We start from the raw sequence: 57671 nt of genomic DNA, 5'->3' as shown, positions 1-57671 counted from the left end.
TCGCTGCTGGATTGGCGGGTTGTTGATGCTGCGCCGGTGATCCGTGTTTACCTCAGTGATGTGGTTTGAGTGCCTGTTTCAAGCGGTTTGAAGTAGCTCATCGCTTCTGCTGGTGGTTGCCACATGGCGGCCGGCCTGCTGCGCCGGCGTGGTGGCATGCAGGTTTTTCAACGTTGCCATGTCGGGTGTCTGACGTTGATTGCACCTGGAGAGTTGACAGTAAAAAAAACGATGATTAGGTTTCGCCACAAGCAGATGACGTTGCTGGTGCCCGTGATCCAGATCATCCATCGATTGTTGAACTGTCAGCTCGCACTTGCCATGGGTCGGTTGACCACGGCTTGCGGTGACATGCTCAACGATGGGCAAGGCAATGACACTGCCGATGACAGTCGCGGCCGCAATGCCGCGGCTGTCTGCGTATCCGTAACCGGATGTCGCTTGGGTCCGGAGGTCGTAGCGCGGTGCGCGTGCGGGCTGTGTCACCTGGGTTGTTAACCTGATAGATCACTGACGAGGAGCCATCGTATGGCCACGAAGAAAGTCGCGAGCAACAAGCCGGCAGCAAAGAAAGCGGTGAAAAAGGTCGCCAAGAAGGCTGCCGCCGCCAAGCCGGCAGTGAAGAAGACCGCCGCCAAGAAAGCCGTAGCGAAGAAGGTTGTTGCCAAGAAGGCCGTTGCCAAGCCGGCGGTGAAGAAGGTAGCCAAGAAGGCCGTCGCCAAGCCGGCGGTGAAGAAGGTAGCCAAGAAGGCCGTCGCCAAGCCGGCGGTGAAGAAGGTAGCCAAGAAGGCCGTCGCCAAGCCGGCGGTAAAGAAGGTTGCCAAGAAGGCCGTTGCCAAGCCGGCGGTAAAGAAGGTTGCCAAGAAGGCCGTTGCCAAGCCGGCGGTAAAGAAGGTTGCCAAGAAGGCCGTTGCCAAGCCAGCGGTGAAGAAGGTTGCCAAGAAGGCCGTCGCCAAGCCGGCGGTGAAGAAGGCAGCCAAGAAGGCCGTCGCCAAGCCCGCGGTGAAGAAGGCAGCCAAGAAGGCCGTTGCCAAGCCGGCGGTGAAGAAGGCAGCCAAGAAGGCCGTTGCCAAGCCGGCGGTGAAGAAGGCTGCCAAGCAGGCCGGCAAGAAGGTCGCGACCACCAAGAAGGTGGCGACCAAGAAAGTGGTTGCCAAGAAATCGGTGACCAAGACCGCTGCCAGGAAGGCAGTCGGTGGCAACGGCGTCAAGCCGGCGCGCAAGCCCAAGGCTGCCGACGTCAGTGTGCTGCCGATTGCGGAAATGCCCAAGAATCCGGCGGCTGACTGACGCCAGCGGTTCGGTATGGGAGGAAATACAACGGGCGGCCAATGGCCGCCCGTTGTGCTTGTGGCAGCGGCTGGGCGCCGCTTACGGCGGGGCAGTGAGTGCGCGGTGCGAGCTGATGCCCGAGGGCAGCGGAGCACCGGCAGGCCGCTGTGCCTGCAGCAATTCCGGGGTCAACGGCGCAACATCCAGCCAGCTGTCATCACTGGGCAGTCCGAGTGCCGCATCGATCACGGTGGGCAGCAGCCCGGAAGGCAACGGGCTTTCTCCATTCCAGCTGATCGACACGCCCAGGTCCCGCTCCGGCAGCAGGGCCAGCAAGCCGCGGTAACCCTGCACGGCACCGGCATGGAACACCACGGTGTGGCCGCGGTAGTCGAACACGCGCCAGCCCAGCGCGTAACCGGCAGCATTCAAGCGCTCGCGACGCCAGCCGGAGCGCAATTCACCGGGAGTGCTGACCAGCGGGGCGTGCAGCGTGGCCAGCAGCGGCCTGGACAGCACATCGGGGCGATGCCCGGTTTGGGCCAGCAGCCATTGCGCCATGTCCGCCGCACTGGCGTTGACGCCGGCGGCCGGAGCCACACGATAGTAGGTGGGCTTGGGATTCAAGGCGGCCCAACCGTTGCGGCTGCGCACATGCGGCCGTGCCCAGCGGGTGCTGCCCATGATGCCGTGCAGGCCCAGGCTGGCATCGTTCATGCCCAGCGGTTTGAGGATGCGCCGGTCCACGGCCTGCTCGTAGAAGTTGCCCGAGGCGGCGAAGACCACATCGCCGATCAGGCTGAAGGCGACGTTCTGGTACGCATAGCACTGGCCCGGATGGCAGGTCAGTGGCGCATTGGCCAGACGCCGGGTCAGGGTGTGGTAGTCAGCGTTGGCTTCGACATCACGATCAAACGCGTTGTAGGGCAGGCCGACGCGGTGACTGAGCACATCGGCAACCGTCAGTGCCTGGGTGGCTGCCGGATCACGCAGGGCAAAGTCCGGGACGTAATCGACGATCCGGCTGTCCCAGCGCAGCGTGCCATCTTCGACCAGCAATCCGGCCATCGTTCCGGCAAAGGCCTTGGACAACGAGGCCAGGCGGAAGACGGTGTGGGCATCGACCGGTTCGGGATTGCTGACATCGGTGACCCCATAACCGCGGGCGCTGAGGATCTGGCCGCCCTGCACGATCGCCATCGAGATGCCCGGTACCCGGTTGCCCCAGGTCAACTGCTCGGCTTGCGATTCGATCGCGGCCAGGTCAAAGCTGGCCGGCAGGGGTTTGACCGCTTCTTCTGCCAGTGGCTGACGCCATGCCTGCGGTTGGGCGGGCGGCGCAGCGGTGTGCTCAAGATTGACCGGAACCGGGACAGCGCTGGCACTGCTGTCAGCAGGCCCCAGTGCCTGCGCGGTGCAGATGATCGCTGTGGGCAGCAGTACGGCCAGCAGGGCCATGACGATCGGGCGCTTGCGCGCCTGCCGGTGGGAAGCTTTCATCGTGGGTGTTGCCTGTATGCTTGCGGCTGGAACGATTCTAGCGCCTGTTTTTGCGATTACACAAACCGGGGGACAAGGATGGGAATGGTGGTTTTTCTGTTGTTGGTGCTGGTGGTTTTCGGCGGCGTTGCGCTGTGGGGCGTGGGCACGTTCAATGGCCTGGTGCGTGCGCGCAATGCCTGGCGCAATGCCTTTGCCCAGATTGATGTGCAGCTGCAGCGGCGTTTTGACCTGATTCCCAACCTGGTGGAAACCGTCAAGGGCTACATGGCCCACGAGCGGCAGACCCTGGAGGCGGTGATTGCCGCACGCAATGCGGCCCAGCAGGGCCTGGCGGCGGCCAAGGCCAACCCGGGCGATGCGGCGGCGATGGCCGGGCTGGCGGCAGGGCAGGAGCAGCTCAATGGCGCGCTGGGCCGGCTGCTGGCCGTGTCCGAAGCCTATCCGGAGCTGAAGGCCAACCAGAACATGCTGCAGCTGGCTGAAGAACTCACCAGCACCGAGAACCGCATCGGTTTTGCCCGCCAGGCGTTCAATGATGCGGTGACCGATTACAACACCCGCTGCGAAATGTTCCCGGGCAGCCTGATTGCCGGGCCGTTCAACTTCCAACAGGCCAGCCTGCTGGAGATCCCGCTCGAAGAGCGGGCACAGACCCGGGCAGCGCCATCGGTTCGCTTCTGAGTTTGCGGGTGCTGCGGGGACAGCCATGAATTTCTTCAGGTACCAGCATCAGGCGCGGCGGGCGACCACGCGCCTGGTGCTGTTGTTTGTGCTGGCGGTGCTGGCCATCGTGCTGGCGGTCAACCTGGCCGCGTACCCGGTGCTGGGAGCTGACCTGCAGGCGCAGGCGCTGCTCAGCCTGGCCACGGCGCTGGTGATCGGCATTGCCTCATGGTGGCGTGTACGCGCCCTGCGCGGCGGTGGTGCACTGATTGCCGCACAGATGGGAGGCCGTCTGGTACCGGCCGACACCTCCGATCCACTGTTGCGCCGTTACCGCAATGTGGCCGAGGAGATGGCCATCGCTGCCGGGATTCCAGTGCCGCTGCTGTTCGTGCTGGATGACGAGCAGGGCATCAATGCCTTTGCTGCCGGTTACAGCCCGTCCGATGCGGCGGTGGCGGTCACTCGCGGCGCCTTGCTGCGGCTCAATCGCGACGAACTGCAGGGGGTGATAGCGCACGAGTTCTCGCATGTGCTCAATGGCGACATGCGGCTGAACATCCACCTGATGGGCGTATTGTTCGGCATCCTGATGCTGGGGGTCATCGGGCGTAAATTGCTCGGCGCCGCCAGCAGCAGTGGCCTGTCCCGTCGACGCGGTGGCATCGGCCCGGTGGCAGCAATCCTCTGTGCCGGCCTGGCGGCAGTCATCATCGGTGCGGTCGGGGTGTTCTTTGCGCGCCTGATCAAGGCTGCGGTGAGCCGCCAGCGTGAAGTACTGGCCGATGCCTCGGCCGTGCAGTTCACCCGCAACAATGCCGGTCTGGCCGGGGCGCTGAAGAAGATCGCCGGCTTGCCGGAAGGTTCGCGGCTGGTCGATCGTGCTGGTGCGGAGGAAGTCAGCCACATGCTGTTCGGCGAGGGCTTTGCATACCGGCGCTGGTTTGCCACCCACCCGCCGATGCTCGAACGCATCGCCCGGCTGGAACCAGGCTTCAGTGCCCTGCATCTGAAGCTGCTGCAGCAACGCTGGCAGCGCAGTGCGCCTGATGGCCTGGAGGAGGACCGGGTGTTGGGTCTGGCGGCAGGCAATGCCTCGCCGCCACTGGCAGCGGCAGGCGCGGTGGCCCCTTCGCTGGCGCCGCGGATGGTCAGTACCCAGGTGGCCAACCCGGGCCAGGATGACTACCGTCAGGCCCAGCGGTTGCATGGGCAGTTGCCCGCTGACCTGCTGGCAGCAGCGCGCAACCGGCAGCAGGCACTGGCCTTGGTACTGGCCTTGCTGCTGGATGGCAGTGAGCAGCTGCGGCAGCAACAGCGGGCCATTGTCGAGCGGGTTTTCGGCCCGGTGCTGCTGCAGCCGATGGGTGAACTCTGGCCCCTGTGCGCCCAGCTGCATGCCGGCCTGCGCCTGCCGTTGGCCGCGCTGGCCTTTCCGGCCCTGCGCGGCAACCCGCGGCCGCAGCTGCAGCAACTGGTACAGGCCATTGATGCCATGGTGCAGCTTGATGGTGAGCTGACGTTGTTCGAATACTGCCTGGCGCGCCTGCTGCGCACCCAGGTGATCGAGGCGCTGGACCCGGCTGCACACGTACATTTTGGCCGCCGCCGTGTCGGTGCGGTACAGAAGGAGTTTTCCTTGCTGTTGTCGGTGATGGCCGAGGCCGGCCATCCGGGACAGCCGGCACTGGCGCGGCAAGCCTATGCCGCCGGGCTGCAGCGGGTAGTGGCCGGGCAGGGCATGGTCTACCAGCCGCCGGCCAATGGCGTGCGTGCACTGGAGACGGTGTGGCCGGTGCTCGATGGCCTGGAGCCGCTGGCCAAGCAGCTGGTGGTGGAGTCGCTGGTGGCAGCGATGGCCCATGACGGCCATATCCGGGTCGCCGAGGCCGAGCTGCTGCGCACCGTCTGCGGTGTGCTGCACTGCCCACTGCCGGCCTGTCTGCAGGCCGGCAACTGAAAGGCCGTGCAAGTCAGCCGGTCAGGGCCGTGGTCGTGGCGCTGCCCAGGATCAGGTCGGCGGCGCGCTCGGCGATCATCATGGTCGGCGCGTTGGTGTTGCCGGTGACCAGGGTCGGCATCACCGAGGCATCGACCACGCGCAGGCCGGCGATGCCGTTCACGCGCAGCTGCGGGTCGACCACCGCGCGCGCATCGTTGCCCATGCGGCAGGTGCCGGCCGGGTGGTAGATGGTCTCGGCCTTGGCGCGTATGAAGGCTTCCAGCCCGGCCTCGTCCAGGTCATCGCGTGCCGGGAAGATCGGTGCGCGACGCCAGCGGTCAAACGCCGGCTGGCGCAGGATGTCGCGCGACAGCCGCGCAGCCTCGACCATCATGCGCAGATCAAAGCCTTCGGCATCGCTGAGGTAGTTGGCCTGGATCCGTGGTGCTGCCGCCGGGTCGGCACTGGCCAGGCCGATGCGGCCACGGCTGCGCGGATGCAGGTAGCAGGCATGCAGGGTGTAGCCATCGCCGGGCAGGCGCTGGCGGCCGTGGTTGTCGAGCATGGCCGGCACGAAGTGGAACTGGATGTCGGCACGCTCGTCCGGGGCAAAGCGTGAGCGCACGAAGCCGCCGGCTTCGGCGACATTGCTGGTGCCGGCACCGCGGCGGCCACGCAGGTAGTAATCGATGGCCACCTTCAGTTCGCTGGCGCGGTCGTAACTGACCCCGGGCACGGTGTGGTAGAGCGTGCAGATGTCCAGGTGGTCCTGCAGGTTGGCGCCGATCGCGGGCTGGTCCAGCACCACGTCGATGCCGTGCCGGCGCAGCTCCGCTGCCGGGCCGATGCCGGACAGCATCAGCAGCTGCGGGCTGTTGACCGCGCCGGCGCACAGCAGCACTTCGCCCTGTGCCTGGGCCAGCTGTGACCTGCCGCGGACGCGGTAGTGCACCCCGGTCACCCGCTGGCCCTGCAGCTGCAGCCGCTCCACCAGCGCGCCGGTGATCACCTGCAGGTTCGGGCGCTGGCGCACCGGTGCCAGGTAGGCCACCGCCGAGGAGCAGCGTGCGCCGTCGTTCTGGGTGACCTGGTACAGACCCACGCCCTGCTGCTGCGGGCCATTGAAGTCGGGATTGTGCGGCCAGCCGGCCTGTTGCCCGGCCTCGATGAAGGCCTGGCTCAACGGGTTGACGTGGCGCAGGTCGGCCACATGCAATGGGCCGGCATCACCATGCAGGGCATCGCCGCCACGGCTGTTGCATTCGCTGCGGCGGAAGTAGGGCAGCACGTTGTCCCAGTGCCAGCCCTCGGCCCCGGCGCTGGCCCAGCGGTCATAGTCACCGGGTACGCCGCGGATGTAGCACATCGCATTGATCGCACTGGAGCCGCCGAGCACCTTGCCGCGTGGCCACCATAGCCGGCGTCCGTCCAGCTGCGGTTCGGACGCGGTGTCATAGCTCCAGTTCAGGCGCCGGTTGTTGACCAGGTGGGCAATGCCGGCCGGCATGTGGATGAACGGGTGGCGGTCGGCCGGGCCGGCCTCGATCAGCAGGACCCGGTTCTGAGGGTTGGCACTGAGCCGGTTGGCCAGGACACAGCCGGCCGAGCCGGCGCCGACGATGATGTAGTCGTACATGGAACCCTTCCCCAAGGTGGTTGCCAAGCATAGGCCAAAGGTGTCCCTGCATGACGCCATCCACTGGCGATGCTGCGGCGCATCGTTTACCTTGCGCGCTTTGAAACGGAGTGCCCCCGATGTCCGCCACGCGTGTTCCTGTCACCCCCTGCCGGGTGGATCGATGAGCGGGCAACAGACCCTGCCGCGCGGCTGGCGTGGCCTGAGCGGTGCGATGGCACAGACGCCGGCGCTGGGCTGGACCTTCGTGTATTTTTTCTGCCTGCTTTCCGGCTACTACGTGCTGCGCCCGGTACGCGAGGCGATGGGCGCGGCAGCCGATGTCAATGCGGTGTTCCCGCCGGCGATGATCCAGTTCTTTGCCGGGCTGGGAATGCCGCTGGACAAGTACATCCTGCAGATCCTGTTCACCTGCACCTTCCTGATCATGCTCGCGCTGCAGCCGCTGTATGGCTGGCTGGTCAGCCGGCATCCACGGCGGGTTTTCCTGCCGGTGGTGTATGGTTTTTTCATTGCCACCCTGTTGCTGTTCTATGGCTTGTTCGACAGCGGTGTGGCCGGGCGTGGCATGGCCTTCTTCCTGTGGCTGACCGTGTTCAACCTGTTCGCGGTGGCGGTGTTCTGGAGCTTCATGGCCGACATCTACACCAATGTGCAGGCCAGGGCGTACTACGGCTACATCGGCGCGGCCGGCACCCTGGGGGCCTTTCTTGGCCCGGTGCTGACCCGCACCCTGGTCGAAAGCGTGGGCATCGCCAACCTGATGCTGGTCTCGGCCAGCCTGCTCAGCATCTGCGTGCTGTGCATCATCAAGCTGCGTCCGTATGCGGTGGCACGCGAGGCACGCCAGCAGTTGAGCAGCGGCGAGCAACCGATGGGGGGCGAGGTCTGGGCCGGGCTGAAGCTGATCGTGCGCGAGCCGCTGCTGCGCTGGCTGGCGGTGCTGATGCTGCTGGCCGTTGGCGTGGGAACCCTGCTCTACAACGAGCAGGCGGCGATCGTGCGTGCGCACTATCCTGATCCGCGCCAGGCTACTGCCTTCTACGCCACCATCGACCTGGCGGTGAACACGCTGACGCTGGTAGTGCAGTTGCTGATCACCCGCGCGCTGCTGTCGCGCTTTGGCATCGCCCCGGCGCTGTTGATCCCGGGCATCGGCATCATCCTGGGTTTCTCGATCCTGGCCGCCTCGCCCTTGCCGATCATCGTGGCCATCGTCCAGGTCATGACCCGCTCGTCGGAGTTCTCGCTGGGCAAGCCCGCGCGCGAGACCATCTATACCCGGGTCGGGCGCGAGTGGCGCTACAAGAGTGGTGCGGCGATCGATACCGTGGTCTACCGTGGCGGTGACCTGACCTTTGTCTGGTTGCACAAGGCCTTTGCGATCTTCGGTTCGTCGGCGGTGTTTGGCCTCGGCGTGTTGGTGGCCTCGGGCATGACGTTTGCCGCCTGGCGGGTGCTGGGCGAAGAGAAGAAGCTGGCCCCGGAGCGCAGCGAAGGCTGAGCGCCCTGGCCGCTGATGCAACAACGCCGGGCAGTGCCCGGCGTTGTCGTCTGCGTGCCGGTCGTGCCGAGGCACGGCCGGCCAGTCCGGCTCAGCGCCGACGCGGCGAGATCCAGCAGGTGACATCGGCCTGGCAGACCAGCTCGCCAGCGGGGTTGCTCAGGCGCACCGGCACCACCACCTCGTAGCCGGCCCCGGCGCTGTGCAGCGGCGCCGGCAGCACAGCGCTGGCCCGGATCCGCCCCTGGGCCTTCTTCAGGTACTGCACCTGCATGCCCTTGGGGATCCAGCGCATGTCCGCCGGGGTGGCGGCATCGACCAGCAGCCCCATCACCAGCTCGGCCAGGTTGCACAGGGCAATGGCGTGCACCGTGCCGAGGTGGTTGTGCACGGCGCGGCGGTCATTGATGTGCCCCTCGCAGCGGCCGGCTTCCAGCACGGTGATGCGCGGGGCGATGGTGCCGAAGTAGGGGGCCCTGGCGCAGACCATCCTCGAGAACAGCCACTGGCCAGCGGGCCAGGCGGACAGGCGGCGATGCAGGGCGGGTAGATCCAGGGCCATGGAAGCTCCGTTGCTCGAACAGGTCGGATACAAAAACGGCGGACCTTGCGGCCCGCCGTCGTGAGGCATGTGCTGGCTTATGCCGCCTGCTGCGGGCGCTGTTTGCCCGGCAGGTCGTAGAAGCTGGCCGCACGCAGTTCGTGCACATCGAAATCGTCCACCGAGATGGTGTCGATGATGATCTTGCGCAGTTCCTGCAGCTGCACGCGCTCGGCCTCGGTCAGCAGGCCCTTGGCCACGGCCTCGTCCAGCTGGGCCGGGAAGTCCAGGGCCTTGATGGCGCCGGTCTTCAGCGCCTTGAGCAGCTTGCGCTCCACCGGCTCGGCGGCGATGGCCTGCTCCAGGTAGCTGGCGATGCGGCCACCCGGGTTGTTCTGGCCCGGGGTCAGGAACACCCCGCGGGCCAGGCTGTCACGGGCCGGGTTGGCCGACATCAGCAGCGAGGCAACGCGGTGGCCCAGCCGGTCGCCAGGGGCCTCGGCACGACGGCCCAGCGGGAACACCAGCAGCCACATCAGCCAGCCCACCGGGCGGATCGGGAAGTTGCGCAGCGCCGCCGACAGCGCTTCCTCGATCTTGTGCACGCTGTCGTGGAAGGCCCAGGCCAGCAGCGGCTGCTCGGCCACCGGTGCGCCTTCGTCGTGGTAGCGCTTGAGCATCGCGCTGGTCATGTAGATGTGGCTGAGTACATCGCCCAGGCGGCCGGACAGGCCTTCCTTGAACTTCAGCTTGCCGCCGAGGGTCATCATCGAGATGTCGGCCATCAGCGCCAGGTTGGCCGAGTAGCGGTCCAGCTTGCGGAAGTAGCGGCGGGTGTAGGCATCGCCCGGGGCGGCGCCGATGCGCGAGCCGGTCAGGCCGAACCAGAACGAGCGGACAGCATTGGAGATGCCAAAGCGGATGTGGCCGAACAGGCTCTTGTCGAACTCACGCAGGCCGGCGGCGCGGTCCTCGTCCTGGGCGGCCTTCATTTCCTTCAGCACCCACGGGTGGCAGAGGATCGCGCCCTGACCGAAGATCAGCAGCGAGCGGGTCATGATGTTGGCGCCTTCCACGGTGATCGCGATCGGCGATGCCTGCCAGCTGCGGCCGGCGAAGTTGCGCGGCCCCAGGATGATGCCCTTGCCGCCGATGATGTCCATCACGTCGGTGATGACCTCACGGCTCATGTTGGTGCAGTGGTACTTGGCAATGGCCGACGGCACCGACGGCACGTCACCACGGTCCACTGCCGCGGCGGTGGCCTGGGACAGCGCGCTGATCTTGTAGGCCTTGCCGCCGATGCGGGCCAGTGCTTCTTCCACGCCCTCGAAACGGCCGACCGACAGGCCGAACTGCTTGCGGATGCGGGCATAGGCACCGGTCACCACCGCGCCGGCCTTGGCGCCACCGGAACCGGTGGAGGGCAGGGTGATCGAGCGGCCGACGGCCAGGCACTCGTTGAGCATGTTCCAGCCCAGGCCACGCTTCTCCGGGCCACCGATGATCTGGCTCAGCGGGATGAAGACATCCTTGCCGCGGATCGGGCCGTTCTGGAAGGTGGAGTTGAGCGGGAAGTGGCGACGGCCGATTTCCACGCCATCGGTGTCACGCGGCAACAGCGCCAGGGTGATGCCGATGTCTTCCACATCGCCCAGCAGGTGGTCCGGGTCGTACATGCGGAAGGCCAGGCCGATCAGGCTGGCGACCGGGGCCAGGGTGATGTAGCGCTTGTCGAAGGTCAGCTTCAGGCCGAGCACTTCCTCGCCGTTCCACATGCCACGGCAGACGATGCCGTAGTCCGGGATCGAGGTCGCGTCGGAGCCGGCGAACGGGCCGGTCAGGCCAAAGCAGGGCACTTCCTCACCGACGGCCAGCCGCGGCAGGTAGTAATCCTTCTGCTCCTTGGTGCCGTAGTGGTTGAGCAGCTCGCCCGGGCCCAGCGAGTTGGGCACGCCGACGGTGGAGGACACCACCGAGGAGATCGAGGCCAGCTTCTGGATCACCTTGTGGTGGGCCAGAGCCGAGAAGCCCAGGCCGCCGTATTCCTTCGGGATGATCATGCCGAAGAACTTGTTCTTCTTGATGAACTCCCACATCTCCGGCGGCAGGTCGGCATGCACATGGGTGATTTCAAAATCGTTGACCATCTTGCACAGCACTTCCACCGGGCCATCCAGGAAAGCCTGTTCCTCGGCAGTGAGCTGCGGCTTGGGATAGTTGAGCAGGATGTTCCAGTCCGGGTCACCGGTGAACAGCTCGCCTTCAAAACCGACCGAGCCGGTTTCCAGCGCGATCTTCTCGGTCTGCGACAGCGGCGGCAGCACCTTGCGGAAGAAGCCCATGAACGGTGCGCTGACCAGCGGCTTGCGCAGGAACGGCAGCAGCACGATGGCGCTGATCAGCGCCACGATCGCCGCGGCCACGATCACCGCGGTCTGGTTGACGCCGGTGAACCAGCAGATCGCCAGTGCAATGGCGCTGAGCACGGTCCACAGCAGCAGGCTCTTGCGGTGGTAGGCGACAAAGCCGCCCGCCAGCGCGAGCGCCAGGAAAGGAATCACGAGGGTCATTGCAAGGCTCCGGTCAGGTGCGAGGTGGCGGACTTTCCGTCGGTGGCAAGCACCGGCAGGCTGTCCAGGTACTGGATCACGGTGGTGGTAAAAGCGTGGTTGTCGTCGCCGGCCAGCATATGCGTGGCTTGCGGCAATTGCGTGTGCCGGGCGTGTGGCACCAGTTGCAGGAATTCATCGATGGTGGCCTGGCTGAGCATGTCGCTGCGGCCGCCGCTGATCAACAGCAGCGGGCAATCGATACGGCGGGCCGCTTCGGCAATGGCCTGCTGGTGGGCCTGGGCCCCCTGGCCGAGCTCGCTGAGCAGGCGTGGGTCCCAATGCCAGTGCAGGCGGCCATCTTCGCTCTGGCGCAGGAGGTTACGCAGTGCCTGTTCGCTCTTGCGTGGGCGGTGCGGCTGGTAACGGGCGATCTCATCGGCGGCATGCCGGAAACAGTCAAAGCCTTCCGGATGCGCCTGCATGAAGGCCAGGATCCGTTCAACCCCCTTGGTTTCCCAGCGTGGGGTGATGTCCACCAGCACCATGGCCGAAAACAGCCCCGGCCAGCGGGCCTGGGCCATCAGCCCGAACAACCCGCCCATCGAGGCGGCCACCAGCACCGGAGTAGGCGAGAGCTGGCCACTGACGGCGATCAGGTCATCGACAAACTGCTGGGGATGATACGGCTGACCGGCCGGGTTCCACGGCGATTGCCCGTGTCCCCTGGCATCGTAGGCCAGGCTGGAAAATCCGTGTGCTGCCAGTTGCCGGGCCGTGGCTGCCCAGCTGTGCCGGGTCTGTCCGAAACCATGGGCCAACAGTACCGGCACCCGCGGCCCGGGATGGCGGGTAAGCGCCAACGCACTGCCATCCACGCCAGCAAGACTGTCGTTGAACGGAATGCAAGGCTGCGCTGTTTTGTCCATACCTAATGGTATGGACAGGGTGCGGGGTAAGTCAATACTGCCGGGTATGGAAATGCCTGCAAAGCAACATTGGACCATTTACATACTGCCAAACAGTGATTGGTATGGTTAAATCCAGCAATGACAACCGATACCCTCACTGCCGGCGAACAAGCGCCGGGCCGCGGGCGCAACCAGCGCCTGAGCGCTGATGACTGGGCGCAAGCGGCGCTGGACCTGATTGCCGAACAGGGCGTTGGCGCGGTGGCGGTGGAGCCCCTGGCGCGCCGGCTGGGCGTGACCAAGGGCAGCTTCTACTGGCATTTCCCGTCCCGTGACGCCCTGCTGCAGGCGGCACTGGAGCGCTGGGAGCTGTTTGAGCAACAGGATGTCTTCGGCAGCCTGGAAGATGTTCCGGATCCGCGCCAGCGGCTGCGCGCGCTGTTCCTGCTTGCCGCCCATGAGGTCACTCCGCACATCATCTACAGCGAGCTGCTCAAGGCACTGGATCACCCGATGGTGCGGCCGGTGATTGACCGGATCTCGCGCCGGCGTCTGGACTATCTGGTCAAGGCCTTCCAGCAGGCCGGTCTGGAAGGGGTGGCGGCCCAGCACCGTGCACGCCTGGCCTACGCCGCCTATGTCGGCTTCTTGCAGCTGACCATGCACCTGCAGCAGCCGCGGCAGCAGCGCGAAGAGTTCGAATCCTATGTCGAGCACATGATCACCACCCTGATCCCGGGTTGACCCAAGGGCAGTGCTCAAGCCAGCGTTGGTGCCGTGCGGTACCGACGCTTTTTTGTGTCTGGAATCCAGGCCATGTGCTCCGGTATCCAGGTTCGCGGTCTGATGGGGAGTGAGTACGGGATCAGCGCTGCCGGCCGCCTGCCTTGCTGGCAAGGCGTGGCGCGCCGACTGCTACCGCAAACAACTACGGCCCCTTGCGGGGCCGTAGTCACCTTCTTTTCAGATCAACGGATTGATCAGAACTTCTGGTTGTACTTCATGTACAGGAAGCGGCCCACATCGAAGCCACCGTAGTACGAGAAGTTGGAGCTCGGCTGATCGAAGTGCAACGGGCCTTCATTGTTGAAGACGTTGTTGGCACCGACCGAGATACGGGCATTCCACGGTGCAGCCCAGCTGATCTGCAGGTCATGGAAGGTCACGCCACCCAGTTCGTTCAACGGAACGATGGTGCCCTGGGTGTCCGGAGCCTGGTAGTTCGGCAGGGTGCAGCGCTCGTCGAAGTAGCACTGTTCCTTGGTGCCGGAGTAGTAACGCACGCCCCAGTTGGCCGACCAGTCGCCCTGGTTCCAGGACAGGTTGGCATTGGTGCGGTTACGGAACGCCGCATTGAAGCCGTTGGACTGCGACGGGATCACACCCGGCTCGTTGGTGGCAGTGGACTCGTACTTGCTGACGTAGGTGCTGCTGACCTTGGCGTTGAAGCGGCCAACGGCGGTTTCCATGCCGTAGCTGACTTCGAAGTCGAAACCTTCGGTTTCGGTGTAGCCGGCATTGCGCATGCCGTAGGTCAGTTCGCCCACGATGTTGCCATTGGCCGGATCACGCGAGAACTGTGAGCAACGCGATTCGATCAGGTTGACATAGCAGTCGCTGAGGATCTGGTTCGGGCTATCGGACACCACGGTGTTTTCGATGCGCACCTTCCAGAAATCCAGGCTGGTGGAGAAGCCTTCGATTGCCGACGGGCTCCAGACCATACCGATGGTGGTGGACTCGGAGGTTTCCGGCTCCATGAACGGGTTGGAGCCGGAGTTGAACGGGACCGGGGTCTGGTCAGCCGGGCCGTCGGTCGGGACGAAGCCCTGCTTCAGCTGGCGGAAGCCGGCACCGGCATCAGCCAAGCACTTGGCCGAACCACGGGCGGTACCGTAGACGCTGTCGCACGGGTCGCGGAAGCCGGTGGTGAAGGTCTGCGAGGAACCGCCGTACAGGTCACCAATGGTCGGGGCGCGGAAGCCCTCGGCGTAGGTGGCGCGCACCAGCAGGTCATCCGTCGGACGCCACTTCAGGCCGAACTTGTTGTTGACCGTGTCACCGAAGGTGTTGAAATCGGAGTAACGGGTGGCGGCGTTGAAGGTCAGTTCCTTGGCACCCGGCAGGTCGGCCAGGATCGGCACGTTCAATTCCAGGTAGAACTCGTCAACGGTGTAGGTGCCGAAGGTCGGGCCCGAAGCCAGGTTGGTGGATTCACCGGACTGGGAAATCGCATCCGGGGTGAAGCCGCCTTCTTCCTTGCGGTACTCATAGCCCAGGGCGAAGCCCAGGTCACCGGCCGGCAGGGTGAACAGCGAACCGGACAGGTTGGCGAAGTAGTTGTGGGTCTTGCTCAGGCCCAGCGCGTGTTCCTGCTTGAACAGGTGGTTGACCACGTTCGGGTCATCCAGCGAGTTGGCCACTGCACCGGTACCGAAACCGGCAAACGGGTTCCACGGGGTGCAGGAGGTCAACGCAATCGGATTGGCAGCCGTACCGCACTGCACCACACCCTGGTCATTCAGGAACGACGGGCCAACCGCAGACTTGATGCCCGGGATGTAGAAGTTGCCGTTGTTGATGATGGTGGTGTCGGTTTCGCTGAACATGTAGCCAGCATCCCAATCGAAGTAGCGCTCGCCCACTTCGAAGGAGCCTTCCAGGCCGGCGGTGAAACGCCACTGCGACACGGTGGTGTCGGTGGTGCGCGGCAGCTCCCAGCCGCGACGGCGCCAGTCAACGGCGCTCGCACCGCCGGTGGGGTTGAAGTAGCTGTCAGCCGACATCGGAGCGCCAACAGCGGCCGATTGGGTCGGGTAACCGGCAATCTGACGGTTCGATTCGCGACGGGTATAACCGATATCCGAGGTGAAGCGGATAGTGTCGGTGATGTCGTAATTGGCGTTGATGTAGACCGCGCGACGCTCCAGCGGGGTCAGCAGCATCATCTGATGTGCCGAGTTGCTGGTGTCATCAATGGTCTGGTCGTGGAACTGGTCAGCGCCCAGGGCGCTGCCGCCACGGTTCGGAGCCTGCCATGCGCCGCTGGTGCCCGACGGGCGCCAGTTGCCCCACTGGCCGACAGAGGTCAGCGAGCTGTTCGGCGAGAAGCCCGGATAGGTGTCGGCCGAGTAGTGGCGGTCTTTGGCCCACACGGCTTCTTCTTCATGCACTTCGGCACCGATGGTCAGCGAGCCGCGTTCGCCTGCCATGCCGATGACCATGTCATAGGACTTCTTGGAGCCATCGCCCTGGCTGTACTGGCCGATGTAGGCATTGGCTTCTGCGCCGGTGAAGTTCTTGCGGGTGATGATGTTGATCACACCGGCCATGGCGTCCGAGCCATAGATGGAGGAGGCGCCATCCTTCAGCACTTCGATACGCTCGACCATCACGGTCGGGATGGTGGAGACGTCCTGGAAACCGTCCGGGCTGATGGCCAGACGCTTGCCGTTGACCAGCACCAGGGTGCGCTGTGCACCCAGGTTGCGCAGATCGATGTACTGGCCGCCGGCTTCCTGGTTGGACGTCAGCGGCGAGGAGCGGCTGAAGGACGGGCTGCCGGTGGCGGAGATGTTCTGCAGGATGTCACCCACAGAGGCAAAGCCCTGGGACTCGATGTCCTGACGCGAAATGCTCAGCACCGGCTGGGCGGTTTCAACGTCGACCTGGCGGATACGCGAGCCGGTGACTTCCAGGCGGTCCAGGGTGGTGGTGGAATCTTGCGCGAACACGGTGCCGGTGGTACCAGCAGCGCCAACGGCCAGTGCGATCAGCACGGCGTCACGCAGCTTGCTCTGCTTGCAATTCATGCTCTCTCTCTCTCCAAGCGGGTTGGAACAGTTAATTGATTGGCCTGCGAGGGGAGACGAAAACCGGCTCCAAGAACACTCAGGCTGAGCCGATACTAACCGGGGTTTTGCGGAAATTAAAGATTCGTAAACAAATTTCCGAAATAGCCCGATACGTACTTGCCGATGCGTACGGTTTCGTGATCGTTGTTCAGGCTGATGAATGCGCAATGCAAGACGGCGCCGTTGCGGCGCCGTCGTTGTGGATCAGAGATCTTGCTGGTAACGCACGTAAGGCACGGTGCCTTCGTCATCGCCCGCATTGCGCGGGGCGAAGGGGTTCTTGCCGCGGGTGATGACGTTGTCGGCACCGACGGTGAGCTGGCCGCTCCAGGGGGTCCGCCAGGTAATGCCCAGGCCCAGCCCCTCCCATTTGCCTTCGCGTCCGGGGGCATCGATGACACGCCCGACGATATTGGCGCTGAAGGGCCCGTAGCCGGCACCGACGCTGATGCTTTTGCTGTCCCACTGGCTGATCAGCGCTGCGGGGGCATCGGCCATCGGCACCAGTCGTGCCCGGGCGTAGGTGCCGGCGAGCGACACGAAGCCTTCGCGGCCGATGTTCCGTTGCCCGATGACGGTCAGGTTGGCCTGCTCACCACGGCTGCCGCCGCGCGGATTGGTATTGAGCCAGGCGGGAAGCTGGTGCCGGCTGTTGCCGACACTGACTCCGAGCCGGCCGCCGGGGCGGACCAGGCTGGCGCCGGTGTTGAACTGCCGGGTGCTGCCATCGCTGCGGGCCAGCATGCAGTTGCTGGCCAGTGCCGACAGCGCCGTGCCCGCCGGTGCATTGCTGCACAGCAGGCCGAGCGAATCGTCCTGGTCCAGGCCGAAGGTGGCTCCGAGGCTGGAACGGCCCAGGCGCCAGTTGCTGCCCGATTCACTGGTGGGCTCCAGCAGCAGCAGGGCTTCGACCTTGCCGTTGTCACTGTTCCAGACAGGCAGCACCGTGCCGTCGGGCCCGCCGGCATGGGCCACGCCCGCCACGGCGGTGGCGAGCAGCAAGGTCAGCGGTAGTCGGAGCAGGGAGCGCATCGTAGCCTTTGACACCGGGCAAACAGGAAAGTTCCGGCGACGGCCGGTACGCCATCGTAGGAATATTATGAATCCTTAACAAGTCGCGATCTCCCCAGATCGCGACCTGCGTTCCATATCTGTGCTGTCAATGCAGCCGGTCGGCAGAGGTGGCGTGCATGTGGGCGGGGTTGAACAATAAGTTCAGGTCGGTCAAAGAGAAGTGATACTCGCGTGCGCAGAACTCGCAGCGCACCTCGACTTCGCCGTCATTGGCCTCGGCGGCCGCCAGGGCCTCCTGCTGGCCCAGCGACTGCAGCATGTCCCTGACCCGCTCCGGCGAGCAGGAGCAGGCAAAGCGCAGCGGCTTGTTGCCCAGCAGTTGCACCGCCTCTTCATGGAACAGCCGGTGCAGCAGGGTTTCGGCTTGGGTAGTGGCCAGTTCGGCCTGGCCGAGGGTATCGAACAGCGCGCAGGCGCGGTTCCAGCCATCGCTGTCGCCCTCGTCACCGGGCAGCTTCTGCAGCATCAGGCCGGCAATGCCGTTGCCGTCGGCAGTGAGCAGCAGCCGGGTGGGAAGCTGCTCGGAACGGCGGAAATAATCTTCCAGGGCACCGTCCAGGCTGACGGCGTCAAGGTTGATCAGGCTCTGGTAGCGCTGCGGCTCGCGCGGGTCCAGGCCGGGGTTTTCGATGGTCATGGCGAGCATGGCCTGGTCGCCCAGGGCATTGAGCTGGCGCGGGGCATCCCGGCCTTCGGCCAGGCGCACCAGGCCGCGCACGGTACCGGCCGAGGTGCACTCGGCAAACAGGGTGTGCAGGTCCGACGGGCTGCGCAGGGTTAGCGACAACCGACCGTCAACCTTGACGTGGCCGGTGAGCAGGGCGCTGGCAGCCAGGGCCTGGCCGAGCAGCTCGGTAGCGGCGGGCGGGTACTGGGCGTGGGACTGCAGCTCGGCCCAGCTGGCATCGAGTTGGACATGCACGCCGCGAACGCCTGCCTCGGGCAGCAGAAAGCGTACAAGCTGGTCGGTATGGGTGGTCATCAGGGCATCCGGGGGCAGGGGCATTGGCGGATAATGGCTGACCAATGCAGGTAGACAGGTGGGTTGGATATGGGGACGGGGCAGCCGGCAGGCAAGCGTCGGCGTGGTTGGCGGTGGTTGTTGATTGTGCCGTTTGTGCTGGTGCTGTTCAGCGTGTTGCAGGTGCTGGTGCTGCGGTTTGTCGATCCGCCGTTCTCGATGGTGATGGCTGCCGATCAGGCCGGGCGCTGGATCCACGGCCCGGATCGCAGCTGGGTGGCCTATGACTGGGTGGATCGGGGGCAGATGGCCGCCTGCCTGCCGATTTCACTGGTGGCTGCCGAAGACCAGCAGTTTCCGTTCCATCGCGGCTTTGACCTGGATGCGATTGCCAAGGCGCGCAGGCACAACGAGCGCGGCGGCAAGGTGCGCGGTGCCAGCACGATCAGCCAACAGGTGGCCAAGAACCTGTTCCTCTGGCAGGGCCGCAGCTGGCTACGCAAGGGCCTGGAAGCCTGGTACACCGGGTTGATCGAGTTGTTCTGGCCCAAGCAGCGGATCATCGAGATGTACGCCAACATCGCCGAGTTCGGCCCCGGGGTGTATGGCGCCCAGGCGGCCTCGCGCCGGTTCTTTGGCCGTGATGCTGCCCGGCTGTCGGCTGGCCAGTGTGCGCGGCTGGCGGCGGTGCTGCCCTCGCCGCGGCGTTACAACGCCGCCACTCCGGGGCCGTATGTGCAACGGCGCGCGGCCTGGATCCAGCGCCAGGTACGCCAGCTCGGTGGTCCTGGCTATCTGCAGGAACAATGATGAACCTTGAACCGGCGGCCCTGCCGATGACCCTGATCCCGGCTCCTTCCGGCCTGCCACTGAAGCTGACCGTGGTGGTGGCCGCGTTCAACGAGGCGCAGGCCTTGCCATTGCTGCATCCGCGGATCCAGGCGGCGCTGGCGCTGGTCGACGGCCTGCAGGGGCGGGTGCTGTATGTCGATGATGGCAGCAGTGACGACACCTGGTCGGTGTTGCAGGCGCTGGCGGCGGCCGACAGCCGGGTGAGCCTGCTGCGGCTGTCGCGCAATTTCGGCAAGGAAGTGGCCCTGACCGCCGGCCTGGACCAGGTCAGCGAGGGGGCGGCCTTGATTCTGGACGCCGATGGCCAGGATCCGCCGGAGCTGCTGCCGCAGTTTGTCCAGTTGTGGCAGCAGGGCTTTGACAATGTGCATGGCACCCGGATTGCGCGCGAGGGTGAGGGCTGGCTCAAGCGGGTGACGGCGGCGTTGTTCTATCGGGTGATCGGGCGCCTGTCGCGCACCCCGATCCCGGCCGATACCGGCGATTTCCGCCTGCTTTCGCCGCGCGCGCTGGCGGCGTTGCGCCAGCTGCGGGAGCGCCAGCGCTTCATGAAAGGCCTGTTCGGCTGGGTCGGTTTCCGGCATGTCGCCCTGCCGTACCGGCGTGAGCCGCGGATGGCCGGGGGCAGCAAGTTCGGCTTCTGGAAGCTGTGGAACTTTGCGCTGGATGGGGTAACCGGGTTTTCGACCGCGCCGTTGCGGGTGGCCACCTATCTGGGCCTGGCCACGGCCGGGCTGGCATTTGCCTTTGCGATCTGGGTGGTCGGCAAGGCCTTGTTGTTTGGTGACCGGGTCGCCGGTTGGCCGACGATGATGGCGGTGATCCTGTTGCTCGGTGGCGTGCAGTTGATCGCACTGGGCCTGATCGGCGAGTACCTCGGCCGCTTGTACGAGGAAGCCAAGCAGCGCCCGCTGTACCTGGTGGAGAGCTGGCTGCCGGCCGGCGTTGCCCAGGGCGCAGAGGACGAACCGGCCTGAAACGCGGCAGCCCCGCGGGGGCGGGGCTGCGGGTCTGGTGGCGCTGGGTGGGTTACAGGATCACCGAAGTGACCGAGACAAAGTGGCAGACGCTGCCGCCGATCACGAACATGTGCCAGATCGCGTGCGAGTAGGGGATCGATTCGCGGTGATAGAAGATCGTCCCCAGGGTATAGAAGGCGCCGCCGGCGAACAGCCAGCCCAGGGTCCAGCCATCCAGTGACGCCCACATCGGTTTGATCGCCACCAGTACCAGCCAGCCCATGGCGATGTAGATCAGCGTGGACAGCCGTTTGAAGCGGCCGGTGTAGAACAACTTGAAGATCACTCCGGCCACGGCCAGGGTCCAGATCGCGCTGAACAGGCCCCAGCCCCATGCCCCGCGCAGTCCTACCAGGGTGAACGGGGTATAGGTGCCGGCGATCAGCAGGTAGATCGCGCAGTGGTCGAAGACCTTCAGCCGGCCCTTGGATACCGGGTGCTGGATGGCGTGGTACAGGGTCGAGGCGGTGTACAGCAGCAGCAGGGTGACGCCAAAGACAATCGCGCTGGCCAGCTGCCAGCCATCGCCATAGATCGCCGCCAGGGTGATCAGCACGGCGCCACCGGCCAGTGCCGCGGTGGCCGCCAGGCCATGGGTCATGGCATTGACAATTTCCTCGCGGATGGAAGCAATCGAGGTCATGGGTCGGATCAGGTCACAGTGTGGGGTGAATCATCCTACCGCGTCCCCCGCAATGGCTGCATTGCCATATCCCGTGATTGACCTGCTCCGGGCGCTGGTACGGAGCAGGTCATCGGGTCGCGTCAGTCCGTGCCCTGGCTGTAAGCGGTCTCGCGGGTGGCGGCAAAGCGCACGTCCGGCGCGCGTTCCTGGGCCAGCTGCAGGTTGACCCGGGTCGGGGCCAGGTAGACCAGGTGGCCGGAAGCATCCAGCGCCAGGTTGGAGGCGTTCTTTTCGCGGAACTCTTCCAGCTTCCGTTCGTTGTCGCAGCTGACCCAGCGCGCGGTGGTGATCGAGACCGGCTCGAACACCGCTTCCACCCCGTACTCGTCCTTCAAGCGGTAGGCGGCCACGTCGAACTGCAGCACGCCGACCGCGCCCAGGATCAGGTCGTTGGACATGATCGGGCGGAAGAACTGGGTGGCGCCTTCCTCGGAGAGCTGGGCCAGGCCCTTCTGCAGCTGCTTGAGCTTGAGCGGGTCCTTCAGGCGCGCACGGCGGAACAGTTCCGGAGCGAAGTTCGGGATGCCGGTGAAGCTGATCGCCTCGCCCTCGGTGAAGGTGTCACCGATGGAGATGGTGCCGTGGTTGTGGATGCCGATCACATCCCCCGGCCAGGCCTCGGCGGCGATCTCGCGATCACTGGCCATGAAGGTCAGCGCGTTGGCCAGCTTCATTTCCTTGCCGGAGCGGACGTGGAAGGTCTTCATGCCGGCGCTGAAGCGGCCCGAGCACACCCGCATGAAGGCCACGCGGTCGCGGTGCTGCGGGTCCATGTTGGCCTGGATCTTGAACACGAAGCCGGTCAGCTTGTCCTCGGCCGGGGCCACCTGGCGGCCGGTGGTGGCACGCGGCTGCGGCGCCGGGGCGTGCTCGATGAAGAAATCCAGCAGCGGCTGCACGCCGAAGTTGTTCACGCCCGAGCCGAAGAACACCGGGGTCTGCCTGCCGGCCAGGTAGGCAGCCTTGTCGAACGGATGGCTGGCGCCCTGCACCAGTTCCAGCTCCTCGCGCAGGTCGGTGAGCATTTTCTCGCCGATGCGCTCGGCCAGGGCCGGGTCGTCGATCGAGGCGAAGATGGTCGAGTCCTGGCGGGTGAAGTTGCGGCCCGGTTCGTACAGGTGGACCTCGCCGCTGATCAGGTGGACCACGCCCTTCAGACGCTGGCCCATGCCGATCGGCCAGGTCACCGGCGCGCACTGGATGCCGAGCACGGTTTCCACTTCATCCAGCAGCTCGATCGGGTCCTTGCCCTCGCGGTCGAGCTTGTTGATGAAGGTCATGATCGGGGTGTCGCGCAGGCGGCAGACCTCCATCAGCTTGATGGTGCGCTCCTCCACGCCCTTGGCCACGTCGATCACCATCAGCGCCGAGTCCACCGCGGTCAGCACGCGGTAGGTGTCCTCGCCGAAGTCGGCGTGGCCGGGGGTGTCGAGCAGGTTGACGATCTTGCCCTCGTACGGGAACTGCATCACCGAGGAGGTGACCGAGATGCCGCGCTCCTTTTCCAGCGCCATCCAGTCGGAGGTGGCGTGCTTGCTGGTCTTGCGCGACTTGACCGAGCCGGCCATCTGGATCGCGCCTCCGAACAGCAGCAGCTTTTCGGTCAGCGTGGTCTTGCCGGCGTCAGGATGGGAAATGATTGCGAACGTACGGCGACGTCCGGCTTCGGTGGCAACTGTGGACATGGGCTACCCGCGCCCGCGCGGGCGCCGTGTGTGCGATTAAACCGGCGATTATAGCGGTCAGGGTCCGGCGCTGCCGCTGCTGGCCTGCAAGCGGCCCTGCGGGCCATTCAGTTGTACCGGGATGCTGTGCAGGGACAGCCCGGTGTTGATCTGCACGGCAAAATGCAGGTGCGCACCACGGCTGTAGCCGGTATTGCCGACCCGGCCCAGGGGCTGGCCCTGGGCAATCCGCTGCCCCGGTGTGACCGCCAGGCTGCCGGCCTGCAGGTGGGCGTAGATCGCCATGCTGCCGTCCTCGTGTTCGATGCGTACCCAGTTGCCGCCATCGCCGGCCACGTTGGTGGTGCAGCAGGCGCTGCTGCGTGTGGCCATCACCCGGCCGGCGCGTGCGGCCAGCACCGGCGTGCCTTCGGCCAGGGCGAAATCCCAGGCGTAGCGGTTCTGTGCATCGTGATGGCTGGCTCGGCCATGGGCGCCCTGGTGCACGCGCACCCCGGCAGCCGGGTCGAACGGCAGCCGGTACTCGAATGCCTGGCTGGCCGGCTGCGGCTGGCCAGGCACGCTGTCGAGCACCAGCTGATAGGCCGGGCCTGCCGGCAATTCCAGCAGCAGCTGCTGGCCCGGCCCGGACAGGGTGCGCAGCAACGGCAACAGCGGCGAGACCCCGGGTTGGCGGTTGCGCAGACGGACCTGCACCGGGCCAAAGCCGCGGTGGTCGACCCAGACCTGGATCAGCGTGCCGCGCTGGCGCAACTGCAGCTGTGGCGTGGCGGTGTCGCTGGCCGGGGCGGGCGGGCTGCCGGCCAGGCCCCAGCCGCTGCGCCACTGGCTGGCCGCGGCAGTGCCACAGACCAGGGCCAGCAGGCCGGCAGACAAACCCACACAGCAGCGACGCAGACAGGACATCGGCACAGCATCGCATCGGTGGGAAGACTTGCCCAGCACGGGCATGCCGGGTTGCCAATTGGCGCATTTATCTTTTCATGCCGATAAAGCGATTGACATCATTCCAGGGGCAGTGGCATGCTCGGTCCACCATCAAGACCGGCAGAGGGACAGGCCCGATGAAGCCGGGGCAGCCAGCGCGACCTTTCGGTCGTGTGTTGGTGCCAAATCCTGCGGTGTGACCCTGGCGTCACCCGGCAGATGGTCCGTCCTTTCTCTCCCCCGGAACGGACGTCTGCCGCGCGGTCTTGCTGGTTTTTCCCTGTCGGAGCCCATCATGCCTGCCGCGCTTGCCCCTGTTGCCACCGCTGTTCCCACCCATGTCCGCGGCAGCCACCGGGCCGAGCTGGTGCTGCGCCATGCCGGCCCGCTGGTGGCCAGGATCGGTTACGAGCTGCAGGGCCCGGCCGATGCCCCGGTGCTGTTCGTGGCCGGCGGTATTTCAGCCAACCGGCACCTGGCAGGCAGTGCACTCTGGCCCGAGCCCGGCTGGGCGCAGGGCCTGGTCGGGGCGCAACGCACGCTGGACCCGGGCCGCTGGCGGCTGCTGTCGATGGATTACCTGGGCGCCGATGGCCAGCTGGACCTGCCCATCGATACCGCCGACCAGGCGCAGGCCATCGCGCAGTTGCTGCCGCAGTTGGGGATCGCCCAGCTGGCGGGCTTTGTCGGCTATTCCTACGGCGCGCTGGTCGGGCTGCAGCTGGCTGCACAACACCCGAGCCTGCTGCAACGGCTGGTGGTGGTCAGTGGCGCGCACCGGCCACACCCTTACGCCAGCGCCTGGCGCGCGTTGCAGCGGCGGGCGGTGGCGCTGGGGCAGCTGCAGTACGGTGATGCCCACGGATTGGCCCTGGCCCGGCAGTTCGCCATGCTCAGCTACCGTACGCCGGAAGAGTTTGACGAGCGTTTTGACGCTGCCCCGGTGTTGATCAATGGCCGGGTGCGGGTGCCGGCCGAAGACTACCTGGATGCGGCCGGTGCGCGCTTTGTGGGCAGGATGCCGGCCACCGCCTTCGTGCGCCTGTCCGAATCGATCGACCTGCACCGGGTCGATCCGGCGCAGGTGCAGCTGCCGACCACGGTGATTGCGGTGGAGGGCGATCGCCTGGTGCCGCTGGCCGACATGGTCAACCTGGTCGAAGGCCTGGGCAGCCGGGCCACCCTGCGCGTGTTGCGTTCGGCCTATGGCCATGACGCCTTCCTGAAGGAAACCGACCGTATCGATGCGCTGCTGGCCAGTGCCTTGCATCCCCCTGGAGAAACCCGATGAGCCTGACCGCGACAGATTTCCCGGCAGCGAGCACGCTGGCGGTACGCGCTGGAATTGACTGCGATACCGCCCATGGCGCGGTAACCCCGCCGCTGGTGCTGTCCTCCAACTTCAGTTTTACCGGCCTGGGCGGCAAGCGCCGCTATGACTACAGCCGCAGCGGCAACCCCACCCGGGACCATCTGGGCCAGGCCCTGGCCGAACTGGAAGGTGGCGCCGGCGGGGTCATCACGGCCTCGGGAATGGCCGCCATCAGCCTGGTCCTGCATGCCCTGCTCAAGCCCGGACAGCAGCTGCTGGTCCCGCACGACGCCTACGGCGGCAGCTGGCGGTTGTTCAATGCGCTGGCAGACAAGGGCCATTTCGGTTTGATCACGGTGGATTTCACTGATCCACAGGCGCTGGCGGCGGCGCTGGCGCAGGCACCGGCACTGGTCCTGGTGGAAACGCCGTCAAACCCGCTGCTGCGGCTGACCGACATCCGTTTCGTGGCCGAGGCTGCGCACCGTGCAGGGGCCTTGCTGGTGGTGGACAACACCTTCCTGTCACCGGCGCTGCAGCAGCCGATCGCGCTGGGCGCCGATGTCGTGCTGCATTCAACCACCAAGTACATCAACGGCCACAGCGACGTGGTTGGTGGTGCGGTCGTGGCCGCCGATCCCCAGGTCCACGAGCAGCTGGCCTGGTGGGCCAACGCGCTGGGGCTGACCGGAGCACCGTTCGATGCCTTCCTGACCCTGCGCGGCCTGCGTACCCTGGATGCCCGCCTGCGCGTGCACCAGGAAAATACCGCCGCCATTGCCGCCTTGCTGGATGGCCACCCGGCGGTGGCGGCGCTGCATTGGCCCGGCCTGCCCAGCCACCCCGGTCATCGCCTGGCCAGGCGGCAACAACAGGGATTCGGCGCGATGCTGTCCTTTGAACTGGCCGGTGGGCTGCCGGCGGCAGAGGCGTTTGTCACCGGCCTGCGCTGGTTCACCCTGGCCGAATCCCTGGGTGGGGTGGAAAGCCTGGTGGCCCACCCGGCGAGCATGACCCATGCGGCGATGAGCGCGCCGGCGCGTCAGGCAGCCGGCATCGGTGATGGCCTGCTGCGGTTGTCGGTGGGCATCGAGGCGGCTCAGGACCTGCTGCAGGACCTGGCCGCCGCACTGGAGCGGGCGGCGCAGGCCGCTGGGCGCGTGGTGCCGACGGTTGCCGGCTGAAGCCAGGCGCCTGAAGCCGGGCGCCTGAGCAGGCCGGCCAGCGAGCGCGGTTTCAGCACTCGATCACATTGACCGCCAGCCCGCCGCGGCTGGTTTCCTTGTACTTGTCCTGCATGTCGCGGCCGGTATCGCGCATGGTCTTGATCACCTTGTCCAGCGAGACCTTGTGCTTGCCATCGCCACGCATCGCCATCCGGGTGGCGTTGATCGCCTTGACCGCGCCCATCGCATTGCGTTCGATGCACGGAATCTGCACCAGGCCGCCGATCGGATCGCAGGTCAGGCCCAGGTTGTGCTCCATGCCGATCTCGGCGGCGTTCTCGATCTGTCCCGGCTTGCCGCCGAGCGCGGCCATCAGCCCACCGGCGGCCATCGAGCAGGCCACCCCGACTTCGCCCTGGCAGCCGACCTCGGCCCCGGAAATCGAGGCGTTTTCCTTGTACAGGATGCCGATCGCCGCAGCGGTGAGCAGGAAGTCGAACACGCCCTGTTCGCTGGCGCCGGCACAGAAGCGGTCGTAGTAATGCAGCACTGCCGGGATGATCCCGGCCGCGCCGTTGGTCGGAGCGGTGACCACCCGGCCGCCGGCGGCGTTTTCCTCATTCACCGCCAGCGCGTACAGGTTGACCCAGTCCAGCGTGGTCAGTGGATCACGCATCGCCGCTTCCGGGCGCGCGGACAGCTCGCGGTGCAGGGCCGGGGCACGCCGGCCGACCTTCAACCCGCCGGGCAGCACGCCTTCGCTGCGGATGCCGCGGTTGACGCACGCCTGCATGGCCTCCCAGATTTCGCGCAGGCCGGCGCGGATCTGCTCTTCGCTGCGCCAGCACTTCTCGTTTTCAAACATCAGCTGGGCGATGGACAGGTCGCTGCGCGCGCACTGGGCCAGCAGTTCGTCGCCGCTTTTGAACGGGTAGGGCAGCGGAGTCTGGTCCGGTACGATGCGGTCATCGGCAGCATCGTCGGCATTGACCACAAAGCCGCCGCCGACCGAGTAATAGTCGCGGGTGGCCAGGACGGCGCCGGCCGCATCAAAGGCGGTAAAACGCATGCCATTGGTGTGGTAAGGCAGCTTCTGGCGCTTGTTCAGCGCCAGGTCGCGCTTTTCATCAAAGGCAATGCTGTGCTGGCCCATCAGGTTCAGGCGCTTGTCGGCGCGGATCCGTGCCAGCGTCTGCGGGATGATGTCCGGGTCGATCAGGTTGGGACGATGGCCTTCCAGCCCGAGCAGTACCGCAGTGTCGGTGCCGTGGCCACGCCCGGTCAGGGCCAGCGAGCCGAACACTTCGGCACGGATGCGCACGGTATCGCGCAGGCAATTGCCATCCAGCAGCCAGCGGTGCACAAAGCGCTCGGCCGCCCGCATCGGGCCCACGGTGTGCGAGGAGCTCGGGCCAATGCCAATCTTGAACAGATCAAAGGTAGAAACGGACATGCGCAGCTGCTTAACGACGGTACAAGGCTGTCTATTCTAGGTGGGAAGCATGGCGCCGGTTGTTTGCGGCGCAGCAATGACCAGCAGGCGGAGGGGAAATGCGATTCCAGTTGTATCAGCGTGACGATTGCCACCTGTGTGACCTGGCCCTGGGGGTGCTGGCGCAGGCACAGCTGCCCGAATTCGAGTCGGTCTTCATCGATGGCGACCAGGCCCTGGAGCGCTGTTACGGCGCGCGGGTGCCGGTGCTGGTGGATGCCCGCGGGCGCGAGCTGGCCTGGCCGTTTGCCGCCGACCAGGTGCGCGCCTGGCTGGCACTGCCATGAGCGCCGCCGGGGCGGCGCCCGCGCCCACTCAGCGCTGATCTGGGGTGAGCGGAGCCAGTTCGGCATTGCGGTCGCGGGTGGCCTCCAGCTCGATCCGGATCTGCACGGTATCGCCGACCATGCCCGGCCAGGCATCGGCGCCAAAGGCGGCACGGGACAGGGAGGTGGTGGCCGAAAAGCCCACCGTCTGCCGGAACGGGGGCAGCGGATGGCGACGCTGGCCATTGCGCTGGGCGCGCAGTTGCAGTGGCAGGCTCACCCCGCGCAGCTCCAGGGTGCCGTCGATCAGCAGGTCACCGTTCTGATCCAGCGTGACCTTGTCTGAGCGAAAGCGCGCCTCCGGGTAATTGTCCACGGCGAGCAGGCCACTGCCATGCACTGCGGCGTTCCAGCGCTCATCGCCAAAATCCAGCCGCGCCGGCTGCAGCACGACCTCGACCCTGCTGCTGTCCGGTTGTTCCGGGTCGTAGTGCAGTACGCCGGCACTGACCGGCATCAACGCCAGTGATTGCGAGAAGCCTGCATGCTCGACGGCGACCAGGAGCTTGCTGTGGACCGGGTCCACCTGCCACAGCGGTACGCTGGCCTGGCTGGCCAGGCTCAGCAGTAACAGGGCCGATCCAAGTAATGGGCGCATGCAGTGGGTTCCAGGGCCGGGTTGCCGGCAGTCTAGCGGCAGTCGGCACGCCTGCGTGTGCAGGGATTGAACTTAAGGCTACACTGCCGACCTGGTGCCAACGGATGGCTGCGCGTAAGGGGCGCGAGGCGATGTGGGATGGCCTTCAACGACCGATCAACGCACTGGCGTGGCCTGGCAGGGTGCTGGCCATGTTGCTGCTGCTTGCCGTGCCGCTGGCCGCAGTGGCACAGATGCAGTCGCCACGCATGCAGCGGTTCCTGGCCAGCGACGGCCTGCCCTCGCGGCAGGTGCTGCAACTGGCCAAGGACAGCAAAGGCAACATCTGGGCGGCGACCGCCGATGGCCTGGCGCGGATGGACGGCACCGAGATCCGGGTCTGGCAGCACCAGCCGGGACAGCGCGACTCCTTGCCGCTGAACTACATCGAATCACTGGCCATTGATGACGAAGACCGGGTCTGGGTGGGCAGCAACGGCATGGGGCTGCTGCGCCTGCGCGCCGATGGCAGTGGCTTTGAGGTGTTTCCGGAAATCACCCTGCGCTGTGGCAGGCAGGTGTGGTCATTGGCCTGGATGGACGGGGTGCTGTGGGTGGGGGGCAATGGCGAAGGCCTGTGCCTGGTCGACAAACAGGGTCGCATCCGCCAGATCGGCGTCGGCGGGCAGCCCGATCAGCTGCCTGACGGTCAGATCTATGTGCTGCGCCCGGACCCGCGCGGGCGGATGTGGATTGGTACCGGTGCCGGCCTGGTCCGCTGGGAAAATGACCAGCTGCACCGGGTGGCCCAGGCGCAGCTGGGCAACAGCGTGATCACCCGGATCAGCGTGGACAGCGATGGCCGGGTCTGGGTCGGCAGCCATGGCCAGCTGTGGCAGCTGCGGGTGGCCGATGAGGCACTGACCGCGGTCAACGGCCCGCAGGGCGAGCCGTTGCGCTCGGCCGCCGTGCTCCAGGACAACGACGGGACGCACTGGCTGGGCACCGCCGCCGGTCTGTACCTGCAGCGCGATGGCCGGATGCAGCAGCTCCAGGGCGGTGCGCTGTCCGGGCTGTGGATGCCCAACAGCACGGTGGTGGACATGCTCCAGGACCACGAGGGCGGGCTGTGGTTTGCCACCTACAGCCAGGGACTGGCCTACCTGCCGCCGGATTGGCGGCGTTTTGGCAATGTGCATCAATTCCAGGGCGAGCTGCTGGAAAGCATCGGCCTGACCCGCAGTACGCCCGATGGCGATGGCTTTCTGATCAGCAGTGACGCCGGCCTGTTCCGGCTCGATGGCCAGGGACAGCTCAGCCGCCTGCTCAGCCGCAAGCAGGTCGATGACAAGGCCCTGTGGTCGGTGCTGGTGCTGCCTGATGGGCGGATCCTGCTCGGTGGCCGGGGTCAGCTGTTCTGGTATGAGCGGCACAGCGGCCGCCTGAGCAGCAAACGCATCATTGCCGGCGATGACCCGTTCCAGCGGGTGAATCTGATGACCCTGATGCCCGATGGCAGCATCTGGATGCAGGTCCATGGCGTCGGCCTGCAGCAGCGCAGCGTCGACGGCCGGCTGCTCAGGCAGCTGCGGCCAGGCGGGCCGGAAGGCCTGCTCGACGAGCTGATCCACCAGCTGCGGCCGGGACCGGATGGCGGCCTGTGGATCACCAGCGAGGGTGGGGTACAGCGCTGGCATGACAACCAGCTGGTCACCGTCAGTGGCTTGCCGGCGGACCTGCCGGTGTATGACATTGTCTTTGCCTATCCGGACCTGGTCTGGCTGGCCGGTGAAGGCATGATCGGGCGCTATCGCCAGGCAGGCAACCGGCTGCAGCTGCAGGAGCATGTCGGTCCTGCCGAGGGCGTCCCTCCGGTCAGCCTGGGGGGGCTGCTGCTGGCCGATAGTGGCCAGGTCTGGGCCACCTCCTCGCGCGGGCTGGTGCGCTGGTCCGGCAAGGGCCAGGTGCAGGTGTTCGGGATCAGTGATGGTCTGGCCGAAACCGAGTTCCTTCACCATCCGCCCAGCCGCAATGCGCGGCGTGGCCTGGCCTTGAACAGCGGTGGTCTGGTCCATTTCGATCTGGATCAACCGCCGCAACCGCTGCCACCCTCGCAGCTGCAGATTGCAGCACTGGATGTGCGGGTGGCCGATGCGGCCCGGCTGCAGCCCCGCCCCTTGCTTGATGGCCTGGTCACGCTGCAGCCGGATGACCGTGAACTGTTGATCACCGCCCGGCTGCTGACCCATGTCGGCCGCAACAGCCAGCGCTACCGTTTCAGGCTGCGTGACCACGAGCAGGACTGGTTCGAGGTCGGCGTCGATGGCCAGCGCAGCCTGGCCGGTCTGCCGGCGGGGCACTACGTGATGGAAGTGCAGGCGCGTTCGGGGCAGTCCGGCTGGAGCGAATCGACCACGTTCGGCATCCAGGTGCTGCCGCATTGGTGGGCCAGTGCGCCGGCGCGGGCTGTCTGGGTGCTGTGCGGGTTTTTGCTGCTGGGGCTGGCCTGGCTGGTGTTCCAGCGCCGCAGGCAGCAGCACAGGCGCTGGCAGGCGCTGCGTCAGCGGCAACAGCTGGCCGAGCAGTCTTCGCAGTTCAAGACCCACTTCCTCTCGGCACTGGGCCATGAAGTGCGTACCCCGTTGACCGGGGTGATCGGGATGAGTGAATTGTTGATGGAAACCCCGCTGGATCAGCGTCAGCGCAACTGGGTCAGTGGCATCCAGAATGCCGGTGGGCAGTTGCTCAACCTGCTGGATGATGCGCTGGACATGGCCGGAATCGAGGCCGGCCGGCTGCAGCTGCAATGCCAGCCGTTTTCGCTGCAGAGCCTGCTTGCCGAGGTGGCCCGGCCACTGCAGCAGAAGGTGCAGGCCAAGGGGCTGACCCTGGCCATGCCCGACGACCTGCCGGGCCCGGTCTGCGTGCATGGCGACATGGTGCGCCTGCGCCAGGTGCTCAACAACCTGCTGGCCAACGCCATCCGGCATACCCACAGCGGTACGGTCGCCCTGCAGGTGAGGCTGGACTCGCTCGGGCGTGGCCTGTGCCTTGAGGTGCACGACAGCGGCCAGGCACTGAGCGAGGAAAACCAACGCCACCTGTTTGATCGCTTCCAGGGCAGGGACAATGCCCAGTTGCGGGTTGCCGGTGGTGGCGTCGGCCTGGCCATCAGCCGTGAACTGGTGCATGCGATGGGTGGCAGTATCCAGGTGCACAGTGACCGTGGCGGTGGCAACTGCATCAGCGTGCAGCTGCCGCTGCGCTGGGAGCTGGAGCGCGCCGATCACCCGCTGCCGTCAGTGGTCCTGCCGGCAGCTGCACCGGTTGCGTTGAAAATCCTGCTGGTCGAAGACGACAGGACCGTGGCCGAGGTGATCTGTGCGCTGTTGCAGGCCCGTGGCCACCAGGTCAGCCATGTGGTCAACGGCCTGCAGGCGCTGTCGCTGATTGTGACCGAAGAGTTTGATGCCGGTCTGCTGGATCTGGATCTGCCGGGCATCGATGGCCTGAGCCTGGCCCGTCAGATCCGTGCGATGGGCAAGCGGCTGCCGTTGCTGGCGGTGACCGCCCGCTCCGATGCGCAGGCCGAGGGTGAGGTGTGCCAGGCCGGTTTCGATGCCTATGTACGCAAGCCGGTGACCGGGGTGTTGTTGGCCGAGGCGTTGGTGGGCATGCTGCGTGAGCAGGATCCGGCCACGGCCAAGGAGCTGGCGTAAGTGATCAAGCCACGTACCCCCGGCTATTGGGCGCTGCTGTTGTTGGCATTGCTGATGCTGCTGGTGCCGACGGCCGGCGCGGCATTGCTGTCCACGGCCCGCTTGCAGGCACAGCCGTACCTGCGCGAGTTCACCGTGGCCGATGGCCTGCCCTCGTCCAACATCCGCGCCATCGCCGAAGACCGGTTTGGTTACCTGTGGCTGGCCAGTGCCGATGGCCTGGTGCGCTTTGACGGGCGCGATTTCCGTACCTGGCGCACCGAAAACGGCCTGCGCGACAACGAGTTGTGGGCCGTGCATGTCGATGCCCGCAACCAGTTGTGGGTGGGGACCCATTCGGCCGGCCTGGTCATGCTCAGTGCCGACCGGCGCAACTTCCGCTATTTCGACCAGCAGTCCTATCCGCAGATCGGTTCCAACCGGATCTGGGCCATCACCTCAACCGCCGACGGCGCGATCTGGTTCGGCACCGAAAACGCCGGTCTGTACCGTTTGGCGCCGGACAACAGCATCCGCGTTTTCCTGCCCGAGCACGGCAATCCGCGCTCGCTGCCCTCACGCGCGGTAGGGCAGTTGCTGGTCACCGATGACGGCCAGCTGTGGGTCGGTACCCAGAACGGTGTGGCCCGCTGGACCGGGGGCGATTTTGAACGGCTGCCGCTGGAGCAGCTGCCCTCGCCGTTGATCAACACCCTGCAGGGCGATCAACAGGGACGGGTCTGGGTAGGCACCAGCCGGGGCACCGTGGTGGTGCAGCCCGATGGCCAGATCCAGACCCCGCAGCTGGACAGCGAGCCGGGCAAGGAAGCACTGCAGCTGCTGGTACAGGACAGCCGGGGCGAGTACTGGTACGACACCCGCGGGGGGCTGGGCCTGAGCCGGGATGGCCACTGGGTCAGCGATGTGCCGGTGTTCAGTGCGATGGCGCGGCGTGCGGTGCGGCCGTCATGGATGCTGGGCTACGAGGACCGCGAAGGTGGCCTGTGGTTTGGCAGCATGGACAATGGCCTGTGGTACCTGCCTGCCAACTGGCGTCAATTCACCCACCTGCAGGGGGACCGCGACAACCGTCAGGGGCTGCGCAATCCGTTGGCCACGGCGCTGGCGGCTTCCTCGCGCGATGGCCTGTGGGTGGTCGGCAGTGGCGGCATTCTGGACCACATCGATCCACGCAGCGGCCGGATCCAGCAGCACTTCACCCTACCGCTGGGGCAGACCTGGCTGCGCTCGGTCGCCGAAGATGGCCAGGGCAGGGTCTGGATCGGCACCCATCACCAGTTGATCCGCTATGACCCGGGCACTGGCCAGCTGCGGCGCTGGTTCAATGGCGATAACGACAACCCGGCCCCGGCGGGCACGATTTCGCGCCTGGTCCGCTGCAACCAGGGACGGATGTGGGTGTTCAGCCGCGAAGGCGGCCTGCAGCTGCGTGACAGCGATGGGCGGATCGCCTGGTCCCTTGCTGTTGACCTGGCCCCGGCTCCGCTGCAGGACATCCACACGCTCCAGTGCGGCCCGGATGACCAGCTGTGGCTGGGCACCGAACTGGGGGTGCAGCGGTTCGACCCGCTGCAGCAGCAGTTCATTCCGGTGCCGGGCTCGCCGCAGCTGGCGGTGTATGTGATGCGCTTCAGTGTCGATGGCGTGCTGTGGCTGGGCCACCAGGGGGCATTGAGCCTGCACCTGCTGCGCGATGATGGCCTGCACAAGGTGGACCGGATTGACCAGCTCAGCGGCTTTCCGCACATCACCCCCAATGGCCTGGTGCTGGATGTGCAGGGGGTGGCCTGGGTAAGTGCCGCCCGTGGGCTGTACCGGGTGGACCTGGCCAATCGCAGTGTGCGCCCGTTCGGTGTCCAGGACGGGCTGCGCAGCCAGGAATTCATTGCCAATACCCTGGGCATGAGCAACCGCGGCCAGGTGTATGCCGCCACCGCCTTCGGTGTGCTGCTGCTGGATCCTGCCGCGCTGGTGCCGAGCAAGTTGCGCCAGGTGCTGGCCATCGAGCGGGTGACCGCACGCCAGGGCGACGAACTGCTGGACCTGACCCACCAGACGCCGCTGCTGATCGAGCCGGACATGCGTGACCTGCAGGTCAATGCGCGCCTGCTGTCCTTTGCCGATGGCAGCAGCAACCTCTACCGCTTCAAGCTGGAAGGTTTCGATCCGGACTGGGTCGAAGTGGGCAACAGTGGCGAGCGGATTTTCTCCACCCTGCGTTCGGGCCAGTACAAGCTGCTGGTGCAGGCGCGTACGGCCGACAACGTCTGGTCATCGGTGCAGGTGCTCCCGTTCCGGGTATTGCCGCCGTGGTGGGCCAGCACCACCGGCATCGTGCTGTATGCCTTGCTGTTGCTGGTGCTGGTCTGGGTTGGCCTGCGTCTGTACCGGCGCCGGCTGCAGCGCATCAATGAGCTGGACCTGGCCCGGCGCACGCGCGAGCTGGCCGAGCAGGCCTCGCTGGCCAAGACCCGGTTCCTGGCCAACCTCGGCCATGAAGTCCGCACGCCGTTGACCGGTGTGCTGGGCATGAGTGAACTGCTGCTGGCCTCGGACCTGGCCTGGCGTGAGCGCGGCTACGCCCAGGCCATCCAGCAGGCCGGCGAGCACCTGCTGCGGCTGGTCAATGACGCGCTGGACCTGGCCCGGATCGAAGCGGGCAAGCTGGAGCTGCAGCAGACCCTGGTGGATCTGGGCGGGCTGACCGACCAGGTGGTGATGCTGATGGCCCCGCTGGCCCAGGCCAAGCAGCTGCACTTTGTCACCGAGCGGGGCTTTGCACCGACCACCCATGTGCTGGGTGATGCGGTGCGTCTGCGTCAGATCATGCTCAACCTGCTCGGCAATGCGATCAAGTTCACCGCGACCGGCCAGGTCACCCTGCGGGTGAAGGTAGCGGCGGTTTCGCCGGGTCTGTCGATCGAGATCGTCGATACCGGCCCTGGCATTGCCGATGCGCAGAAGCAGCGCCTGTTCAAGCGTTTCGAGCAGGCCGAAGGGGCGCGTACCGCCGAGCGCTATGGCGGCAGTGGCCTGGGGCTGTCCATCAGCAATGAGCTGGCCATGGCGATGGGCGGCAGCATCAGTGTCGACAGCCAGCCCGGCCGTGGTGCGCGCTTCATGGTGCAGTTGCCGTTGCCCTGGGAGCTCAAGCCGGTGGCCGCCGAGCCGGTGGTGCCCAGCACGCCGAGCCTGCAGGGGCTGTCGATCCTGCTGGTCGAGGATGACCTGACCGTTGCCGAGGTGATCTGTAGCCTGCTGCAGGTGCGCCAGCACCGGGTGCGGCATGTCGGTCATGGCCTGGCAGCCCTGGCCGAGCTCGCTGCGCAGTCCTTTGACATCGCCCTGCTGGACCTGGACCTGCCGGGCCTGGATGGCATCAAGCTGGCCGGTCAGCTGCGTGCGATGGGCTACCGGCTGCCGTTGCTGGCAGTGACCGCGCGCGCCGATGCCGAAGCCTGCGAGCAGGCGATGGCGCACGGCTTCAATGGCTTCCTGCGCAAGCCGGTAACCGGCCAGATGCTGGAAGAGGCCATTGCCGCGGCGATCATCGCGGCAGGGCAGGCCGCCACGGCCGGCAGCGGAAACGACCAGGCCGGGCAATGAGCCCGGCCTGTGCAGGTGGTTGCTGTTGGTTGCGGTGCGCGGTGTATCAGCGCGCGCTGTAACGGTGCACCGCTTCGACCAGCACGGCGACGTGCTCGGGGTTCATGTCCGGGGACATGCCATGGCCCAGGTTGAAGATATGGCCTTCGCGCGAACCGTTGTTGCCGTCGCGGTAGCTGTCCAGGGTGCGTGCGACCTCGCGCTCGATCGCTTCGGGGTTGCCGTACAGGGTGGTCGGGTCGAGGTTGCCCTGCAGTGCCACCCGCCCACCGGCCAGGCGTGCTGCCTGTTCCAGTGAGATGGTCCAGTCCACGCCGACGCCGTCGGTGCCGGTGGCCGCCAGCTCGGCCACGTACTGGCCGGTGCCCTTGCCGAACAGGATCAGCGGGGTACGCGCATCGCCCTGGCCACGTTCCAGCTCGCTGGCGATGCGCTGCAGGTAGCGCAGCGAGAACTCGCGGTACATCGCCGGGGACAATACCCCGCCCCAGGTGTCAAACACCTGCAGCGCCTGCGCACCGGCCGCGCGCTGGGCGGCCAGGTAGGCGATCACCGCATCGGTAACCACCTCCAGCAGCTTGTGCAGGGTGGCCGGCTCGTTCAGGGCCATTGCCTTGATTTTGGCAAAATCCTTGCTGCCGCCGCCCTGCACCATGTAGCAGGCCAGGGTCCACGGGCTGCCGGAAAAACCGATCAGCGGCACGCTGCCGTCCAGCTCGCGACGGATGACGCGCACCGCATCCATCACATAGCCCAGATCGGCTTCCATGTCCGGCACACCCAGGCGGGCGACGTCGGCCATGCCGGTGATCGGGCGTTCGAACTTGGGGCCTTCGCCTTCGACGAAGTACAGGCCCAGGCCCATTGCATCGGGCACGGTGAGGATGTCGGAGAACAGGATCGCCGCGTCCAGATCGAAGCGCCGCAGCGGCTGCAGGGTCACTTCGCAGGCAATGTCCGGGTTCTTGGCCATGGCCAGGAAGGAGCCGGCCCTGGCCCGGGTGGCGCGGTATTCCGGCAGGTAGCGGCCGGCCTGGCGCATCAGCCAGACCGGCGTGCAATCCACAGGCTCGCGGCGCAGGGCGCGCAGGAATCGATCATTCTTCACAGGGCTGGTCATCGGCTTGCTCGCTGAAGGCTGCAGGGGCAGCCCGGGTGGGGACTACGGTGTTCTATCCTGGACGGCATGGCCGCTGATAAAGGTCACCTGGAAGCCGCGCTTGATCTGGCTGTCGCGGGCTTTCTCGAAAGCGGTCGCGGCCTGCTGCTCGTCCAGGAACAGTTCCCGGCGCAGCTGGCTGCGGCCACCAATATGTCCGGTCTCACGCAACAGCACCCAGCCGCCGAACAGGTCAGGCTGCAGCGTCAGTTGGATGTACTTCGGTGCCTCGTTGCTCACCGGCAGCTGTTGCAGGAATACGCGCATGGCGCCGATTGTAGCGGCAACTGCACAGCGAAGGTGCCAGGCCCGGCGGGGATCGCCGGAGCCTATTGCCGCCAGTGTGCCCGGCTATCACCGCCGCCCGTGGCTTGGAGACACGGACGGGGCAGGGGGGCGGGTCTACGGCGTCAGGGCTGGCGCAGCACCGCCAGCACCGCCTGTTCGTCAACGTCCGGGACAATGCAGGCCTGGCCAAACGCGGTCCACAGGATCAGGCGCAGCTTGCCGGCGGTGTTCTTCTTGTCCAGGCGCATGTGTGCCAGCAGGGTCTGGGCGGTCAGTCCGGCCGGAATCTGCGTGGGCAGTTCAAAACTGCGCAGCAGCTGCTCCAGCGCGTCGGCATCGCGATCAGTGGCCATGCCCAGCCGGGCCGACAGCCGTGCGGCCAGCAGCATGCCGATGGCCACCGCCTCGCCATGGATCAGGTTGTCGCTGCCCGGCGCGGCGTAGCCCTGGGCGGTTTCGATCGCGTGGCCGAAGGTATGGCCCAGGTTGAGCAGGGCGCGCTCGGCCTTTTCCAGCGGATCGCGGGCGACGATCTCGGCCTTGTGCTCGCAGCTGGCGGCAATGGCCAGGGCCAGTGCTTCGCTGTCGCCTGCCAGCAGGGCCGGCCGTTCCTGCGCCAGCCACTGGCCAAAGCGCAGGTCGCCCAGCGCGGCGTACTTGATGACCTCGGCCAGGCCGGCGCGCAGTTCGCGTGGCGGCAGGGTGGCCAGGGTAGCGGTATCGGCAATCACCGCCCGGGGCGGATGGAAGGCACCGACCAGGTTCTTGCCCTGCGGCAGATCCACCGCGGTCTTGCCGCCGACCGAGGAATCGACCATCGCCAGCAGGCTGGTCGGCAGTTGTACGCAGTCGATGCCGCGCATCCAGCAGGCGGCGGCAAACCCGGCCAGGTCGCCGACCACGCCGCCGCCCAGGGCCAGCACGCAGGCATCACGGGTGGCGCCCAGGCCAGCCAGGGCGTCGATCACCCGGGCGAAATTGTCCAGGGTCTTGGAGGCCTCGCCGGCAGCGATCACCTGCTCGCCGATCAGCAGCTCGGGGCGCTGCTGCAGCAGCCGTTGGCGCAGTGCCGGCAGGTACAGCGGCGCGACCTGGTCATCGCTGACGATCAGCACATGGCGGCCACGGATATGGCCGGCGATCAGTGCGCCGTCCTCGAGCAGGCCGTGACCGATGTGGATGGTGTAGGGGCTGTCACCGTGGACGGTGACGGTGCGGATGGCAGTCATTGGGGGGTGGGTCCGGTCAGTTGGTGCCAGTGGGCGGCCAGTTGCAGCACCAGCTGTGCGGTAGCTTCGGCTGGAATGTATTGGTCGGTATCCAGGCAAAGCTCGCCAAGCTGGCGATACAGCGGGTCGCGCTGCACGGCCATGTCCTGCAGTACCTGGGCACGGTCGTGACGCTGCAGCAGCGGCCGGGTGCGGTCGCGCGACAGCCGTTCCAGCTGGGCCGTGACGCTGACATGCAGGTGCACGACAAAGGCGCGCTCGGCCATCAGTTGACGGTTGGCGGCCGACAGCACCGCACCGGCACCGGTAGCCACCAGCACGCCATCGGCACGCAGCGCCTGCGCCAGGGCCTGGCTTTCATGCCCACGGAAGCCCTTCTCGCCCAGATGTTCAAACAGCTCGGCAATGCTGCTGCCAGACAGCTCGCTGATCAGCACGTCCAGGTCAATGAAATGCAGGCCGAAACGCTCGGCAACACGGCGTCCGAGGCTGGTTTTGCCGGCGCCGGTGGGGCCGATGAAGACGAGGTTGCTGGAGGGATTCATCGCCACGATCCTAGCATTTCACTGCCACCGGCTTAACACCGACTCGGCGAGGATGGCACCTGGCGCTTTGCCATCTGCCCGAAGGAGTGGTGTCCATGTCTGTTGCCAAGGTGATTGAAGTCAGTGCGTCATCCAAAACCAGTGTCGAAGATGCGGTGCGTACCGGTCTGAAAAAAGTCGCCACCACGGTCAAGGGGATACAGGGAGCCTGGGTCAACGAGATCAAGGCCCATACCGATGCCAATGGTGAGATCAGCGAGTGGCGGGTCAACATGCGGGTGACCTTCCTGGTGGAGTGAATCCGTTCCAGGTCATGCCCGACGCACGGCGCTGTGCATCCAGTTCGATGCATAGCGCCGCCTGGCAGGGCAGGGTGGCCAGGGCATGCCGGCCGATCCGTTCAAAATGTGCCAGGAAGTGCTCCAGCGCAGCCCGTGACATGCCGGCCCGCTGCTGGCTGGCCGCCAGCCGGGCTTCCTGCTCGGCGCGCCAGTCCAGCACGATTTCCCAGCCCGGGGGCTGCAGGAAACACCACCAGTCCAGTTGCTGCCACAGCGCAGGGTAGTCCTGCGCCAGGCGCTGGTTGCACCACTGTCGCCAGCGCCGGTCCGGGTCGTGTTCGCGCTCCAGCGCGTTGATCGGCGTCATCAGTGCCTGCCTGTGCTGGGCACCGGCCGCGAGCATCCAGCCTTCCACCACCAACAGGTCCAGCTGTGCCGGTGCCCGTGGCCAGTGCTGCGGCGGCAGGCGATCATCGGCGAGTTTGTCAAAGCGCGGCAGTGCACAGGGCCGGCCCTGGCGCAGGGCGGCGATGGTCGCCAGTGCCAGCGCCAGGTCATGGCTGCCCGGTGGGCCACGCGTGGCCAGCAACGGGTGCACCTGGCTGGCCAGCCGCTGCCGCTGTGCGGCCGGCAGGTAGACGTCATCCAGTGACAGCGTCGCTGCGCGCAGCCCCTGTTGCCCGGCCAGTGCCACCATGCTGGCGGCCAGGGTGCTCTTGCCGCTGCCCGGCGGCGCGCTGATCCCCAGCACCTGCAGCCGTTGCCGGCTGGCAGGGCGACTGGCCAGCAGCAGGGCCGCCAGCGGGTGGACAGCGGTAGGCGTGGCAGGGCGCATGCGGTCACAATAGCCCTTCCTTGGTTGGTGTGATGGATGGATATGAGCCAGCTGTACCGAACTGCCCTGGCAACCTTTGCCGGCCTGCTCGACGAGGCGGCCAGCAGTGGCATTGCCGATCCCAATGCGATGGTGGTTGCCAGTGTCGATGCGGCAGGGCGGCCGTCCTCGCGCACGGTGCTGTTGAAAGCCTTCGATGAGCGCGGTTTTGTCTTCTATACCCACCTGCAGTCGCGCAAGGGCCGCGAGCTGGGCGCCAACCCGGCCTGCGCGCTGTTGTTTCTGTGGCGCCATCTGCGCCAGGCGGGGGTGCAGGTACGCATCGAGGGCGATGTGCAGCAGGTCGATGACGCCGAGGCCGATGCCTACTTTGCCAGCCGGCCGCGGATGAGCCAGCTCGGCGCCTGGGCCTCGCTGCAGTCGCAGACCCTGCCGGATGTGGCGACCTTCGAACAGCGCCTGGCGCGCGAGGAGGCCCGTTTTGCCGATGGCCCGGTGCCGCGTCCGGCCGGCTGGAGCGGGCTGCGCGTGGTGCCGCGCAGTTTCGAGTTCTGGTACGGGGCCGGCTACCGCCTGCATGAGCGGGTGTGCATCGAGCTCGGCGCCGATGGCCAGTGGTCCCAACGCCTGCTCTACCCGTAAACGATGGCCCTGCAGCCGATGTGGCGGGTGCAGGTGAGCGTGCCGCTGGCGGCACTGGCGGCGGTGCGCGCAGGCATCCTGGCGGTGGACCGGCTGGCCGCCGGCGGCTATGACAGCGGCCTGTTCGAGCAGGCCGTGGGCATCGAGCAGTTCCGCCCGCTGCCCGGCAGTTCCCCGGCCCTGGGCGAAGTCGGCCAGTGCCAGCGGGTGCCGGCGGTGATCGTGCAGTTCCATCTGCCGCCCGATCAGGCGCGGCTGCAGCGCATCATCGAACACGGCATCGCCCCGCATCACCCCTGGCACAGTCCGGTGATCGAGGTCAGCCCCATATGGCTGTGCGTGGACCAGCCCGATCCGGTCAGTCCACCCCGGCCTGACGCAGCCAGCGCCACAACGTGGTGCGTGAGACCTGGTAATGCGCCATCAGCCGCTGGCGGTCGCCACCAAAGCGGTGCAGCTGCTGGCGCAGGCTCTGCCCATCCGGGCGCCGGGGCGCTGCGGGCGGGTGCTGGGCGGCCACCGTCACGGTCGCGGTCTGGCTGAAAAGCTCGGGCAGCCACTGCTGCAGGTGGCTGACCTCGACCGCGCCCTGCGGCCGGTGACGCCAGTGCAGGGCGATGCGTTCGGCCATCATCCGCAGTTCACGCACATTGCCCGGCCACGGGCAGGCAAGCAGGAAATCGCGTGCTCCGGCCGAGAGCGGCACCACCGGTCCGCCCACGGCCAGGTAATGGTCCAGCAGCAGCGCGGCATCGCCGGTGCGCTCGCGCAGTGCGGGCAGCGCCAGGGTCAGCCCGGCCAGGCGGTGATACAGGTCGGCACGGAAGCGGCCGTCGGCCACCTGCGCGGCCAGCGGCTGGCTGCAGCTGGCCAGCAGGCGCACATCATGCCCGCCGGTGTGGCTGCGGGCCTGTGCGGTGGCATCGACCAGGCGCAGCAGCCGGCCCTGCAGCGGCAGCGGCAGTTCATCGATGTTGTCCAGCAGCAGGCTGCCGGCCGAGGCCGACTCCAGCAGCGGACTGCGCTGGCCACTGCTGCTGTAGGCCAGCTCGCTTTCCAGGCTGCTGGCATCCAGGCCACTGCAGCCGAGTACCTGCAGGCGGCCATTGCGTGCGCTGGCGGCATGCAGCTGGCGTGCGACCAGGCCCTTGCCGCTGCCGGCCTCGCCGCTGATCACTACCGGGCTTGGCTGCGGTGCGTACAGTGCGATCCGGCTGCGCAGCGCGGTCATCGCCTCGCTCTCGCCGAGCAGCAGCTGGCGCGCCGGCTTGCGCCCGCCGCGGCCCGGGCGCGGGCCGGGCAGGGCCGGGGCATTGGCCCGGGCCAGCTGCAGCGCCTGCTCGAAACTGCGGCGCACCGCGTCGGCCGAGTACAGCAGCACCCCGGGCAGGCCATTGGCCTCGGCAAAGTCGATTGCCATGCCGGTGCCGACAATCACCCCGACCCCGCGCGCCTTCAGGTCGGCCACACAGTCGCGTGCCTCCTCGCGGGTCTCGAAGCTGCGGTGGGCCAGTTCCAGCCCGAAGGCGTGTGCGAACGGGTCGATGTCGGGCAGGTCGCCGGCATGGGTGACCAGGCCGACCGCCGGGTGGATGCGGCGGGCACGGGTCAGCGCGCCAATCAGGTCAAACCCGGAGGCCTGCACGGTGACCAGCGGCACCTGCAGCCGGCCACGCAGGAAGGCGGCATTGGCGCCGCCGGCCACCACCGCATCGCAGTGTTCGCGGTACAGGCGCTGGTCGATGACCTGGTGGGCCTGCTCGAAGGCCAGGTCGATGGCATGCACGCGGGCGCGGTCGGCATATTCCAGGGCCACATCGGCCAGCAGCCCGGCCAGACGCGAGACGCTGACCGTCCAGATCACGGGGAGGGTGTCGGCCGTATTCATGGTTCATCGATGCGCAGGTGTGAAACAAAGTGAAACGTTTGTTGCACTGTTTTGCAACACTGGTTTTTCAATATCAGTGACTTATAGCCTTCAATGGTTATTGGGTGATGATCACTGCATGGCCATTTCCGGCCCCACGCCAGCTGGCTGTCCGGCCAGTGGCACGTACGTGCACGCATTTTCTGGAGAGAAGACGATGAGCGAAACCACCACCCCCGCACCGGCCTTCAAGCCGAAGAAATCGGTTGCCCTCTCCGGCCATGCCGCCGGCAACACCGCGCTGTGCACCGTCGGCCGCTCGGGCAATGACCTGCACTACCGTGGCTACGACATCCTGGACCTGGCCCGCACCTGCGAATTCGAGGAAGTGGCCCACCTGCTGGTGCACGGCAAGCTGCCCAACCGCGCCGAGCTGGCCGGCTACAAGGCCAAGCTGAAGTCGCTGCGTGGCATTCCGGCTGCGGTCAAGGGCGCGCTGGAGGAACTGCCGCCGTCGGCCCACCCGATGGACGTGATGCGTACCGGTGTCTCGGTGCTGGGCTGCGTGCTGCCGGAGAAGGACGACCACAACCATGCCGGCGCGCGTGACATCGCCGACAAGCTGATGGCCAGCCTCGGCTCGATGCTGCTGTACTGGTACCACTACAGCCACAACGGCAAGGTCATCGACGTGGAGACCGACGATGACTCCATCGGTGGCCACTTCCTGCACCTGCTGCACGGCGCACCGGCGCCCAAGAGCTGGGTCGATGCGATGCACACCTCGCTGATCCTGTACGCCGAGCATGAGTTCAACGCCTCCACCTTCACCAGCCGGGTGATCGCCGGCACCGGCTCGGACATGTACAGCTGCATTGCCGGCGGCATCGGCGCACTGCGCGGCCCCAAGCACGGCGGTGCCAATGAGGTCGCCTTCGAGGTGCAGAAGCGCTACGAGACCGCCGACGAGGCCGAGGCCGATATCCGTGCCCGGGTCGAGCGCAAGGAAGTGGTGATCGGCTTTGGCCACCCGGTCTACACCGTGTCCGATCCGCGCAACGAGGTGATCAAGACCGTCGCCCGCGAGCTGAGTGATGAGGCCGGCAACCGCAAGATGTACGACATCGCCGAGCGCCTGGAGTCGGTGATGTGGGATGCCAAGAAGATGTTCCCGAACCTGGACTGGTTCAGTGCGGTCAGCTACCACATGATGGGCGTGCCGACGGCGATGTTCACCCCGCTGTTCGTGATTGCCCGCACTGCCGGCTGGAGCGCGCATGTCATCGAGCAGCGCATCGACGGCAAGATCATCCGCCCCAGTGCCAACTACACCGGTCCGGAAGACCAGGTGTTCGTGCCGCTGGACCAGCGCTGAGCACTGCGCCGCCTGCCGTACCTGGGCAGGCGGCCGTTTCCTTGCCGGCACGCCCGTGCCGCCTTCCTTCAAGCCCGCCGTCATCGTAGGCCCGCCATGAACCGCAACCACCGCAAGCCCCTGCCGGGCACCTCCCTGGACTATTTCGACGCCCGTGCGGCCGTGGAGGCGCTGGCCCCCGGTGCCTGGGCGCAGCTGCCGTACACCGCGCGCGTGCACGCGGAAAACATCGTGCGCCGGGCCGAGCCGGCGATCATCGATGACTGCCTGCGCCAGCTGATCGAGGTCAAGCGCGAGCGCGATTTTCCGTGGTTCCCGGCGCGGGTGGTCTGCCATGACATCCTCGGCCAGACCGCGCTGGTGGACCTGGCCGGCCTGCGTGATGCCATTGCCGAAGCCGGCGGCGACCCGGCCAAGGTCAACCCGGTGGTGCCGGTGCAGCTGATCGTGGACCACTCGCTGGCGGTGGAATGCGGCGGCTATGACCCGCAGGCGTTTGCCAAGAACCGGGCGATCGAGGACCGGCGCAATGCCGACCGCTTCCACTTCATCGACTGGACCAAGCTGGCCTTCGAGAACGTCGATGTGATCCCGCCGGGCAACGGGATCATGCACCAGATCAACCTGGAGAAGATGAGCCCGGTGATCGGCGTTACCGACGGCGTGGCCTACCCGGATACCTGCGTCGGCACCGACTCGCATACCCCGCACGTGGACGCGCTGGGCGTGATCGCCGTTGGCGTCGGCGGGCTGGAAGCGGAGAACGTGATGCTCGGCCGCGCCAGCTGGATGCGCACCCCGGAGATGATCGGGGTGGAGCTGAGCGGCCGCCCGCAGCCGGGGATCACCGCCACCGACGTGGTGCTCGCCTTGACCGAATTCCTGCGCAAGGAAAAGGTCGTGGGTGCTTACCTGGAGTTCCGTGGCCCGGGCGCGGCGGCGCTGACCATCGGCGACCGCGCCACCATCGCCAACATGGCCCCGGAATACGGCGCCACCGCGGCGCTGTTCTTCATCGACGACAACACCCTGGACTACCTGCGCCTGACCGGCCGCGAGCCGGCGCAGGTGGCGCTGGTGGAAACCTATGCCAAGGCCGCCGGGCTGTGGGCCGATGACCTGGCCGCGGCGCGCTACGAGCGCGTGCTGCACTTTGACCTGTCCAGTGTCGAGCGCACCCTGGCCGGGCCGTCCAACCCGCACCGCCGGCTGCCGGTGGCTGCGCTGGCCGAGCGCGGCATCGCCGATGCCGCCAAGCTGGAAGCCGGTCGTGCCGATGAGGCCCGTGGCCTGATGCCCGATGGCGCGGTGATCATCGCCGCGATCACCTCGTGCACCAACACCTCCAACCCGCGCAACGTGATTGCCGCCGGCCTGCTGGCACGCAACGCCAATGCGCGTGGCCTGACCCGCAAGCCGTGGGTGAAGTCCTCGCTGGCACCGGGTTCGAAGGCGGTGCAGCTGTACCTGGAAGAAGCCGGGCTGAAGGCCGAGCTGGAGCAGCTGGGCTTTGGCATCGTTGCCTTTGCCTGCACCACCTGCAACGGCATGAGTGGTGCGCTGGACCCGGCGATCCAGCAGGAAATCATCGACCGCGACCTGTACGCCACCGCCGTGCTCAGCGGCAACCGCAACTTCGATGGCCGCATCCATCCCTACGCCAAGCAGGCCTTCCTGGCCAGCCCGCCGCTGGTGATCGCCTATGCGATCGCCGGCACGATCCGCTTTGACATCGAGAAGGATGTGCTGGGCATCGACGCCGATGGCAACGAGGTGCGCCTGGCTGATATCTGGCCGAGCGATGCGGAAATCGACGCGGTCGCGGCCAAGGCGGTCAAGCCGGAACAGTTCCGCAGCGTGTACGAGCCGATGTTCGCACGCAGCAAGGCCGCCGCGGCGCGGGTCAGCCCGCTGTACGAGTGGCGCGCGCAGTCCACCTACATCCGCCGCCCGCCGTACTGGGAGGGCGCGCTGGCCAAGCCGCGCACGCTCACCGGCATGCGCCCGCTGGCCCTGCTCGGTGACAACATCACCACCGACCACCTGTCCCCGTCCAACGCGATCCTGGCCTCCAGTGCCGCCGGCGAATACCTGGCCAAGATGGGCCTTCCCGAGGAGGACTTCAACTCCTACGCCACCCACCGCGGCGACCACCTCACCGCCCAGCGCGCCACCTTCGCCAACCCCAAGCTGATCAACGAAATGGCCGTGGTCGATGGCCAGGTCCAGCAGGGCTCGCTGGCGCGGGTCGAGCCGGAAGGCCAGGTCATGCGGATGTGGGAGGCGATCGAGACCTACATGCAGCGTGGCCAGCCGCTGATCATCATTGCCGGTGCCGACTACGGTCAGGGCTCATCGCGCGACTGGGCGGCCAAGGGCGTGCGCCTGGCCGGGGTCGAGGTGATCGTGGCCGAGGGCTTCGAGCGCATCCACCGCACCAACCTGATCGGCATGGGCGTGCTGCCGCTGGAGTTCCTGCCCGGCACCAACCGCCTGACCCTGGGCCTGGACGGCACCGAGACCTACGACGTGGTCGGCACCCCGGCCCCGGGCGCCCAGCTGACGCTGCAGGTCAACCGCCGTGATGGCACCCAGGTCGTGGTCCCGGTCCTGTGCCGGCTGGACTCGGACGAGGAAGTCTCGGTCTACCAGGCCGGCGGCGTGCTGCAGCGCTTTGCCCAGGACTTCCTGGCCGGCAATGCCTGAGGCATGAGCACGGCCCGGATGTTCTTTGCCGCCATGCCGCCGCCACCGGTGCGCATGGCCATCGAGGCCGCCGCGCGCGAGCACGGCGTCCTCGATGCACTGGGACGTGCGTTGTTTGCACCGGGCAACTGGCACCAGTCGTTGTCCGAGCGCATCGTTGATCACGACGATGCGCTGGGTGACCGTGTGGCCAACCTGTCCGGCCGCATCCAGCAGGTTCTGCGTGCAGGCGGCAGCCCTGGTTTACCACGCTCGGTCCTTGCCCTGTCACTATCTGCTTGCCTCGACCCTCTGTTGACCCGCACACCGCCATGACTGTCCTGCGCTGCACGGCCAAACTGCTTAAGCGCCTGAAACTGCCTGCCAAGCCGCCGGAGCCCGAGCCGCAGGCCAATCCGCTGGGCGAGTGGTATGCCGATATCGACTTCTGGAACCGCAAGCCGTATGTGGTGATGCTCAATGCCGCCACCGGCGCGACGCTGATGCTCAATGGCAATGCGGCCGGCCTGCGCATGCTGCACGAGCGGGCGCTGCTGCAGTTCGCCTCGATCTGCGAGCACTTTGACCTGCGTGGGCCCGGTGTGGATGCGGAACTGCACGGCTTCGATGCCGGTTTCACCTTCGCCGCCACCCGCGATCGCAGCCTGCTGGCCTCGATGAATCAACGCAAGGAAATGGCCTGGTTGCGCTTCGAGCATGACGGCTACTCGCTGGCGGAAGCGGCGCTGCGGGAATGGGAAGGCTTCTTCAAGCACCCGGCGCTGGGCCGTAACACCCACCACAACATGGATTGGCACATGCCACTGGACCTGCTGCGGCAGCGGCTGATGCCGGCAGCGCAGGTCATTCCCTTTCCTTCGAGTCCATCAACAACCCCTTCGTCACAGGCCTGATGGTCTGGCGGCGGGGTATATCCTCACCCTGACCCTTCCCGCAGACAGGGGAGGCAACTGGAAGAAGAGTCGTCATGAAGCACATCCCCCAGATCAAGATCCCCGCCACCTACATGCGCGGTGGCACCTCCAAAGGCGTGTTCTTCCGTCTTGAGGATTTGCCCGAGGCCGCACGCGTGCCGGGTGTCGCGCGTGACCGCCTGCTGCAGCGGGTGATCGGCTCGCCCGACCCCTACGCCAAGCAGACCGACGGCATGGGCGGGGCGACCAGCTCGACCAGCAAGTGCGTGATCCTCTCGCCCAGCAGCAGGCCCGACCACGACGTGGACTACCTGTATGGCCAGGTCGCGATCGAGGAGGACTTCGTCGACTGGTCGGGCAACTGCGGCAACCTGTCCACCGCCGCCGGCGCCTTTGCCATCCATGCCGGCTACGTTGATCCGGCCCGCGCCGATGCCAACGGCATCTGCACGGTACGCATCTGGCAGGCCAACATCGGCAAGACCATCCTGGCCCATGTGCCGGTGGCCGATGGCGCGGTGGTGGAGGCCGGTGACTTCGAACTGGACGGGGTGACCTTCCCGGCCGCGGAGATCGTGCTGGAGTTCCTGGATCCGTCCGACGAGGGCGAAGGCGAGGGCGGTGGTGCACTGTTCCCGACCGGCAACCTGATTGACGTGCTGGATGTGCCAGGCGTGGGGGCACTGCCGGCCACGCTGATCACTGCCGGCATTCCCACCGTGTTCGTCAATGCCCAGGACATCGGCTTTGCCGGCACCGAGCTGCAGCCGGCGGTCAACGGCGACAAGGCACTGTTGGCGCGGCTGGAAGACATCCGCGTGGCCGGCGCGCTGGCGATGGGCCTGATCAGGACCGCCGAAGAAGCGGCCACCCGCCAGCACACGCCCAAGATCGCCTGGGTCGCACCGCCTCAGGATTACCTCAGCTCGGCCGGCAAGCCGATCGCCGCCGGCGATATCGATGTCAACGTGCGTGCGATGTCAATGGGCAAGCTGCACCACGCGATGATGGGCACTGCCTCGGTGGCCATTGCCACCGCCGCGGCGATTCCGGGCACCCTGGTCAACCAGGCCGCCGGCGGCGGCGCCCGCGAGGTGGTGCGTTTTGGCCACCCTTCCGGCACCTTGCGGGTCGGCGCCCAGGCCCGGCAGGTGGACGGGCAGTGGACGGTGACCCGCGCTGTGATGTCGCGCTCGGCGCGGATCCTGATGGAAGGCTGGGTGCGGGTGCCGCAAGGCAGCTTCTGAGCCAGCGGCGCGGCTGCCGGGCGGAGACCTGATCCGGGTTCGGGAGCCAACCCCGGGCCTGGGCCCGGCGACAACTGCGGCCAGGCGCACGCCGTGATGCCATGGCCGCTGGCTATACTCCCGGGCAACGCTGGGAGAACGCCATGATCAACAGGATGTCGATGTGCGCGCGCTGGAGTGTCATGGCCTGGGCCATGCTGGTGCTGCTGGTGCTGGCTGGCTGCAAGGACGACCCCGCCGGGGTGCTGCCGCCGGTCACGGGGGAGCGCCTGGCTGCCAGCCGGGAAGCGGTGGAAGGTTTTGCGCTGGTGGCGGCCTATCCGGAAACCAGCGATGAAGGCGTCAGCCTGGTGCTGGAGTTCAGCCAGCGGCTGTTGCCGACCCAGGACTTTGACCACCTGCTGCAGGTGGAGGATGCCAAGGCCGAGGAAAGCAGCTGGACCCTGGATGACGATGGCCTGCGCCTGCGTTACCCGTTTGCCCAGGCCAACCGCGATTACCGCATCACCATTGCCGCGGCGCTGCAGAACAGCGATGGCCAGCCGCTGGGCCAGCCACGCACGGTCAGCGTGCACAGTGGCCAGCTGCCACCATCGGCCTCGTTTGCCTCGCAGGGCAGCGTGCTGCCGGCCCGCGACAGCCGTGGCCTGCCGGTGGTGTCGGTCAATGTGGCCGATATCGATGTCGAGTTCCTGCGCGTGCGGCCTTCGGCCCTGCCGGTCTTCCTGCGCCAGTACCAGCGCGCCGGTTCGCGCGGTGGCTGGGAACTGGATTCGCGCTACAACGGCAACAAGCCGTTGGCCGATCTGGCCGACCCGGTGTTTGTCACCCGCTTTGCGCTGGAGACCCGGGCCAACGAGCGCGCGGTTTCCTACCTGCCGATCGGCCAGATCAGCCAGTTGCGCGAGCCCGGCCTGTACTTTGCCCTGCTCAAGCGCAGCGGCAGCTATGCCCAGGAATGGGAAACCACGTTTTTCAGCGTCACCGACATCGGCCTGCATGTGCGCGCCTACGGCGAGCGGCTGTTCGTGCACACCGCCTCGCTGGCCACCGGCCAGCCACTGGCCGATACCCAGCTGCGCATTGTCGATGCCAAGGGCGAGCCGCTGCTGCGCGCGCGCACCGACCGTCACGGCAATGCCCTGCTCGATTACCGCCTGGATGCCGGGCATGTGCTGCTGGCCAGTTCGGGCAAGGACCAGAGCCTGCTGGCGTTCAACCAGCCGGCGCTGGACCTGAGCGAGTTTGCGGTGGCCGGGCGGCGCAACGCCTGGTTTGATGTGTTTGCCTGGTCCGGACGGGATCTGTACCGTCCGGGCGAAACCCTGCGGGTGTCGGCGCTGCTGCGCGACCAGGACGGCAAGCCGCTCGCTGGCCCGGACCGGGCCGGCCAGGCTCTGTTCCTGAGCCTGAAACAACCCGATGGCAAGGTCTTCCGCCAGGCCCGGGTGGAGCCGGGCGAGCAGGGCTACCTGCAGTTCGAGCAGGCCATTCCCGGCGATGCACCGACCGGACGCTGGCAGCTGGAGTTCCGCACCGAGCCGGAAAGCCGCGAGGTGATCCAGGCGATGAGCCTGCGCATCGAGGAGTTCCTGCCCGAGCGGATGAAGCTGGAGCTGGACAGCCCCCGGGCCACGCTGGCCGGCGACGGCACCTTCCCGGTTTCTGCGCAGGCGGCCTACCTGTATGGCGCGCCGGCCGGCGGCAACCGGTTTACCGGGCGGTTGGCGTTGAGCGTGGCGCGCACCCCGCTGGAAGGCCAGCTGCCCGGCTATCTGTTTGGCGATGCCACCGTCAGCCTGCCGGCGGCCACCAATGAGGACCTGATCGACGTTGCCCTGCCTGCCGATGGGCGCTGGCAGGCCAGCCTGCCGCTGCCGGCCGAAGCGTTGGCGGCCAGGACGCCGATCCTGGCCAGCTTCAATGCCAGCGTGCACGAGACCGGTGGCCGTGCGGTCAACCGCAGCATTTCCCGGGTGCTGTGGCCGGCGCCGCAGCTGGTCGGCATCCGCCCGCTGTTCGATCTGGCCGAAGGCGCCGACCTCAATGCCAAGGCCGGTTTTGCGCTGGTCCGCGTGGATGCACAGGGCCGGCCGCAACCGCTGAAGGGGGTGCAGGTCAGCCTGGTGCGCGAGCTGCGTGATTACCACTGGACGCTGCAGGACGGGCGGTGGAACTACGACTTCAACCGGCGCTACCAGAACGTGCAGACGCGCACCGTGGACCTGGGCAGCGGGCCGCTGACGCTGGATTTTGCGCTGGAATGGGGCCAGTACCGGCTGGAGGTGCGTGATCCACAGACTGGCCTGCTGACCCGGCTGCCATTTCATGTCGGCTGGAACTGGGACGATGGCAACCGTGGCCTGGATGCGCGCCCGGACAAGGTCAAGCTGGCGCTGGACAAGACCAGCTACCGGGCCGGCGATACCGTGCAGGTGCAGGTCACCGCGCCGCAGCGCGGGCATGGCCTGTTGCTGGTGGAAACCGACCGCCTGCTGCATGTACAGCCGATCGAGGTCAAACCCGACGGCCGCTTCCAGGTGCCGGTGACGGCGGACTGGGAGCGCCATGATGTCTACCTGAGCGCGTTGGTCTTCCGTGGTGGCAGTGCCAGCAGCCGGGTGACCCCGGCGCGCGCGCTCGGCGTGGTCCATGTTCCGATCGATCGCAGTGCACGCAAGCTGGCGGTGCAACTGCAGGCGCCGGCGCAGATGCAGCCGGGGCGTGCCCTGCAGGTCAGCGTGCAGGCGCCGGCGCTGGCCGGCAAACGCGCCCATGCCACGCTGTCGGCGGTGGATGTGGGCATCACCAACATCACCCGTTATCCGGTGCCCGACCCGGCGGCGCATTTCTTTGCCCAACGCCGTTTTGGCATAGACGCCCATGACCTGTACGGCCGGGTGATCGAGAGCTTCGAAGGCGGCATGGGCAAGCTGCGCTTTGGTGGTGACATGGCGCTGGATGCGCTGCCGCAGGCGCGCCGGCCCACGGCCCGGGTGCAGACGGTGGACCTGTTTGCCGGCCCGGTGCAGCTGGATGCGCAGGGGCGGGCCACGCTGCGGGTGGAAGTGCCCGATTTCAACGGCACCCTGCGTGTTTCCAGCGTGGTCTACGGCGATGACAGTTATGGCCAGGCCAGCGCGCAAACCGTGGTCCGCGCCCCGCTGGTGGCCGAGGCGAGCATGCCGCGGGTACTGGCGCCGGGCGACCGCAGCGAGGTCACCCTGGATGTGCAGAACTTCAGCGGCAAGGCCGGCAGCTTCCGCGTGCGGGTCGACGCCGAGGGGCCGTTGCGGATCGAGGCCGGCAGCCGCAACGTGACCCTGGCCGATGGCGCCCGGCAAACGCTGAACTTTGCCGTGCAGGCCCTGCAAGGGCACGAGCTGGGCCGTGTGCATGTGCGCGTGGACGGTGCCGGAGTCCGTGTGGATCGGCGTTATGACCTGCCGGTGCGTGCACCGTGGCCGCAGGTGCTGCGCACCGCCACGGCGCAGTTGGCGCCCGGGCAGGCCCGGCGCTTTGATCCGGCGCTGGCCGAGGGGCTGTTGCCGGCCTCGGTGCAGGCACGGATGCAGCTCTCGCCGGTGCCACCGATTCCCTATGCCAGTGCGCTGCAGGGCCTGCTCGACTACCCCTACGGCTGTGTCGAGCAGACCACCAGCCGCGGCTGGGCCGCCTTGCTGCTGGATGCGGACAACGCGCGCAGCCTGGGCATGCAGGGGCTGGACAGCGGCGAGCGTGCCGCGCGGCTGGAAGGCAGTTTCGCCCGGTTGGCGGCCTTGCAGAACAGCAGCGGCCATTTCTCGATGTGGGGTGGCAACGATGGCAGCGTGCCGATGCTCACCCCGCATGTGGCCGAGTTCCTGCTGCGCGCCCGCCAGGGCGGTTTTGCCGTCCCCGGCCATGTACTGGACAAGGCGCTGCAGCGGTTGAAGGAGGACCTGCTCGGCAACAGCCAGCAGTTCTATGGGCAGAGCCATCGTGACCAGCTGCGCATTGCCTACCGTGCCCATGCCGCCTATGTGCTGGCGCGCGTGAACCAGGCGCCGCTGGGGACGTTGCGCACGATGTATGACAACGAGCTCAAGCAGGCGGCCGGCCCGTTGCCGGCGGCCTATCTGGGGGCTGCGCTGGCGCTGCAGGGCGACCGCACCCGCGGGCAGGCCGCGATGCGCCAGGCCTTGGACAGCTCGGCCACACGCGGCATCGATCTGAACGATTACGGCAGCGCGGTGCGTGATCGCTCGCTGGTGCTGGCACTGGCGCTGGAGCACGGCCTGAATGGCAACAGCACGCTGGCCATGGAGGTGTCGCGTGAGCTGCAGGCGCGCGCCGGTGATGGCCGCCTGTGGCTGAGCACCCAGGAGCAGATCGCGCTGGCACGGCTGGGCGAGCGGCTGGTGGCCGGTGCCAGTGAGCGCTTGAGCGGGCAGTTGCTGCTGGCAGGGGAGAGCCAGGCGGTCAGTGGCGAGCGGCTGTTTTCCCGGGTGTTTGACGGCGCGCAGCTGGCCAGTGGAATCAGCTGGCAGGCCGGCCCTGCCGGCAGGGTCTACGCCAGCTATGAAGTGGCCGGTATCCCCCGCCAGCCGCCGGCCTTTGACGAGCGCCACGTACGGGTGCAGCGGCAGTATTTCAACCCGGACGGCAGCCGCTGGGCAGGGGGGGCGCTGCGCGAAGGGCAGTTGCTGCTGGCCCGGGTTTCCATCACCGCCAACCGCGCGATGCCCGAGGCGCTGCTGACCGAGCTGCTGCCGGCCGGGCTGGAACTGGAAAACCTCAACCTGGCCGATCCCAGACAGTGGGCCGATGTGCGCATCGACGGGGTCGCGGTGGCCGAGCGTGGCGAGCAGGCCAGCCTGCGTTACGAAGGCTTCCTGGATGACCGCTATGTCGCCGCGCTGCGGCTGTCGGCCGGCAGCACGGCACGGGTGTACTACCTGCTGCGTGCCGTCAGCCCGGGCAGCTACCAGGTGCCGCCGCCGCTGGTGGAGGACATGTACCGTCCGCAGCTGCGCGGGGTCGGCAAGGCCGAGCCGGCCAGCCTCGAGGTGGTCCAGCCCTGATGGTCGCGGGCAGTCCGGCCGGGCAGCGGCAGCCAGCGGCGGTGCCCGCCCGCCGCCCGCGGCTGTGGGCGTGGCTGCGCTGGGGCACGGTGGTGCTTCTGCTGGGGCTGTTGCTGCTGGACGCCCTGTTCCCGCCGCCGCTGCCGCAGCAGCGGGATACCGCCACCCTGGTGACCGCCGCCGATGGCACGCCGCTGCGGGCGTTTGCCGATGCCCAGGGCGTGTGGCGCTATCCGGCCGATCCGGGCAGCGTCTCGCCGCTGTTCCTGCAGGCGCTGCTGACCTACGAGGACCGCCACTTCTACCATCACCCCGGGGTCAATCCGTGGGCGTTGTGGCGTGCGGCCGGGCAGTGGCTGGGGCAGGGGCGGATCATCTCCGGTGGCTCCACCCTGACCATGCAGGTAGCGCGCCTGCTCGAGCCGGATACCCGTTCGGTGCTGGGCAAGGTGCGGCAGATCCTGCGCGCGCTGCAGCTGGAAGCACACCTGGACAAGCAGCAGATCCTGACCCTGTACCTGGAGCGTGCGCCGTACGGCGGCACGATTGAAGGCGTACAGGCGGCCAGTTGGGCCTACCTGGGCAAACCGGCCAGTGCGCTGTCGCATGCCGAGGCCGCGCTGCTGGCGGTGCTGCCGCAGGCACCCAGCCGCTTGCGCCCGGACCGACACCCACAGGCCGCACAGCGGGCGCGTGACAAGGTGCTGACGCGGATGCAGGCCCAGGGCGTCTGGAGTGCCGCCGACGTGGCCGATGCCCGCCAGGAAGCGGTGATTACCCGCCGGCTGCAACCGCCGATGCATGCCGCGCTGCTGGCCCAGCGCCTGCGCAACGCCCAGCCGCAGGCCGGGCAGATCGAAACCACCATTGATGCCGGCCTGCAGCGCGCGCTGGAAGAACGTCTGGTCAGCTACTTTGGCCGTCTGCCCGAGCGCAGTTCGGCCGCGCTGCTGGTGGTGGAAAACCGCAGCCTGCAGGCGCGGGCGTATGTCGGCTCGCTGGATTTTGCCGATGACCGGCGCGCCGGCCATGTCGACATGGTGCGCGCCTGGCGCTCACCGGGCTCGACCCTGAAGCCGTTGCTGTATGCGATGGCGCTGGATGAGGGCCTGGTGCACGGTGGCAGCCTGCTGGTGGATGCGCCGCAGTCCTTCGGCACCTACCGGCCCGGGAACTTCGACCAGACCTTTGCCGGGCCGGTGGCGCTGGATCAGGCCCTGCAGCAGTCACTGAACGTGCCCAGCGTGGACCTGCTGCAGCGGATCGGCCCGGCCCGGTTTGCCGCCCGCCTGCAGCATGCCGGCCTGCCGCTGCGCTTTGCCCCGGGCGCCGCGCCGAACCTGGCCTTGATCCTGGGCGGCACCGGCGCGCGGCTGGAAGACCTGGTCGGCACCTATGCCGCGCTCAGCCGCGGCGGCATCGCCGGCAAGGTGCGTTACCAGGCCGACAGCCCGCTGCTCGAGCGGCGGCTGGTCTCGCCCGGGGCGGCGTGGATTGTGCGACGTATCCTGATCGAGCAGCAGCGGCCCGGTTACCTGGCCGATACCTTCGATCCGGCCGGGCGGCTGCCGGTGGCCTGGAAAACCGGCACCAGTTATGGCTTTCGTGATGCCTGGGCGATTGGCAGTACCGCCGACTACACCGTCGGGGTCTGGGTCGGCCGGCCGGATGGCACGCCGCTGCCGGGCCAGTACGGCGCGATCACCGCGTTGCCGCTGCTGCTGGAGGTGGTCGACAGCCTGCCGCAGGGGCCCCATGCCGCCGACCGGCTGGCGATGCCGGCCAGCGTCAGCGAACAGACCATCTGCTGGCCCGGTGGCATCGGGCTGGCGCAGACCCCGCCCGGACAGTGTGCGCGGCGGCGTCAGGCCTGGGTGCTCGATGGCCAGCTGCCGCCGACCCTGGCCGAGCGCGATGCCCCGCTGCAATGGCCGCTGCGCAGCGAGCTCACGCTGGATCTGGACAGCGGTGAGCGCCTGAGTGCGCACTGCAGCGGCCCTCATCCGCGCCGTGGCCAGCGCCAGCTGCACCACTGGCCGATACGCTTGCAGCCGTGGCTGAGCCAGGCCGAGCGCGAGGCGGCGCGGCTGCCGCCACTGGCCGCCGATTGCGCCGATGATGGCCGGCCGCAGGCCGCCGCACTGCATGTGGAAGGGCTGCACGAGGGGGCGGTGATCGCCGCCGCCCCCGGGGCACAGCGGCGCCCGCTGCTGCGTCTGCGTGCGCTCGGTGCCACTTCGGCGGTGGATTGGCTGCGCGATGGCCGTTGGCTGGCGCGCACGCAAGCCGGCGCCGGGTTCGCGTTTGATCCCGGCACGCCGGGCGCCCACACCCTGACCGCGCTGGCCGCCGATGGCAACTGGCAGCGGGTCAACTACCGGGTGCTGGAATGAGCGCCGCCCGCGCCCACCGGGCGGCCATCGGTAGCACCCTACCGGCCGGACTGGCCGTGCTCAGCGCTTGAGCCAGGCCAGCATCGCCTCGGCCGATGAGACCTCGAACTGGCCCGGTTCCTCGATGGCCACATGCTTGATCACCCGGTGCTCGATATACATCGCAAAACGGCGGCAACGCGTGCCCATGCCCGAGGCCGAGGCATCCAGCTCCAGCCCCCAGTAACGGGTCAGTTCGGCATTGCCGTCAGACACCAGCTGCAGGGCGGGCGGCACCTTCTGCTCGCGGCCCCAGGCCTGCATCACGAACGGGTCATTGACCGCCATGCAGAACACCTGCACCCCGAGCTCGCTGAATTCGGCCAGATGGTCGACGAACCCTGGCAGGTGGCGTGCACTGCAGGTCGGGGTGAATGCCCCGGGGACACCGAAAACCACCACTTTCTGGCCTGCAAACAAGCTGCTGGCAAAGTGGGTCTGCAACCCTTCGCTGAGGGTTTTCAATGCAATGTCGGGAAGGCTGTCGCCGGCATGGACGGTCATGGCAGTGCTCTGGGTGATGAACCAAGCTTGAGTGTGCCTGATTGGCTGTTACGGTGGGGCTTGAATGCGTGCTGCGGCGCAACCACCTGCTTGCCGGTCATCAAGGTAGTCGGGTGGGACAATGTGCCCGGTCGCGCTCTGGTTGCGGTGGTCGTCTCGACCCGGAGCAGCAGTGCGGCACTGCTACCATGGCGGGGTTCAAGCCCGGCGGCCGCAAGGCCCCAGGCCACTTGCATGAGGTGAGCAATGCAGTTCAAGGATTATTACGCCACGCTGGGCGTGGAGCCGGGTGCCGGCGATGCGGAAATCAAGACCGCCTATCGCCGCCTGGCCCGCAAGTACCACCCGGATGTCTCCAAGGAAGCCGGGGCGGAGGAAAAGTTCAAGGGCATCAACGAAGCCTACGAGGCCCTGCGCGACCCGGAAAAGCGCGCCGCCTACGACCAGCTGCGTTCGCAGGGGTATCGCCCGGGCGATGAGGTCAACGTGCCACCGGGTTTCAATGGCGCCGGTGCCCAGGGTTTCGATTTTGGCGACATGTTCGGCGGCGGTGGTGCTGCCGGGGCGGGGGGCTTCAGCGATTTCTTTGAAAGCCTGTTCCGCCAGCGTGCCGGTGGCCGTGCCGGTGGCGGTTTTGCTGGCGCTGCCCCCAACCAGGACACCCGGGCCCGCTTTGCGGTGCCGCTGGAGGCGGTGTATGCCGGTGAAAGCCGGCGCATCACGGTCAATGGCCGGCAGCTGGATGTACGCATTCCCAAGGGCATCCGCCCCGGCCAGGTGATCCGCCTGGCCGGCCAGGGGCAGG

General features: G+C 67.1%; 43 protein-coding genes and 1 riboswitch. Of the genes, 22 read left to right on the top strand and 21 right to left on the bottom strand.

The window, feature by feature from the left end; all coding sequences use genetic code 11:
* Positions 1 to 78: 78 nt before the first annotated feature.
* Complete coding sequence (locus ABB25_RS14650; RefSeq protein ID WP_152981230.1) at positions 79 to 486, bottom strand: hypothetical protein; 408 nt, start codon at positions 484 to 486, stop codon at positions 79 to 81.
* 42 nt (positions 487 to 528) lie between these two features.
* Between ABB25_RS14650 and ABB25_RS14645 the strand changes: the two genes are divergently transcribed.
* A complete protein-coding gene (locus tag ABB25_RS14645) occupies positions 529 to 1290 on the top strand; it encodes a hypothetical protein (protein ID WP_057667553.1) in 762 nt (253 codons plus the stop codon).
* Positions 1291 to 1371: 81 nt separating this feature from the next.
* Here ABB25_RS14645 and ABB25_RS13215 read toward each other — a convergent pair whose 3' ends face one another.
* A complete protein-coding gene (locus ABB25_RS13215; protein ID WP_057667551.1) occupies positions 1372 to 2772 on the bottom strand; it encodes a serine hydrolase domain-containing protein in 1401 nt (466 codons plus the stop codon).
* A gap of 84 nt (positions 2773 to 2856) precedes the next feature.
* On the opposite strand from ABB25_RS13215, the gene ABB25_RS13210 reads away from it, so the two are divergent.
* Positions 2857 to 3456 carry a LemA family protein gene (locus ABB25_RS13210; protein ID WP_338062038.1) on the top strand — a complete coding sequence of 200 codons (600 nt, stop codon included), beginning with the start codon at positions 2857 to 2859 and terminating at the stop codon, positions 3454 to 3456.
* A 25-nt stretch (positions 3457 to 3481) separates the two neighbouring features.
* On the top strand, positions 3482 to 5398 hold the full coding sequence (locus ABB25_RS13205) for a M48 family metallopeptidase (RefSeq protein ID WP_057667547.1): 1917 nt from the start codon (positions 3482 to 3484) through the stop codon (positions 5396 to 5398).
* Between the two features lie 13 nt (positions 5399 to 5411).
* Here ABB25_RS13205 and ABB25_RS13200 read toward each other — a convergent pair whose 3' ends face one another.
* On the bottom strand, positions 5412 to 7016 hold the full coding sequence (locus ABB25_RS13200) for a GMC family oxidoreductase (protein WP_057667546.1): 1605 nt from the start codon (positions 7014 to 7016) through the stop codon (positions 5412 to 5414).
* A 163-nt stretch (positions 7017 to 7179) separates the two neighbouring features.
* Between ABB25_RS13200 and ABB25_RS13195 the strand changes: the two genes are divergently transcribed.
* A complete protein-coding gene (locus ABB25_RS13195) occupies positions 7180 to 8520 on the top strand; it encodes an NTP/NDP exchange transporter (RefSeq protein ID WP_057667544.1) in 1341 nt (446 codons plus the stop codon).
* A gap of 91 nt (positions 8521 to 8611) precedes the next feature.
* On the opposite strand, the gene ABB25_RS13190 is transcribed toward ABB25_RS13195, so the two are convergent.
* The 3 genes from ABB25_RS13190 to ABB25_RS13180 form a co-directional block, all read right to left on the bottom strand.
* The gene (locus tag ABB25_RS13190) at positions 8612 to 9082 is read right to left on the bottom strand and encodes a hotdog fold domain-containing protein (protein ID WP_057667543.1); all 471 of its coding nucleotides are present in this window, start codon (positions 9080 to 9082) and stop codon (positions 8612 to 8614) included.
* 77 nt (positions 9083 to 9159) lie between these two features.
* Positions 9160 to 11634: an acyl-CoA dehydrogenase gene (locus ABB25_RS13185; protein WP_057667541.1), complete on the bottom strand. Its 2475-nt coding sequence runs from the start codon at positions 11632 to 11634 to the stop codon at positions 9160 to 9162.
* Positions 11631 to 12542 carry an alpha/beta fold hydrolase gene (locus ABB25_RS13180; protein WP_057667539.1) on the bottom strand — a complete coding sequence of 304 codons (912 nt, stop codon included), beginning with the start codon at positions 12540 to 12542 and terminating at the stop codon, positions 11631 to 11633. Before ABB25_RS13180 ends, ABB25_RS13185 begins: the two co-directional genes overlap by 4 nt.
* Before the next feature lie 120 nt (positions 12543 to 12662).
* Between ABB25_RS13180 and ABB25_RS13175 the strand changes: the two genes are divergently transcribed.
* Complete coding sequence (locus tag ABB25_RS13175) at positions 12663 to 13268, top strand: TetR/AcrR family transcriptional regulator (RefSeq protein ID WP_057667536.1); 606 nt, start codon at positions 12663 to 12665, stop codon at positions 13266 to 13268.
* A gap of 236 nt (positions 13269 to 13504) precedes the next feature.
* Here the strand turns inward: ABB25_RS13175 and ABB25_RS13170 are convergent, their stop codons facing one another.
* The 3 genes from ABB25_RS13170 to hslO all read right to left on the bottom strand — a co-directional run bounded on the left by ABB25_RS13170 (position 13505) and on the right by hslO (position 18434).
* A complete protein-coding gene (locus tag ABB25_RS13170) occupies positions 13505 to 16336 on the bottom strand; it encodes a TonB-dependent receptor (protein WP_057667534.1) in 2832 nt (943 codons plus the stop codon).
* A gap of 246 nt (positions 16337 to 16582) precedes the next feature.
* Positions 16583 to 17410, bottom strand: a complete 828-nt coding sequence (locus ABB25_RS13165; protein ID WP_057667532.1) for an XOO1806 family protein — start codon at positions 17408 to 17410, stop codon at positions 16583 to 16585.
* A 127-nt stretch (positions 17411 to 17537) separates the two neighbouring features.
* Positions 17538 to 18434 carry an Hsp33 family molecular chaperone HslO gene (gene hslO, locus ABB25_RS13160; RefSeq protein WP_057667587.1) on the bottom strand — a complete coding sequence of 299 codons (897 nt, stop codon included), beginning with the start codon at positions 18432 to 18434 and terminating at the stop codon, positions 17538 to 17540.
* A gap of 69 nt (positions 18435 to 18503) precedes the next feature.
* Between hslO and mtgA the strand changes: the two genes are divergently transcribed.
* Together mtgA and ABB25_RS13150 are read left to right on the top strand one after the other, a co-directional pair.
* Positions 18504 to 19223 carry a monofunctional biosynthetic peptidoglycan transglycosylase gene (gene mtgA / locus ABB25_RS13155; RefSeq protein WP_057667530.1) on the top strand — a complete coding sequence of 240 codons (720 nt, stop codon included), beginning with the start codon at positions 18504 to 18506 and terminating at the stop codon, positions 19221 to 19223.
* 26 nt (positions 19224 to 19249) lie between these two features.
* Positions 19250 to 20242 (top strand): glycosyltransferase family 2 protein, encoded by a 993-nt coding sequence (locus tag ABB25_RS13150; protein ID WP_057667585.1) that lies wholly within the window; start codon positions 19250 to 19252, stop codon positions 20240 to 20242.
* A 52-nt stretch (positions 20243 to 20294) separates the two neighbouring features.
* On the opposite strand, the gene trhA is transcribed toward ABB25_RS13150, so the two are convergent.
* The 3 genes from trhA to ABB25_RS13135 form a co-directional block, all read right to left on the bottom strand.
* A complete protein-coding gene (gene trhA / locus ABB25_RS13145) occupies positions 20295 to 20927 on the bottom strand; it encodes a PAQR family membrane homeostasis protein TrhA (RefSeq protein WP_057667528.1) in 633 nt (210 codons plus the stop codon).
* A 122-nt stretch (positions 20928 to 21049) separates the two neighbouring features.
* Positions 21050 to 22654 carry a peptide chain release factor 3 gene (locus tag ABB25_RS13140; protein ID WP_057667526.1) on the bottom strand — a complete coding sequence of 535 codons (1605 nt, stop codon included), beginning with the start codon at positions 22652 to 22654 and terminating at the stop codon, positions 21050 to 21052.
* Positions 22655 to 22711: 57 nt separating this feature from the next.
* Positions 22712 to 23560, bottom strand: a complete 849-nt coding sequence (locus ABB25_RS13135; protein WP_160319444.1) for a M23 family metallopeptidase — start codon at positions 23558 to 23560, stop codon at positions 22712 to 22714.
* A gap of 126 nt (positions 23561 to 23686) precedes the next feature.
* Positions 23687 to 23807, top strand: a riboswitch (SAM riboswitch).
* Between the two features lie 69 nt (positions 23808 to 23876).
* On the opposite strand from ABB25_RS13135, the gene metX reads away from it, so the two are divergent.
* On the top strand, positions 23877 to 24872 hold the full coding sequence (gene metX / locus ABB25_RS13130; RefSeq protein ID WP_057667524.1) for a homoserine O-succinyltransferase MetX: 996 nt from the start codon (positions 23877 to 23879) through the stop codon (positions 24870 to 24872).
* Positions 24869 to 26077 (top strand): cystathionine gamma-synthase, encoded by a 1209-nt coding sequence (metB, locus tag ABB25_RS13125; RefSeq protein ID WP_057667522.1) that lies wholly within the window; start codon positions 24869 to 24871, stop codon positions 26075 to 26077. The genes metX and metB overlap by 4 nt, the downstream gene beginning before the upstream one ends.
* A 52-nt stretch (positions 26078 to 26129) precedes the next feature.
* Here the strand turns inward: metB and ABB25_RS13120 are convergent, their stop codons facing one another.
* A complete protein-coding gene (locus ABB25_RS13120; protein ID WP_057667520.1) occupies positions 26130 to 27512 on the bottom strand; it encodes an L-serine ammonia-lyase in 1383 nt (460 codons plus the stop codon).
* Positions 27513 to 27610: 98 nt separating this feature from the next.
* Here ABB25_RS13120 and ABB25_RS13115 point away from each other — a divergent pair, with 98 nt between their 5' ends.
* Positions 27611 to 27838, top strand: a complete 228-nt coding sequence (locus ABB25_RS13115; protein ID WP_057667519.1) for a glutaredoxin family protein — start codon at positions 27611 to 27613, stop codon at positions 27836 to 27838.
* A gap of 28 nt (positions 27839 to 27866) precedes the next feature.
* On the opposite strand, the gene ABB25_RS13110 is transcribed toward ABB25_RS13115, so the two are convergent.
* A complete protein-coding gene (locus tag ABB25_RS13110; protein WP_057667517.1) occupies positions 27867 to 28475 on the bottom strand; it encodes a YceI family protein in 609 nt (202 codons plus the stop codon).
* Positions 28476 to 28579: 104 nt separating this feature from the next.
* Here ABB25_RS13110 and ABB25_RS13105 point away from each other — a divergent pair, with 104 nt between their 5' ends.
* Together ABB25_RS13105 and ABB25_RS13100 are read left to right on the top strand one after the other, a co-directional pair.
* On the top strand, positions 28580 to 32173 hold the full coding sequence (locus ABB25_RS13105) for a two-component regulator propeller domain-containing protein (RefSeq protein WP_160319443.1): 3594 nt from the start codon (positions 28580 to 28582) through the stop codon (positions 32171 to 32173).
* The gene (locus tag ABB25_RS13100; RefSeq protein WP_244477826.1) at positions 32174 to 35779 is read left to right on the top strand and encodes a hybrid sensor histidine kinase/response regulator; all 3606 of its coding nucleotides are present in this window, start codon (positions 32174 to 32176) and stop codon (positions 35777 to 35779) included.
* Positions 35780 to 35825: 46 nt separating this feature from the next.
* Here ABB25_RS13100 and hemE read toward each other — a convergent pair whose 3' ends face one another.
* The 4 genes from hemE to ABB25_RS13080 form a co-directional block, all read right to left on the bottom strand.
* The gene (gene hemE / locus ABB25_RS13095; protein ID WP_057667513.1) at positions 35826 to 36899 is read right to left on the bottom strand and encodes a uroporphyrinogen decarboxylase; all 1074 of its coding nucleotides are present in this window, start codon (positions 36897 to 36899) and stop codon (positions 35826 to 35828) included.
* A gap of 42 nt (positions 36900 to 36941) precedes the next feature.
* A complete protein-coding gene (locus tag ABB25_RS13090) occupies positions 36942 to 37205 on the bottom strand; it encodes a WGR domain-containing protein (protein ID WP_057667510.1) in 264 nt (87 codons plus the stop codon).
* Between the two features lie 143 nt (positions 37206 to 37348).
* Positions 37349 to 38455, bottom strand: coding sequence for a 3-dehydroquinate synthase (aroB, locus tag ABB25_RS13085; RefSeq protein ID WP_057667508.1), 1107 nt, complete (start codon positions 38453 to 38455; stop codon positions 37349 to 37351).
* On the bottom strand, positions 38452 to 39000 hold the full coding sequence (locus ABB25_RS13080; RefSeq protein WP_057667506.1) for a shikimate kinase: 549 nt from the start codon (positions 38998 to 39000) through the stop codon (positions 38452 to 38454). Before ABB25_RS13080 ends, aroB begins: the two co-directional genes overlap by 4 nt.
* A 95-nt stretch (positions 39001 to 39095) precedes the next feature.
* Here ABB25_RS13080 and ABB25_RS13075 point away from each other — a divergent pair, with 95 nt between their 5' ends.
* A complete protein-coding gene (locus ABB25_RS13075; RefSeq protein WP_057667504.1) occupies positions 39096 to 39299 on the top strand; it encodes a dodecin family protein in 204 nt (67 codons plus the stop codon).
* Here the strand turns inward: ABB25_RS13075 and ABB25_RS13070 are convergent.
* A complete protein-coding gene (locus tag ABB25_RS13070) occupies positions 39268 to 40116 on the bottom strand; it encodes a kinase (protein ID WP_244477825.1) in 849 nt (282 codons plus the stop codon). The genes ABB25_RS13075 and ABB25_RS13070 overlap by 32 nt on opposite strands.
* 42 nt (positions 40117 to 40158) lie before the next feature.
* On the opposite strand from ABB25_RS13070, the gene pdxH reads away from it, so the two are divergent.
* Positions 40159 to 40758: a pyridoxamine 5'-phosphate oxidase gene (gene pdxH / locus ABB25_RS13065; protein WP_057667501.1), complete on the top strand. Its 600-nt coding sequence runs from the start codon at positions 40159 to 40161 to the stop codon at positions 40756 to 40758.
* A 358-nt stretch (positions 40759 to 41116) separates the two neighbouring features.
* Here the strand turns inward: pdxH and ABB25_RS13060 are convergent, their stop codons facing one another.
* Positions 41117 to 42646 (bottom strand): PrpR N-terminal domain-containing protein, encoded by a 1530-nt coding sequence (locus ABB25_RS13060; RefSeq protein ID WP_057667500.1) that lies wholly within the window; start codon positions 42644 to 42646, stop codon positions 41117 to 41119.
* A gap of 196 nt (positions 42647 to 42842) precedes the next feature.
* On the opposite strand from ABB25_RS13060, the gene prpC reads away from it, so the two are divergent.
* From prpC to pbpC, 7 genes are all read left to right on the top strand, one after another.
* Positions 42843 to 44000, top strand: coding sequence for a bifunctional 2-methylcitrate synthase/citrate synthase (gene prpC / locus ABB25_RS13055; RefSeq protein ID WP_057667498.1), 1158 nt, complete (start codon positions 42843 to 42845; stop codon positions 43998 to 44000).
* Positions 44001 to 44096: 96 nt separating this feature from the next.
* The gene (acnD, locus tag ABB25_RS13050) at positions 44097 to 46706 is read left to right on the top strand and encodes a Fe/S-dependent 2-methylisocitrate dehydratase AcnD (RefSeq protein WP_057667496.1); all 2610 of its coding nucleotides are present in this window, start codon (positions 44097 to 44099) and stop codon (positions 46704 to 46706) included.
* Positions 46707 to 46709: 3 nt separating this feature from the next.
* The gene (locus tag ABB25_RS13045; RefSeq protein ID WP_152981227.1) at positions 46710 to 47021 is read left to right on the top strand and encodes a hypothetical protein; all 312 of its coding nucleotides are present in this window, start codon (positions 46710 to 46712) and stop codon (positions 47019 to 47021) included.
* Positions 47018 to 47599, top strand: coding sequence for a DUF6933 domain-containing protein (locus ABB25_RS13040; RefSeq protein ID WP_057667491.1), 582 nt, complete (start codon positions 47018 to 47020; stop codon positions 47597 to 47599). Before ABB25_RS13045 ends, ABB25_RS13040 begins: the two co-directional genes overlap by 4 nt.
* A 74-nt stretch (positions 47600 to 47673) precedes the next feature.
* Positions 47674 to 48867 carry a 2-methylaconitate cis-trans isomerase PrpF gene (gene prpF / locus ABB25_RS13035; protein WP_057667490.1) on the top strand — a complete coding sequence of 398 codons (1194 nt, stop codon included), beginning with the start codon at positions 47674 to 47676 and terminating at the stop codon, positions 48865 to 48867.
* A gap of 143 nt (positions 48868 to 49010) precedes the next feature.
* Positions 49011 to 53930: an alpha-2-macroglobulin family protein gene (locus ABB25_RS13030; RefSeq protein ID WP_152981226.1), complete on the top strand. Its 4920-nt coding sequence runs from the start codon at positions 49011 to 49013 to the stop codon at positions 53928 to 53930.
* The gene (gene pbpC, locus ABB25_RS13025; RefSeq protein ID WP_057667487.1) at positions 53930 to 56323 is read left to right on the top strand and encodes a penicillin-binding protein 1C; all 2394 of its coding nucleotides are present in this window, start codon (positions 53930 to 53932) and stop codon (positions 56321 to 56323) included. The genes ABB25_RS13030 and pbpC overlap by 1 nt, the downstream gene beginning before the upstream one ends.
* Before the next feature lie 60 nt (positions 56324 to 56383).
* On the opposite strand, the gene ABB25_RS13020 is transcribed toward pbpC, so the two are convergent.
* Positions 56384 to 56866 carry a peroxiredoxin gene (locus ABB25_RS13020; RefSeq protein ID WP_057667485.1) on the bottom strand — a complete coding sequence of 161 codons (483 nt, stop codon included), beginning with the start codon at positions 56864 to 56866 and terminating at the stop codon, positions 56384 to 56386.
* A 246-nt stretch (positions 56867 to 57112) separates the two neighbouring features.
* Here ABB25_RS13020 and ABB25_RS13015 point away from each other — a divergent pair.
* Positions 57113 to 57671: DnaJ domain-containing protein (locus ABB25_RS13015; protein WP_152981225.1), on the top strand; the 559-nt coding region annotated here is incomplete at its 3' end.

This window comes from Stenotrophomonas koreensis, assembly GCF_001431525.1.
Lineage (GTDB): Bacteria > Pseudomonadota > Gammaproteobacteria > Xanthomonadales > Xanthomonadaceae > Stenotrophomonas > Stenotrophomonas koreensis.
The sequence above is the reverse complement of the archived record's forward strand: the minus strand, read 5'-3'. Positions and strand labels throughout refer to the sequence as shown.

What these genes read in the sequence shown, in the direction of transcription:
- ABB25_RS13120 (WP_057667520.1), bottom strand. Translation starts at nt 27,512, where the DNA reads ATGTCCGTTTCTACCTTTGATCTGTTCAAGATTGGCATTGGCCCGAGC.
- ABB25_RS13045 (WP_152981227.1), top strand. Translation starts at nt 46,710, where the DNA reads ATGAGCACGGCCCGGATGTTCTTTGCCGCCATGCCGCCGCCACCGGTG.
- hslO (WP_057667587.1), bottom strand. Translation starts at nt 18,434, where the DNA reads ATGACCACCCATACCGACCAGCTTGTACGCTTTCTGCTGCCCGAGGCA.
- pdxH (WP_057667501.1), top strand. Translation starts at nt 40,159, where the DNA reads ATGAGCCAGCTGTACCGAACTGCCCTGGCAACCTTTGCCGGCCTGCTC.
- ABB25_RS13190 (WP_057667543.1), bottom strand. Translation starts at nt 9,082, where the DNA reads ATGGCCCTGGATCTACCCGCCCTGCATCGCCGCCTGTCCGCCTGGCCC.
- ABB25_RS13030 (WP_152981226.1), top strand. Translation starts at nt 49,011, where the DNA reads ATGATCAACAGGATGTCGATGTGCGCGCGCTGGAGTGTCATGGCCTGG.
- ABB25_RS13115 (WP_057667519.1), top strand. Translation starts at nt 27,611, where the DNA reads ATGCGATTCCAGTTGTATCAGCGTGACGATTGCCACCTGTGTGACCTG.
- trhA (WP_057667528.1), bottom strand. Translation starts at nt 20,927, where the DNA reads ATGACCTCGATTGCTTCCATCCGCGAGGAAATTGTCAATGCCATGACC.
- ABB25_RS14645 (WP_057667553.1), top strand. Translation starts at nt 529, where the DNA reads ATGGCCACGAAGAAAGTCGCGAGCAACAAGCCGGCAGCAAAGAAAGCG.
- aroB (WP_057667508.1), bottom strand. Translation starts at nt 38,455, where the DNA reads ATGACTGCCATCCGCACCGTCACCGTCCACGGTGACAGCCCCTACACC.
- prpC (WP_057667498.1), top strand. Translation starts at nt 42,843, where the DNA reads ATGAGCGAAACCACCACCCCCGCACCGGCCTTCAAGCCGAAGAAATCG.
- ABB25_RS13210 (WP_338062038.1), top strand. Translation starts at nt 2,857, where the DNA reads ATGGTGGTTTTTCTGTTGTTGGTGCTGGTGGTTTTCGGCGGCGTTGCG.
- ABB25_RS13170 (WP_057667534.1), bottom strand. Translation starts at nt 16,336, where the DNA reads ATGAATTGCAAGCAGAGCAAGCTGCGTGACGCCGTGCTGATCGCACTG.
- ABB25_RS13070 (WP_244477825.1), bottom strand. Translation starts at nt 40,116, where the DNA reads ATGCGCCCTGCCACGCCTACCGCTGTCCACCCGCTGGCGGCCCTGCTG.
- metB (WP_057667522.1), top strand. Translation starts at nt 24,869, where the DNA reads ATGAGCCTGACCGCGACAGATTTCCCGGCAGCGAGCACGCTGGCGGTA.
- ABB25_RS13020 (WP_057667485.1), bottom strand. Translation starts at nt 56,866, where the DNA reads ATGACCGTCCATGCCGGCGACAGCCTTCCCGACATTGCATTGAAAACC.
- ABB25_RS13195 (WP_057667544.1), top strand. Translation starts at nt 7,180, where the DNA reads ATGAGCGGGCAACAGACCCTGCCGCGCGGCTGGCGTGGCCTGAGCGGT.
- ABB25_RS13185 (WP_057667541.1), bottom strand. Translation starts at nt 11,634, where the DNA reads ATGACCCTCGTGATTCCTTTCCTGGCGCTCGCGCTGGCGGGCGGCTTT.
- ABB25_RS13140 (WP_057667526.1), bottom strand. Translation starts at nt 22,654, where the DNA reads ATGTCCACAGTTGCCACCGAAGCCGGACGTCGCCGTACGTTCGCAATC.
- ABB25_RS13165 (WP_057667532.1), bottom strand. Translation starts at nt 17,410, where the DNA reads ATGCGCTCCCTGCTCCGACTACCGCTGACCTTGCTGCTCGCCACCGCC.
- ABB25_RS13040 (WP_057667491.1), top strand. Translation starts at nt 47,018, where the DNA reads ATGACTGTCCTGCGCTGCACGGCCAAACTGCTTAAGCGCCTGAAACTG.
- ABB25_RS13110 (WP_057667517.1), bottom strand. Translation starts at nt 28,475, where the DNA reads ATGCGCCCATTACTTGGATCGGCCCTGTTACTGCTGAGCCTGGCCAGC.
- ABB25_RS13215 (WP_057667551.1), bottom strand. Translation starts at nt 2,772, where the DNA reads ATGAAAGCTTCCCACCGGCAGGCGCGCAAGCGCCCGATCGTCATGGCC.
- ABB25_RS13105 (WP_160319443.1), top strand. Translation starts at nt 28,580, where the DNA reads ATGGCTGCGCGTAAGGGGCGCGAGGCGATGTGGGATGGCCTTCAACGA.
- hemE (WP_057667513.1), bottom strand. Translation starts at nt 36,899, where the DNA reads ATGACCAGCCCTGTGAAGAATGATCGATTCCTGCGCGCCCTGCGCCGC.
- ABB25_RS13180 (WP_057667539.1), bottom strand. Translation starts at nt 12,542, where the DNA reads ATGGACAAAACAGCGCAGCCTTGCATTCCGTTCAACGACAGTCTTGCT.
- ABB25_RS13060 (WP_057667500.1), bottom strand. Translation starts at nt 42,646, where the DNA reads ATGAATACGGCCGACACCCTCCCCGTGATCTGGACGGTCAGCGTCTCG.
- ABB25_RS13135 (WP_160319444.1), bottom strand. Translation starts at nt 23,560, where the DNA reads ATGTCCTGTCTGCGTCGCTGCTGTGTGGGTTTGTCTGCCGGCCTGCTG.
- ABB25_RS13080 (WP_057667506.1), bottom strand. Translation starts at nt 39,000, where the DNA reads ATGAATCCCTCCAGCAACCTCGTCTTCATCGGCCCCACCGGCGCCGGC.
- ABB25_RS13075 (WP_057667504.1), top strand. Translation starts at nt 39,096, where the DNA reads ATGTCTGTTGCCAAGGTGATTGAAGTCAGTGCGTCATCCAAAACCAGT.
- mtgA (WP_057667530.1), top strand. Translation starts at nt 18,504, where the DNA reads ATGGGGACGGGGCAGCCGGCAGGCAAGCGTCGGCGTGGTTGGCGGTGG.
- ABB25_RS13090 (WP_057667510.1), bottom strand. Translation starts at nt 37,205, where the DNA reads ATGCGCGTATTCCTGCAACAGCTGCCGGTGAGCAACGAGGCACCGAAG.
- acnD (WP_057667496.1), top strand. Translation starts at nt 44,097, where the DNA reads ATGAACCGCAACCACCGCAAGCCCCTGCCGGGCACCTCCCTGGACTAT.
- ABB25_RS13175 (WP_057667536.1), top strand. Translation starts at nt 12,663, where the DNA reads ATGACAACCGATACCCTCACTGCCGGCGAACAAGCGCCGGGCCGCGGG.
- ABB25_RS13150 (WP_057667585.1), top strand. Translation starts at nt 19,250, where the DNA reads ATGACCCTGATCCCGGCTCCTTCCGGCCTGCCACTGAAGCTGACCGTG.
- ABB25_RS13200 (WP_057667546.1), bottom strand. Translation starts at nt 7,016, where the DNA reads ATGTACGACTACATCATCGTCGGCGCCGGCTCGGCCGGCTGTGTCCTG.
- metX (WP_057667524.1), top strand. Translation starts at nt 23,877, where the DNA reads ATGCCTGCCGCGCTTGCCCCTGTTGCCACCGCTGTTCCCACCCATGTC.
- pbpC (WP_057667487.1), top strand. Translation starts at nt 53,930, where the DNA reads ATGGTCGCGGGCAGTCCGGCCGGGCAGCGGCAGCCAGCGGCGGTGCCC.
- prpF (WP_057667490.1), top strand. Translation starts at nt 47,674, where the DNA reads ATGAAGCACATCCCCCAGATCAAGATCCCCGCCACCTACATGCGCGGT.
- ABB25_RS13205 (WP_057667547.1), top strand. Translation starts at nt 3,482, where the DNA reads ATGAATTTCTTCAGGTACCAGCATCAGGCGCGGCGGGCGACCACGCGC.